Raw genomic sequence first — 56,178 nt, 5'->3', positions numbered from 1 at the left:
TGATCTTCCAGTTGATGCCCGGCCCAGGCACCTTCGCAATCCTTAATGCGACTGCCAGAAACGGTGTCGGCGCAGGCTTCGGTGCGGTGCTCGGTACCTTGCTGGGGGATGCAACGTACATGATTGCCGCGGTCGCCGGCCTGGCGGCGATCATGATCGCCAACCCGCTGCTGTTTCAGGCGCTGCAATGGTTCGGTGCCGCCTACCTGTGCTGGATGGGTCTGCAGATGCTGCTCAAGCCGGCAGCCAAAAACGTATCCGGCCAAGAGCAAAAACGCTCGGCACGAACCTACTTTCGTAACGCCTTGGTAATCAGCCTGACCAATCCGAAGGTCATCCTGTTTTTCGTGGCGTTTTTCCCGCTGTTCATCAGCCCGGGGTCGTCGAGTGTCACTCTGGTGGCAATGATGATTCACGTCTCGGTCATCAGCTTTCTCTACCAAGGTGCGCTGGTGCTGATCGGCAATGCGGCGGCAACCCGGTTGAAAACTTTGCCCCTGGCTCGGAAAGTCGCCACCCGCGTAACGAGCCTGGCGCTGATCGGCTTCGGCATCAGGCTGGCGGCGAGCAACCGGTAGAAGGTTTACCGGATTGGATCAGACGTAATGCCACTCCAGGGCACGGTGCTGGAGTGGCATTGCTTGCCGTTACTTGGGGATTTCAAGGCCGCGAATCACCGCAGGGCGTGACAGGAAGCGTTCCAGCACGCGCAATACGTTCGGGAAGTTGTTGATCCCGACCAGCTCCCCTGCCTCATAGAAGCCAATCAGGTTGCGCACCCAGGGGAACGTCGCGATATCGGCAATGGTGTAACGCTCGCCCATGATCCAGTCGCGGCCTTCCAGGCGGCCGTCGAGCACTTTCAGCAAACGCGTGCTCTCGTCGACATAGCGATCACGCGGGCGCTTGTCCTCGTAATCCTTGCCGGCAAATCTATTAAAGAAGCCCAGTTGACCAAACATCGGTCCGATGCCGCCCATCTGGAACATCAGCCATTGAATCGTTTCGTAACGTGCGGCCGATTCCTGCGCCAGCAGTTGTCCGCTTTTGTCGGCGAGGTAGATCAGAATCGCTCCGGACTCGAACAATGCCAGTGGCTGATCACCCGGCCCGTGGGGGTCCAGGATCGCCGGAATCTTGTTGTTGGGGTTCAGCGACAAAAATGCTGGAGACAGCTGATCATTGGTGTCGAAACCCACCCGGTGCGGCTCGTATGGCAAACCGATTTCTTCGAGCATGATCGAGACTTTGACGCCGTTGGGTGTCGGCAAGGAATAGAGCTGTATCCACTCGGGAAACTGCGCTGGCCATTTTTCAGTGATCGGGAATGCAGACAGATCGGTCATGGTGAACATCCAGTGACAATTGAATGGCGATGATGGGCCTTGGTCGCGGCAGATGCCTGGCCTTCAAGGCGGCTAGATTATAGGCACGGCGCTGATCGGGGCAGGTTAAACCAGAAACATTCTGTCGATAACTTTCCCGGCAGCCGGCCCGACCCCACAGATAAAGTGCCGCGCGCCATCTAGAATCGAACCAAAGGGTGCCAATGGACTCTCAAGGCTGCCCTTGCGTTAGACGAATCGGCCCCACGACATGAAAAGCACTTGAAGCCGTGAGCTCCCAGTGTGATGTTTTGTCAGCCTTAATCAAATGCGCTGAAGAATAATAACTCAATGAAAAAACACCTGAACTTCGTTAAAACCCCTAAGCCGCGCACCCTTGTACTCTGTGCGGCCTTGCTCATGACCTGTGCCCTGTTCCTGTCGCTGCAAGCCCGTGAGAGCCGCGCCCAATCGGCTGACGGCACCCAGACCCTGGTGTTTTTACGCCACGCAGAAAAGCCGGCCGGTGGTCTCGGCCAGTTGAACTGTCAGGGCCTGAACCGTGCGATCAAACTGGCACAGCTACTGCCTGAGAAGTTCGGCAAGGCCAATTACGTGTTTGCCGCCAATCCGACACGCAACGTCGAGGAAGGCGAGTTCGACAATTCCTACAGCTACCTCCGACCACTGCTGACCATCAGTCCCACAGCGATCAAACTCGGGTTGCCGGTGAACATCGAATTTTCGGCCAACGACATCAGTGAACTGGCCGACGAACTGCTTCATGACAAGTACCACAACTCGATCATCTACACGGCCTGGTCCCACGGCTATCTGCCTGAGTTGATCAACACGGTGGCTGAAGAGGCCACCGGTGAAACACGCCCCCTTCTCGACGACTGGCCATCCAACGATTTCGACTCGCTGTACGTACTGACTCTGACCTGGCACAACGGCAAGGTCACCTTGCTCAGCCACAGCTACAAGCAGGCGCTGAACAACGGCCCCCAGACGTGTCCGACATAACGGGGCGACTTGTGCCGTTTCCGGGCCTCTGGACTAGACTGCACTGAAGTATGATGCCCCACTGTCCCTATTGTCCGGAGCCTCTGCATGTCCAACTCCTTAGCAGCCCCCAACCGGGGCCTGGCGCTCTGGTGGAAACCCGCTCTGTTCCTGCTGGTCGCCTGTATCGGCCTCTACTACGTCAAGTGGTCGCCCTACTACCTCAAGGCTTTCGCGGCTGCCGACAGCCACAGTATCGGCGCCTCGATCCTCAACGATGAACAAACCGCGCCGCTCGCCGCTGCACTGACGTACGCCAAGGTGTACTTCCTGGCGATCTGGAAAGCGGCCGTACTGGCGGTGATTCTGGGCTCACTGTTGCAGGTATTGATTCCCCGAGACTGGCTGCTGCGATTGTTCGGCCGTGCCGGTTTTGCTTCAACCTTGCGCGGCGGATTGCTCGCCCTGCCAGGCATGATGTGCACCTGCTGCGCCGCACCCGTGGTGTCAGGCATGCGCCGTCAGAACGTCTCGGTGGGTGCGGCATTGGCGTTTTGGATTGCCAACCCGGTACTCAACCCGGCAACGCTGGTGTTCATGGGCTTCGTACTCGGCTGGGGCTTTACCGCACTGCGGCTGGTGGCGGGGATTGTGCTGGTGCTGGGTGTTTCGTTGGTCGCCCAACGCATCTCGCGCCCCGAGTACATGCCCGAAGCGGCGCTGGAAGCGGTGGCCGAAGCCACCCGCACAACCGACGCCCAACCCTTCCTCAGCCGTTGGGCGCGGACTTTGTGGCAACTGTTCTGGACCACTATTCCGATCTACGTGCTGGCAGTACTGGTACTGGGCGCCGCCCGGGTCTGGCTGTTCCCTCACGTTGACGGCGCGATGGCCAACAGCTTGCTATGGCTGATACCGCTGGCCATCGTCGGCACGTTGTTCATGATCCCCACCGCCGCGGAAATCCCCATCGTGCAAACCATGATGACCCTGGGTTTGGGTACCGCACCGGCCGTCGCGCTACTCATGACCTTGCCAAGCATCAGCCTGCCGTCGCTGTTGATGCTGCGCAAAGACTTCGATACCCGAGCGCTGGTGACCGTGGCCGTGCTGACCATGCTGGTTGGCGTGATCTGCGGTCTGATCGGCGCGTTGGTGCTTTAAAGGGGACCGCAGGCGCTGGTTAACCCGCGCCTGCGTCTCGATGTTAACGGTTACCACGCTCACGCAAGTACTCAAGCACTGCTGCCTGCTCACCGACGAACTCGATTCGGGCACCTTTCTTCTCACGCTGGAAGGCGTACATCGGGTCGTAATACTCTTTCAACAAGCCTTCGATCCAGCCACGGTGCAAGTCCACTGCACCGTTGCGCGCCTGCTCGGCCAACGCAGCCTCCATCAAAACGAACATGCGCTGATGACGCTCGCCACCCAAGCGTTTACTGATGTTGTTGAGGCTTGCCAGTAAACGCTCGGAGAACTGTGCTAACCCCTCGTCGCCATGTACAGCGATAAATTCAGCGCAGAGATTCACCACGTAATCGCGCAGAATCCGCTCGACCCGATCTTGCAGGCTGTCCTCGAGCCAGACCATCGGAAAACGTTGCATGCCCTGATACAGCGGCAGTGGCAAGGCACAGCTACCCACCATGCGGCTTTCATCTTCGAGCACGAACTGTTCAATGCCACAGGCACGCTTTTTCAGCACGTCCACCGCCAAGTGGTTCTCGAAGTCGATGTTGGTGGGCTGAGCGGTCGCACGCTTGCCAAAGCTGGAACCGCGATGATTGGCGTAACCTTCAAGGTCCAGACCATTGCTCAAACGGGTGAGGACATCGGTTTTACCGGTGCCGGTCATGCCGCCGAGCAAAACAAAGTCGCACTGTTCAATCGCCTGATCGACCGTTTCCAGCAGGAAAGTCCGCATCGCCTTGTAGCCGCCACCGACCCGAGGGCAGTCGATGCCTGCCTCATCCTTGAGCCATTGCTGGACGATCTGCGAACGTAAACCGCCGCGAAAGCAATACAGGTAACCGTCAGGATTGGCCCGGGCAAAGTCCGCCCAGGCCTGGATGCGTGCAGCCTTGATCTCGCCCGATACCAACTGATGCCCGAGCACAATGGCGGCCTGCTGACCATGCTGCTTGTAACACGTGCCGACTCGCTGACGCTCGTTATCCGTCATCAGCGGCAGGTTGATTACCCCAGGGAACGAACCCTTGGTGAACTCGACCGGCGCGCGGACATCCATCATCGGCCGGTCGTTGAGGAAGATGTCGCGGTAATCAGTGAAATCGATGGGCATCAAATCACCTCTACCGCGTTGCTCTGTCGCTCGATCAGTTCACCGATCGGCGCCAGGTTCAAGCCGAGTTCGGCGGCAACGGCGAGAAACTGCTCGTTGCCCTCGGGCGTCACGGCAATCAGCAAGCCGCCGCTGGTCTGTGGATCGCACAGCACGCGTTTGTGCAGCTCCTGTATGCGTCCGAGCTTGTTGGCGTAGCTGTCGAAATTACGCAGGGTACCGCCCGGCACACAACCCTGGTCGAGGTAGTACTCGACGCCCGGCAGACGTGGCACACGATTGTAGTCAATACGCGCAGTCACGCCGCTGCCATCGGCCATTTCCACCAGATGTCCCAGCAACCCGAAACCGGTGACGTCGGTCATTGCGGTCACGCCGTCAAGTTTGCCGAAGCGGCTACCGGGTTTGTTCAGTGTGCACATCCAGTCACGGGCGAGGCCCACGTCGCTGGCGCGCAGTTTGCCCTTCTTCTCGGCGGTGGTGAGGATGCCGATGCCCAGCGGTTTGGTGAGGTACAGCAAACAACCGGCGGTGGCGGTGTCGTTGCGCTTCATGTGGCGCTTTTGCACGAGTCCGGTAACCGCCAGGCCGAAGATCGGCTCCGGAGCATCGATCGAATGCCCGCCGGCCAACGGAATACCCGCTTCATCACAGATAGAGCGGCCGCCGCGAATCACCTCCCGGGCAATCTCCGGCGCCAGCACGTTGACCGGCCAACCGAGGATCGCAATCGCCATCAACGGATCGCCGCCCATTGCGTAGATGTCGCTGATGGCATTGGTGGCGGCGATGCGGCCGAAATCGAACGGATCATCGACAATCGGCATAAAGAAGTCGGTGGTCGACACCACGCCACGCTCGTCGTCGATGGCATACACCGCCGCGTCGTCGCGCGATGCATTGCCGACCCAGAGTTTTGGATCGAGATTTTGCGCGCCGCTCCCGGCCAGAATCACCTCCAGCACCTGAGGCGAAATCTTGCAGCCACAACCTGCGCCGTGGCTGTACTGGGTCAGACGAATCGGCTCGCTCATGGGGGGCACCTCTGGAATTCAAGTTTAAAGATTCTAACAGAGCACGGTGCAAGCGCTGACAGAGCCTGCCTCGCTTTCAAACAGACACGCTCGTTGAGGGGAAAATTGCTAACCAAAACGTCAGCTAATTCACAAAATCCTCCTTTATTTCAATCGTCTGTTCCAAGTTGGTCCGCAACATGCAAACGTTTGCGTCAGTAACGTGAACGCATCATCAATGCATGATGCGCTCACGTTCGGCCAACCACTGCACGAACAGGGATTTTCAATGCACGCTACTTTCAGACGCACCGCGTCCTGCCCCACTGTTGCTGTTTCCTTGCTACTAAGCGCCGTTACGGGACTACTCAGCTCCGCTGCCCTGGCTCAAGAAAAAACCGTTGATGAATCCGCCCAAGGCGAGACGCTCAGCGCCGAAGCCAGCCCTCCGAAAAAAGGCGCGTACCTGTCGGACTGGTTCAATCAGTACCTGACGCTGATCGGCAGCAAGGACATCAGCTTCGGCCCGCAACCGGCCGACGACGTTTACCTGGAATACGAGTACTTCGGGCGCAAGGGGCCGTTCGAACTGTATGGCTATATTGACGCCCCGAAGATCCTCGGCATCGGCAACAGCCATGACAAAGGCGCCTGGGATCACGGTTCGCCGTTGTTCATGGAGCACGAGCCACGTATTTCCATCGACTACCTGGCCGGTCGCAGCCTGGCGGTCGGGCCGTTCAAGGAGTGGTATGTCGCGTTCGACTGGATCTACGACCACGGCAGCCGCACCGCCAATCGCGCCAACACGCTTTACAGTGGCCTGGGCACCGACATCGACACCCATTCACGGGTCAACCTGTCGGCCAACTTCTACGGGCGCTATCAGTGGGAGAACTACGGCGCCAGCAACGAATACTCGTGGGATGGTTATCGTGCCCAGTTGAAGTACATCGTGCCCATCGACAGCTTCAGCAACGGAGCGTCACTGACTTACATCGGCTTCACCAACTTCGACTTTGGTTCGGACCTGCATAAAGACAATCCGGCGCGCACGGCCAACGCCACCGTGGCCACCAACGTATTGCTCTATTCATTCACGCACCTGCGCTTCACCCTGGTCGGGCGTTACTTCCATAACGGCGGTAACTGGGAGGATGGCAGCGAGTTGAACTTCGGCGAAGGCAACTTCCGCGCTCGCTCCGATGGCTGGGGTTACTACGCGGGTGTCGGGTATCAGTTCTGAGTGGCAAGCTTGTTCGTTATCGCAATTCGCCAAGGAGGTTCCATGCACGTAATGACTCGCCTTTCTCTGTCTGCCGGTCTGGCCTGCAGTGCCCTGCTCTCTTTCAGTGCTTGGGCGGCCGAGCCCCCGATCACGCCGAAAGTCATGCTGATCAGCATGTTCGCCCCGGAAGCGCAAACCTGGATTGATCGCCTGGACCTCAAGCAAGAGATCCGCATTCCGGGACTCTCCGCCGAGTACCCGAGCATTCGCTGCAATACACAGCAGGTGTGCCTGATGGTCACTGGCATGGGCCAGACCAACGCTGCGGCATCCACGCTGGCATTGGCCGTGTCACCGAAATTCGACCTGCGCAAAAGCTATTTCCTGATCGCCGGTATTGCCGGTATCAACCCGCACCATGGCACCATTGGCACCGCCGCGTGGGCGCATTATCTGGTGGAGTTCGGCACGCAATGGGAACTGGACTCGCGGGACGCCCCTACAGCGTGGCCGACCGGTTACATCGGCATCAACACCAAAGGTCCGAACGAAAAACCGCCGCTGGACTACAAGACCGAAGTCTTCGAACTCAACCCAAAGCTGCAAGCCAAAGCCTTCGCCCTGAGCGCGAACGTTGCACTCAGCGAAAGCAAAGAGTCTGCCGCGTGGCGGGTGAAATACCCCTACGCCCCGGCCAATCAACCACCAGTGGTCACTCAGTGCGACACCCTGGCGGGCAATACCTGGTTTTCTGGAACACGCCTGAGCAAACGCGCCGAAGTCTGGACCCGTTTGCTGACGGACAACAAAGGCGTGTACTGCACGACTCAGCAGGAAGACAACTCGACCTATGAGGCGCTGCTGCGCGCCAGCCGTGAAGGTTTGGTGGATATTCGGCGCCTGGCGGTGGTGCGCGCGGGCTCTGACTTCGACCGTCCGTATCCGGGTTACAGCGAAGTCGACAACTTGCTCAAATACGCCGATCAGGGTGGTTTTGTGCCGGCCCTGGAAAACCTCTTCCGCACCGGCAACCCGCTGGTGCAGGATATTCTGAAGAACTGGTCGGCGTGGGAGAACGGTGTGCCTGAGGCGTAATGCTACGCCCGTGGGAGCTGGCGCAGCCTGCGATCTTTTGATTTTCGACGTTGCCGTGAAACAGATCGCAGCCTTCGGCAGCTCCTACGGGGCAGCCTCAAGGCAACAAAATCACCTTGTCGCCGCTGCCCTGATTCACCTCGGCATAACGCTCAAGCCCGTCGGCCAGTGGTGACTCCACCAGCCCTTCCGGCAATGGCAACAATCCCTCATCGAAGAACCGGCCGAACTGCTCAAGCATTGCCGCGCAGGCTTCGACGCCGTACAGCAACGAGTTGATCCCGACCACCGAGCCGCCACGGCGATACAACGCCAGTGCCGGCAGCTGCACATGCCCATCGACCGGTGCCGCGATGATTGCGATGCGGCCGAAGGTGGCCAACGCCGCTACCGCCGCCGGCAGCCAGAAACCGGTGGTGTCGAAAATTACATCGGCACCGCCCGTGAAAATCGCATTGACCTGAGCGCCCAACGCTTCCGGGGTTTCCAGTTGAATCGTGTTAAAGCCCTGGGCCTGCAAGGCCTTGACCTGCTCGGGACGTCGCGCCGCCGCCAACACCTGGGCACCGCGAATTTTCGCCAGCGCCAGCGCCGCGCTACCCACTGCGCCACCACCAATCACCAGTAGACGGGTTTGCGCGGTCACCAGGCTGCGCTCCAGCGCATCCCACGCCGTGGTGTAAGGCACACCAAGGCTGGCAGCCTGGGCAAAGCTCAAATGCGTCGGTTTGAGGGCGACACCCTTGGCCGGCAGCTTCACGTATTGCGCATGGGAGCCATCGGCGAAAAAGCCCAACTCACGGCCCGTGCCCCAGACTTCCTGACCGATCAGCGCCTGCGGCCCTTCAATCACCACGCCGGCGAAGTCGCGGCCGGGAATCCGTGGCAGCGTGGTGTAGGGAAAACGTCCGAGCACGTTCTTCACATCGCTGGGATTCAGGCCCGCAGCCTTGATCTCTACCAACACCTCGTTGGCACCCGGAACCGGGGTCGGCACCTCAACGTAACGCAGAGCTGCCAGATCACCGGTTTTATCGAATTGCAGTGCTTTCATGGGAACTTCCATCTGACAAATGAAGGGATTTCAGGAGATCCAGCCAGCCACCAGCTGCCGCCCCATCGGCCACAGCTGTTCGCCGGCCAACATGCCCAGCAACCCCACCAACGCAATAGCCGGTGGCGCGGGCGAGCGAAAGTCCAGCGCGCCGTAGAGCAGGCCGACGCCAAGACCAATAGCCAATGAAATAAGGTAGTTCATGCTGAACTCCGTGCAATGGGGTATGCGCAGAGTCTAGAGAGTCGTCGCTAAAGCAATCGGCCAAGTACTTCAGGATTTCGGACAAATGCCCTGCTACGGTGCTGAGCTGAAATCGCCTTCGCGGGCGAACTGCGAGGGTGGAACACCCAGCTCGCGGCGAAACATGTCGCTGAAACTGCTGGGCGAATAGCCCAATTCGCGGGCGATTGTGCTGACCGGCACGCCCTGGATCAGCTCGGCGACCGCCATCGCCAATTGCACTTGACGCCGCCACTCGGCAAAGCCCATGCCCAATCCATCCTTGAACAACCGCGCCAGCGTGCGCACGCTGGCGCCGGCATTTTCGGCGTGCTGTTCAAAGGGGATGTCCAGCGACGGTGCGGCCATGACCGCTTGGCAGAGATTGACCAGCCGCCGCTCGCAGGTGTCTGGCATGGGAATCTTCAACAGCGAACGTTTCGCCCGTTTCAGCTCCAGCAAGGCCAGCCCCACCAGCGCCTCGTAGTACTCCGCCGGTCCGTTGTCACCCTGCTCCACCAACCCGAGAATCAACTCGCGCAGCAAACCGCCGACCTCGATCACCTGAACGCTGCTGTCCAGCGTCGCAGCCAACGCGGGACGCAGGTAGATATTGCGCATCTGCAAGTCCGAGACCACGCGAATCCCATGCACCACCCCCGGTGGCAACCAGACCGCCCGTTGCGGCGGTACAACCAATGCTTCGGCAGGTGTCTCGACCCACATGACCCCGCTCATCGCATACAGCAACTGGCCCCAGACATGCTCGTGCGGCTCGATGTACAGGCCGCGCGGATAGGTGCGCGCCAACGGCTGCACCGGCACATCGGTGTCGCTGAGATCAGGCGGAGCGGCAAGGGCCATGGGCAGGATCGTGAAGAAGGGAGAAGGCCTCATGGTAACGAGGCACCGCGATTGCCGCCAGTTGACACGTCCATTCAACGTGGAGCACAACCGGCTCCACGTTCAGGCAGAGGCTTTCAGCCGTGAGCCCCCTTGGCGCACTGGCAACCCGTCGAGGTGCAGGCTTCGCCGTGTTCATGATGCTTGGCGCAACCCTCACAGCAATAGTGTTTGCCGTGACGGACAATAGAATGCTCACCCAGTTTGCAGTTGCAGTTGGGGCAGGCGCAGGTCGTTGCTTTCATCAATCTGACTCCATGCGTGTGGTCGTCCAGAGGCGGCACCAATGCCGCACCTGAAGCAATGACCGCACGGAAAACCGGTTCCGACGTGACAGGCGGCCCTCGCTCACCTCTTAGGGTAGTCGATGCAACTCACAACCATGATCTGCGATTGCGATCTGCGTGCCCATGCTCGCGGGCCTGATGACCTCACGTCGCCTCTCGCGCCCTGACTCAAGATCGCGCTGGAGTGATCAAGGTTGGCCGTGGGATGATCGCCGCCACCGCGCGATTACCCCGGAGAGTTTGCATGTCGTTTAGTAAAAAAGCCGTTGTCCTGATCCTGACAGCGGTCACCAGCTTCGCTGCCGTGAGCGTTTACGCCGCCAAGCAACCGGCCGCGAAAACCGCACCCGCGCAAAAAATCTCGGCGCTGGGCGGTAAATTCACTTTCACCCTGCCCCAGGGTTTCATCGCCAACCCACTGGCCGGTGGCGACGCCGCCAAGGGCACTGCTGGCGCGACGGGCACCATGTACACCAATCAGGCGAGCAAAACCGTACTGATCATCGCTGAAAATACCTTGCCCAATGGCCTGAACGTCAAAGACAACGACGCTGCGTTTCTGGACGAATCAGTGTCCGGTTTCGCCACTCAGCAACGCGAAGCCTTGCCTGACTTCAACAAGCAAAGTGAAAAAAGCCTGACCGTCAAAGGCCTTGGCCTGCGCCAGATCGACAGCACCGCCACTCAGGGCGGTGGTCTGACGCTCGACACCAGCCTGCTGGCCGGCTCCGGTACGCGCATGATGCTGATCCAGATCATCTCCCGCGCCGACGACAAGGCCGGGCATGCGGCACTGGTCAATCAGATCCTTGGCGATAAATAAGCCCCTAGGCTATTGATTGACCCGCAGCAGCCAGGCGTTCAAGTCGTGCATTTCGGTCGCACTGATGGTGTGGCCGATGCCCGGATAAGCATGAAATTCAGGCGTGAGCGCAATGCTCTGCAACAGGCTGTTGGCCTCGCTGCCATCGCTGTAGGGCAGTTTCAGGTCGGCCGTCCCGTGACCGATGAAAATCGCCAGCGGCGCAAGCGCCTTGTCGGCCTTGAGCTGCGATCTCAACACCGGCAGAACCTTGCCACTCAACGCTGCAATCCCGCGCACCGCCTCGGGATGACGCAAGGCGACTTCATACGACATGATCGCGCCCTGGCTGAACCCCACCAGAAACACCTTATCGGCCTCGGTGTGATACTTCTTCGCCGCCTGTGCCACGAAGTCGCGGATCAACCCTGCGCTAACGTTCAGGTCTTCGGTTTCACCGTCGTAGGCCCCTTCGCCCTTTTTGCGGAACCACTGATAACTGCCTTCCTCCACCGCCTGCGGCGCCCGCACCGACAGGTAGGTGTAAGACGCTGGCAACTCATCCTTGATATCGAACAGGTCCTCTTCGTTACTGCCGGAACCGTGGAGAAAAATCACCAACGGCTGATTGCGCGAATCAGGATTGGATTGCTCAAGGTACGGCAACGGCAAATCATCGTTGAGCGCCGCCTGGGCAACCGAAGACACCATCAACATCAACACAGCAAAAAACCGGAACATGGACCTTCCTAGAAATACGGCGAATACGCGTCAAAGCCTAACATCACAAGCAGCGCTCCAAAAAACCGAACCCAACCACTCAGGCCGGCTGTCAGACCTCCAAGATCAAAAGATCGCAGCCTGCGGCAGCTCCTACAGATATCACCCACCCACAATGAAGTGGCGCGCCCCACCACTCAACAGGCCGAGCGTTAGCTCGCCTGCAGCTTTTGATCTTGCTCCACCCGCCCCTTCGGAAGGCCGGAGCGAGGTGCCGTACGCTTGGGACGAGACCTTTGGTTACTTTGGGGCGTTTGCCAAAGTGACACGCTGTAAGAGCGGAACCGTAAGCCGTTGTTACCGCAGAAACGGATATGTACTCCTACGAGAAATTGGTCGGCTGTCAGGCCGCCATCGCAGGCAAGCCAGCTCCCACAGGAGATGGGTCTGCCAGACCAGACTCAATCGTTGACCAACTTCCCAACCCGAATCGCCTCCCTTCCTGCTACCTTCGCCTGCCAGATTCCCGGCTGCGTATACCGCCCGCGGTCCAGCGCAAACAACACCCCACTGGTCCCGGCACACACCACCGTCACCCGATCACTCAGCGGGTCGACCACCTCAAACAACGCATCGCCCTTCTCGACCCACTCACCCGCCTCACGCAGAAAACTCACCACCCCGTGATGCGGTGCAAACAGATACTCCGTCCCCTCGAGCGGCATCCCCTCACAGCACTCACTTGGCGCTTGTGGCCACTCACCGGCAATAAAACCCTGCTCTGCCAGAAACCCAAGAATCGCCTCGCAATTGGCCTGAGCCTGATCGACCCGCGTGTCGCCCATGCTCCCCAACTCCAGCGTCGTCGCCAGGTTGGCCGGTGGAATCGCCGCCTCTGGAAACGCCTTGGCCAACCGTAACCACGGCGACGAACAAGACTCATCGAACGAACTGCCACCCGAGTCTTCGCACAACAACGCAACTCCCGCCTTCAACCGCGCCGCCAGAGACTGCCACTGCGGCCAGTGTTGCGGCAGCGCATAGATATGGATAGCGGCCTCGAAATCGCAATGCAGATCCAGAGTGATGTCGGCGTCACAGGCGTGACGCAGCAACAACCGATGCAGGGCTTCCAGCTGTGAAGCCGGTGCCGGCAACTGGTCGAGGACCTGGCCCATGGTCTGACGGATCAGCGCAATGTTGGCATCAGCGTCGCTGCCCAACTGCGAACCGATCAACTCACCCACCGGGCCGCTGAGTTCGTAGAACGCCCGGTTGAAATTCTTCCCGCTGCCCAGTTCGAAACGGCCCATGTGGGCGCTTTGCAGATGCTGGTCCAGGCCAATCGGGTTGGCCACCGGCACCAATTCGATAACGCCGTTGAGCTGGCCTTGGGCTTCGAGTTCGGTGAGACGCTTTTTCAGCTCCCAGGCCGTGCGCATGCCCGGCAGTTCATCAGCGTGCAGGCTGGCCTGAATGTAGACCTTGCGCGAGCCCGCGCCAAAACGAAACACACTGAGGCTGCGCTCGGTGCCGAGGTGGCTCCAGGGCAGTTGATGATCGATACGTTGCATGGCTGGCTCCTGTGTTGAACCTCGTAGGAGCTGCCGCAGGCTGCGATCTTAAATCTAAATAGATCGCAGCCTGCGGCAGCTCCTACAGAAAATGTGTCAGGCAGGGTGATTCATATGGACGCAAAAAAAGGTGGCCACCGCGTTAACGGTAGCCACCTTTTTGAACGGTGAAATTACTTGCCGTAAACGTCGAACTTGAAGTATTTGTCCTGCACTTGCTTGTACTTGCCGTTGGCGCGGATTTCGTTGATGGCGGTGTTGAACTTGTCTGTCAGCTCTTTATCGCCTTTGCGCACCGCAATCCCGGCGCCACCGCCAAAGTATTTGGCGTCTTCGTATTCCGGGCCAACGAATGCGAAGCCTTTGCCGGCGTCGGTTTTCAGGAAGCCGTCGTCGAGGTTGACCGAGTCAGCCAGCATCGCGTCGAGGCGGCCGGAAGTCATGTCCAGGTTGGCTTCTTGCTGGGAGCCGTAGCGCACCAGGTTGATCCCGGCCGGCACCAGCACTTCAGTGGCGAAGCGGTCGTGGGTACTGGCGCGCAGTACACCGACTTTCTTGCCCTTGAGCTCGGTCAGCGGATCCTTGATGTTGGAACCTTCCTTCATCACGAAGCGTGCCGGGGTGTGGTAGTACTTGATCGTGAAGTCGACGTTCTTCTTGCGGTCGTCGGTGATGGTCATGGACGACAGGATCGCGTCGATTTTCTTGACCTTCAGCGCCGGGATCAGGCCATCGAACTCTTGCTCGACCCAGGTACATTTGACTTTCATCTGCTCACACAGCGCGTCGCCTATGTCCACGTCAAAACCGCTGAGTTTGCCTTCAGGCGTCTTGAACGAGAACGGCGGGTAGCCGGCTTCGATCCCCAGACGGATCGGTTTGGCGTCTTCGGCCACGGCCGACAGGGACAACACGGACAGTGCCAGAGCACCGAACATCACTAGCTTCTTCATTTACAACTCCTGTGTGCGGAGACTCTTATTGGCAGCATTCGATGGGTAGCTTGTGGCTAGTTTTTATCGAAGTGGCCGGCAGTCTAGAGCTGCGCTCAGGATGCAAATTGTTTTTATGCGACAGATAGTTATAAAAAAGTAGCCAAGGCAGTTCTCGCGGTAATCGCCTGCACCGGCACGGTGCAACGGCCTTCAGAAACGCCTGGTTTTCAGTCACGATGCCGCACGTTCTGACGGAAATACCACCGTTCAACCCACCGTCCACCAGAGAGCAGCGTCATGCCCACGCATTCGACTTCGTTGAACCTGATCCAGCACCACCCTGCCGAAGGCCCGGGCGCGATTGACGATTGGGCGGAACCCCGGGGGCTGACGCTGAAGGTGTTTCGCGCTGACCTTGGTCAGCTTCCACCCGCAGGCGCTGCGCCGGTAATCATTCTGGGCGGACCTTACGAGGCCAATGCAGGTCCGCAGTGGCTGGCAGAAGAACGTCGATGGCTGACCGCCAGCCTGGCTCAAGGCGCGCCGGTGTTCGCGATTTGCCTGGGTGCGCAGTTGCTGGCCCTGAGCCTGGGTGGGAACGTGCGGCGGATGGCCCAGACCGAAACCGGCTGGACCACGGTTACGTTCGCCGATGGGCGCGCATTGAACGTGCTGGAATGGCATGAGGATGCGATTGATCTGCCGCCAGACGCACGGTTGCTGGCCAGCAGCGCCCAGTGTGAGCAGCAGATGTACGCAGTCGGCTCAACCCGCGTGGGAATGCAGTTTCATCCGGAATGGAACGCCGAGTCGGTCGCGCTACTCAACGCCCACTTCGGCGAAGAGTCGCCCCTGCCCCGGAATCAGGACGACAGCGCCGCTTACCGCCAGGTGTTCGACTGGTTGCAGGCGACGCTCGATGAGTGGCACGCCGCCGCGTCCAAGGTTTGACACACCCCGTAGCAGCTGGCGAAGCCTGCGTTCGAGGGCGTAGCACTCGTAAATAATGACTCCACGGTTTTCCTGAATGACCGTAGAGCCCGATTTTACGACTGCTCCGCAGCCGAACGCAGGCTTCGCCAGCTGCTACGGGAGCTCGTCACGCCTGCCATTCAGTTGGTCAGCATCGAAAGCTCAGCACTCGCAGCCAATCGCAACACTGGCAGGCCGTTCAACTGCGTGGCTCAATTCAAAGCCTTCATCCAGCCACCCCGTCACTCCGCCGATCATTTCCTTGACCGGGTAATCCAGCGCCGCGAGCTTCACCGCAGCCTTGTTCGCGCCGTTGCAGTGTGGCCCGGCGCAATACACCACGAACAGCGTGGTTTTCGGATAAGCCGCCAGTACCTCAGTGCTGATCAAGCGCTGAGGAATGTTGATCGCACCCGGCACATGACCGCGCTCATAAGCCAGCGGACCGCGCACATCCACCAGAACAAAGTCCACGTTACCGGCCTGCTGGCTGCCAAAAACGTCGAAACAGTCGGTTTCAAAGGTCAGCCGGTTGCGAAAGTGCATCAGGGCAACAGCGGATGGGGCGGCAGGAATTTCGCGAACCAGACTGGTCATGGGTGTTCTCCAAAGCATGTGTGGGCGTGAGGGGACTGTATCCAACTCGGTGATACCGCTACAGTGGCGCACAAGACACTCACTGGGAATTTTCCGCCAAATGCACGCCGAACCCGGATTAGTCGCGATACTGGCCTACGACGGTCTCTGTACCTTCGAGTTCGGGATTGCCGTGGAAATCTTCGGCCTGGCGCGGCCGGAGTTCGATTTCCCCTGGTACGAACACCGGATCGTCGGCGTCGATCAGGGACCGATGCGCGCCATGGGTGGCATTCAGGTATTGGCGGACGGCGGCATGGAACTGCTGGAAACCGCGCGGACCATCATCATCCCCGGTTGGCGCAGCCGCACTGAACGGGTGCCCGAAGCGCTGCTTATCGCTCTGCGCCAGGCGCATGCCCGAGGTGCGCGGCTGCTGTCGATCTGTTCCGGGGTGTTCGTGCTCGCAGCCACCGGATTGCTCGACGGGCTGAGCGCGACGACTCACTGGCGCTATACCGAGGAGCTGGCCGAGCGCTTCCCGAACATTCTGGTCGACCCCGACGTACTGTATGTCGATGCGGGCCAGTTGATCACGTCCGCCGGCAGCGCCGCTGGCATTGATGCGTGCCTGCATTTGGTGGCGCGCGATTTGGGTACCCACGTTGCCAACTCGGTGGCTCGCCGACTGGTGATGTCACCGCAACGTACCGGCGGCCAGGCGCAGTTCATTCCCGCCCCCGTCAGCCGCACACCACGCAACGATCTGTCGCGCGTCATGCAGTGGGCCCGCGAACGCCTGCATGAACCACTGGGCGTACGCGAACTGGCGAGCCAGGCGGCCATGAGCGAGCGAACTTTTTTACGCCGTTTCAGCGAAGCCACCGGTGCCTCGCCCAAATCCTGGCTGCAACAACAACGGCTGGCACGCGCCCGGGAATTGCTGGAAAGCAGCGCCCACAATACTGAGTCCATCGCACAGCAGTGTGGTTACCGTTCGGTGGAGAGTTTCCGGGTGGCGTTTCGCAGCGTGGTCGGGCTGCCGCCGTCGGTGTATCGGGAGCGGTTTGGCCGCGAGGTGAAAGCGCTACCGATGTGAGGAATGGTTGCAAATGCACTCACCCACAAACGCAGTACTGCGTTTGCGGGTGAAGTACAGCGCCGGGATTTAGTGCCCGCTGCGCAGCATTTCTTTCGGTACGTATTTGCCGATTTCAAACTTGCCGATCGCCGCACGATGCACTTCGTCCGGGCCATCGGCCAGACGCAGCGTCCGTTGCATGGCGTACATGTAAGCCAGCGGGAAATCGTTGGAAACGCCCGCGCCACCGTGGATCTGAATCGCCCGGTCGATCACCTTCAAAGCCACGTTCGGCGCCACCACCTTAATCTGGGCGATTTCGCTTTTCGCCACTTTGTTGCCCACGGTGTCCATCATGTAGGCCGCTTTGAGGGTCAGCAGCCGCGCCATGTCGATTTCCATCCGCGAGTCGGCGATCTTGTCGATATTGCCGCCTAACCGCGCCAGCGGTTTACCGAATGCGGTGCGGTTGATCGAACGTTTGCACATCAATTCCAGTGCGCGCTCCGCCATGCCGATCGAGCGCATGCAGTGGTGAATCCGGCCTGGGCCAAGGCGTCCCTGGGCAATCTCGAAGCCACGGCCCTCACCCAGCAGAACGTTTTCATAAGGTACGCGGACGTTTTCGAACAGCACTTCGGCGTGACCGTGAGGCGCGTCGTCGTAACCAAACACCGGCAGCGGACGAACAATCTTCACCCCGGGAGCATCCACCGGTACCAGAATCATCGAGTGCTGCTGGTGGCGCGGTGCGTCGGGATTGCTCAGGCCCATGAAAATCAGGATTTTGCAGCGTGGATCGCATGCGCCGGAGGTCCACCACTTCTTGCCGTTGATCACCCACTCGTCGCCATCACGCATCGCACGAGCGGCCATGTTGGTGGCGTCGGAGGACGCTACGTCCGGCTCGGTCATGGCGAACGCCGAACGGATCTCGCCACGCAGCAGTGGTTCCAGCCAACGTTGCTTTTGCTCTTCGTTGGCGTAGCGCACCAGCACTTCCATGTTGCCGGTGTCCGGCGCCGAGCAGTTGAACGGCTCAGGCCCGAGCAAGGAGCGGCCCATGATTTCAGCCAATGGCGCGTATTCCAGGTTGGTCAGGCCGGCGCCCAGTTCGGATTCCGGCAAAAACAGGTTCCACAAGCCTTCATCCTTGGCCTTGTTTTTCAGCGCCTCCATGATTGCGGTCGGCTGCCAGCGATCGCCTTCGGCGACCTGGCGTTCAAACACCGCTTCGGCTGGATAAACGTAGGCATCCATGAACGCAGTCACGCGTTCACGCAGTTCCTGGACCTTGGGGGAATAGGCGAAATCCATGGGCAGCTACCTTTTTTGACGAGGTGTTGAAGACGTTGTTGAGGTCATGAATCGATGCTAGATCAGCGTTGATAATTTACCTAGCCTATTCTCGGCGTGTATTAACATTCATCACCGATATATGATCGGCAGATCGCCAAGGCCCCACCGCCTCGATAACCGGCCCCACCAATAAGAGTGCGCGCAATGAATCTAAGCAAGGTCGACCTCAACCTTTTCATCGTCTTTGACGCGATCTACACCGAAGCCAACCTGACCCGTGCCGGGCAGATTGTCGGCATTACCCAGCCGGCGGTGTCGAACGCTCTGGCCCGCCTGCGCGAGACCTTCAACGATCCGTTGTTCGTGCGTACCGCCCAGGGCATGGTGCCCACGCCCATGGCGCAAAACATCATCGGCCCGGTACGTAACGCCTTGTCGTTACTGCGGGTATCGGTGCAGGAAAGCCGGATTTTCAACCCGCTGCAGGCGGTCAAGACGTATCGCATCAGCATGACCGACCTCACCGAAGCAGTGATCCTGCCGCCGCTGTTCCAGCGCTTGCGGCGTCTGGCGCCAACGGTGATCATCGAGAGCTTTCTGTCCAAACGCCGCGAGACCACCAAGGAACTCGCCGCTGGTCGCCTGGACTTTGCCGTCGATGCACCGCTCAACACCGACCCGCAAGTGCGCCACGTCAAGTTGATGGAAGACCGCTATGTGTGTGCCATGCGCAAGGGCCATCCGATGGCGAGCAAGGAAAAGTTCACCCTCGACGATTACCTGTCATTGACCCACATCCACATTTCCAGCCGTCGTAGCGGCCTCGGCCATGTCGACCTGGCGTTGGGCAAAATGGGCATCCAGCGCAAGATCGCCCTGCGTTCGCAACACTATCTGATGGCCTCTCAGGTGTTGCAACAGACCGACATGGTGATGACCGTGCCGGAACGTTTCGCCCGACGTCATGACCTGCACGCCTTTAACCTGCCGGTCAATGATGTGCCGCCGGTGGAAACCCACCTTTACTGGCACGAAAGCACCGACCAGGACCCGGCCAACCGCTGGATGCGCGAGCAAATGATCGAGTTGAGCCAGCAGGTGACGGCGCATGAGAAGAAACTCGACAAGCAGTTGGTTTGAGGAAGATCAAAAGATCGCAGGCTGCGCCAGCTCCTACACCGTAAAGCTGCAGCCTGCGATCTTTTCTCCCTTGACGTTTACGTCAACCTGGAATTAGCTTAGCGCCATGACCTTCTTTCGAGCGCGCCCATGAGCAGCCAGACCTACAGCATCTCCGACCTCGCCCGCGAACTCGACATCACCACCCGCGCCATTCGCTTTTACGAAGAGCAAGGCCTGCTCAGCCCTGAGCGTCGCGGCCAGGAACGTATCTACTCGCCACGTGACAAGGTCAGCCTGAAGCTGATCCTGCGCGGCAAGCGAATCGGCTTTTCCCTGGCCGAATGCCGCGAATTGATCGAGCTCTACGACCCCACCAGCGGCAATCAGAAACAGCTGCACAGCATGCTGGCAAAAATCACCGAACGCCGTGAACAGCTTGAGCAGCAACTGCTGGATATCGAACAGATGAAGCTGGAACTCGATACCGCTGAAGAGCGCTGCGTCCAGGCGCTGGAACAGACGATCAAGAGCCAGCAGGCTGTTTAGCAGGTATACGCAGCCCGCTCCCACAAGGTTCTCTGAACATTCAAACAATCACAACAGGTCCTTTGCTATGTCCCTCCCCGCCCACGTACGCCTGATCGAAGTCGGCCCACGCGATGGTCTGCAGAACGAAGCCCAACCCATCAGCGTCGCGGACAAGGTGCAGTTGGTCGACGCACTCAGCGCCGCCGGCCTTGGCTATATAGAAGTCGGCAGTTTCGTGTCGCCCAAATGGGTACCGCAAATGGCCGGCTCAGCCGAAGTTTTCGCGCAGATCCAGCGCAAGCCCGGGGTGACCTATGGCGCACTGGCGCCGAACCTGCGCGGGTTCGAAGACGCGATCGCTGCCGGGGTCAAAGAGGTCGCGGTGTTTGCGGCCGCGTCCGAAGCCTTCTCGCAACGCAACATCAATTGCTCGATCAGCGAAAGCCTGGAGCGTTTCGTGCCGATCATGGACGCCGCCAGACAACACGGCGTCAGCGTGCGCGGTTACGTGTCCTGCGTGCTCGGCTGTCCTTACGAGGGTGACGTGGCGCCTGAGCAAGTCGCGTGGGTCGCACGCGAGTTGTACGCCATGGGCTGCTACGAAGTCTCCCTCGGTGACACCATCGGCACCGGCACCGCGGGCGCAACACGCAAGATGTTCGACGTGGTTTCAGCCGACGTACCACGGGACAAGCTGGCCGGGCATTTCCACGACACCTACGGTCAGGCCATGGCCAACATCTACGCCAGCCTGCTGGAAGGGATCGCAGTGTTCGACAGTTCCATCGCCGGCCTCGGCGGCTGCCCGTACGCCAGGGGCGCCAGCGGTAACGTTGCCACCGAAGACGTGCTGTACCTGCTCAACGGCCTGGGCATCGAGACCGGTGTCGACATGGAGAAACTGATTCTGGCTGGCCAGCAGATCTGCACTGTGCTGGGTCGCCCCACCGGTTCACGCGTAGCGAAGGCTCGTAGCGCGAAGTGATGTGTCGGGGTGTTACCGCCCCTCAACAAAACGAGTAACACGGAAACAATCTGACCGAATTTTTATGAATGAAATATCCCACAAAATTCTAAGTGATTGATTTTAAAGTATTTTATAAAGTTGGCATGGCTCCTGCTATCTCTATGGCATAACAAGAATAAAAAGCAGCAAACCTAATAAAAATAAGACGTAACGACTCTGACATAACAAAAACAACACGGCAGAGACGCAGCTAACAGATTTTTTTGGAGAAGGTATGCTTTTCAGGGTGCTGCTTGCAGTAACCCGCAACCGGGCAGAGAACAATAAAACTACCTTCAGGTAGCTCCCGAACTGGTTGGATCGCTTGACGAAAAGGCAGATCAGCGCTCAAAAAAATACGTTTGCTCTTGACCCCGGATGGGGGTCGCCCAAAACAGCTGTAAAGGGTCACGGTTGCCAAAAACAACAACAGACCGCCCCTTAATAATAAAAAAAGAGCAGGCAACGACACATTAAAGGGGAGCTTCGGCTCCCCTTTGTGCTTTCTGCGATTCCGTAAAAGATCGCTGACCTTCGTAGGAGCTGGCGCAGCCTGCGATCTTTTGATCTTCATCCCCACGGCGATAAAGCGGCAAAGATCGTCCGAACGCGGCCCGAACCTTCGGCAGCTCCTACCGGGTTACTTTCAACTCCTCGATACTGATCTCGCGCATCCGGAACTTCTGGATCTTGCCGGTCACGGTCATCGGAAATTCCTCGACGAATTTGAAGTAGCGCGGCGTCTTGAAGTGCGCAATGCGTTCCTTGCTCCAGGCTTGCAGCTCCTGCTCACTCACGCTATGGCCCGGGTGAAACTTGATCCAGGCAACGATCTCCTCACCGTACTTCTCGCATGGAATGCCGATGATCTGCACATCCGCTACCGCCGGATGGGTGAAGAAAAACTCTTCCAGTTCTCGCGGGTAAATATTCTCTCCACCGCGAATGATCATGTCCTTGTTACGTCCGGCAATGCAGACGTAGCCGTCTTCGTTCATGGTCGCCAGATCGCCGGTGTGCATCCAGCCGGCCTGATCGATTGCCTCGGCCGTGCCTTGCGGGTTGTTCCAGTAACCGAGCATCACACTGTAACCGCGAGTGCACAATTCACCGAGGGTCCCACGGGGCACCAGATTGCCCGCCTCATCGATGATTTTGCTTTCCAGCTGCGGCTGGGTGCGGCCGACCGTGGTGACGCGCAACTCCAGGTTGTCTGACGGACCGGTCTGTAACGACACCGGACTGGTTTCCGTCATGCCGTAGGCAATCTGCACTTCGCTCATGTGCATCTCGCTGATGACCCGGCGCATGACTTCAATCGGGCACGTTGCCCCGGCCATGATCCCGGTACGCAGCGTCGACAAGTCGAACTCAGCGCGACGCGGTTGATCAAGCATCGAAATGAACATGGTCGGCACACCATACAACGCGGTGGCTTTCTCATGCGCAACAGTGGTCAACGTCAACAACGGGTCGAACGCATCGTTGGGGTAAATCATGGTGCTGCCATGGGTGACGCAACCCAAATTACCCATGACCATGCCGAAGCAGTGATACAGCGGCACCGGGATCACCAGACGATCACTGGCGGTCAGCCCGAGGCTTTCTCCGACCATGTAACCATTGTTGAGAATGTTGTAGTGACTGAGGGTCGCGCCCTTGGGAAAACCCGTGGTGCCCGAGGTGTATTGAATGTTCACTGCCTGGTCGAAATGCAGGCTGTTTTGGCGCACTTTAAGCTGTTCGACCGGCACTCCGGCGCCAAGATCCGCCAGTTGCGACCATGGCAAAAAGCCTGATGGCGGTTGCGCGTCGAGGCTGATCACACCGCGTAAATCCGGCAGGCGCTCAGATTGCAAACGGCCAATGGATTGCTCGGCCAGTTCCGGCGCCAGGCCTTGCAGCATGGCGTGGTAATCGGAAGTCTTGAACGAACCGGCACACACCAGCCATTGGCAGCCCGATTGCTTCAACACGTACTCAAGTTCGGAACTGCGATAGGCCGGATTGATGTTGACCAGAATCGCTCCGATCTTTGCGCTGGCAAACTGGCTGATGCACCACTGCGCACAGTTTGGCGCCCAGATGCCAAGACGGTCACCGGTCTGCAAACCCAACGCCAGCAGCGCTCTGGCGTGCAAATCGACCGCTTCGGCCAATTGCGCCCAGCTGTAGCGAAGTTGCTGATGACGCACCACCAATGCTTCGCCCTGGGGGTACTTCGCGACGGTGTTATCAAACGTCTGACCGATGGTCATCGCCAGCAAGGCTTGGTCCTGCGAGCCACGGCTATAGCTGTGCTGTGGGTGAGTACTGTGTTGATCCATGACGACCCCTATTGTCTTTTTTAGTGGGTGAGACGGTTGAACCTTTGCCGGTGCCAGGCTTACCTGTTCCTACGCAAACGGTTCGATTTTCAACGTCGAAACTGCCCCTACTCTCGCTCAAGTTGACGTTAACGTAAAGGGTGATTGACAGCCATTCGTCACAGGCTTACGTTAACGTAAAGGTGACAGTCGATTCGGCGTACTTGCAGGCCGACTTTCCATTTATAAAAACAAGTTTGAAGGTGCCCCCATGAGCTATCCGACCCTGAACTTTGCCCTCGGCGAAACCATCGACATGCTGCGTGACCAGGTGCGCGCCTTTGTCAGCAAAGAGATCGCCCCGCGCGCAGCACAGATCGATATCGATAACCTGTTCCCTGCTGACCTATGGCGTAAATTCGGCGACATGGGGTTGCTGGGGATTACCGTTCCGGAAGAATACGGCGGTGCCGGTCTGGGCTATCTGGCGCACGTGGTGGCGATGGAAGAAATCAGCCGTGGCTCGGCCTCGGTCGCCCTTTCCTATGGCGCCCACTCCAACCTCTGCGTCAACCAGATCAATCGCAACGGCACCCACGAACAGAAAGCCAAGTACCTGCCGAAGCTGATCAGCGGCGAATACATCGGCGCACTGGCCATGAGCGAACCGAATGCCGGATCCGACGTGGTTTCGATGAAACTGCGCGCCGACAAACGTGGCGACCACTATGTGCTCAATGGCAGCAAGACCTGGATCACCAACGGTCCGGACGCCAACACTTATGTGATCTATGCCAAAACCGACCTGGAAAAGGGCCCGCATGGCATCACCGCCTTTATCGTCGAACGCGACTCGAAAGGCTTCAGCCGCAGCAACAAATTCGACAAGCTCGGCATGCGCGGTTCGAACACCTGTGAGCTGTTTTTCGACGACGTTGAAGTTCCGGAAGAAAACATCCTCGGCGTACTGAACGGTGGCGTGAAAGTGCTGATGAGTGGCCTCGACTACGAGCGCGTGGTGCTCTCCGGCGGGCCAACCGGGATCATGCAAGCCTGCATGGACCTCATCGTTCCGTATATCCACGACCGCAAACAATTTGGCCAAAGCATCGGCGAATTCCAGCTGATTCAGGGCAAGGTCGCCGACATGTACACCCAACTCAATGCCAGCCGCGCTTACCTGTACGCGGTGGCCCTGGCCTGCGAGCGAGGCGAAACCACCCGCAAGGACGCTGCCGGCGTGATCCTTTACAGCGCCGAACGCGCCACACAAATGGCCCTCGACGCAATCCAGATTCTCGGTGGCAACGGCTACATCAATGAGTTCCCGGCAGGTCGTCTGCTGCGTGACGCCAAGCTGTACGAAATCGGCGCAGGCACCAGTGAGATCCGTCGCATGCTGATCGGTCGCGAACTGTTTAACGAAACCCGCTAACGGAGCTGTCCATGGCAATCCTGCATACCCAGCTCAACCCCCGTTCGGCGGAGTTCGCCAGCAACAGCGCGGCGATGCTTGCCCAGGTCGACGCCCTGCACACCCTGCTCGCCCAAGTCCAGCAAGGTGGCGGCGCCAAAGCTCAGGAACGGCATACCTCACGCGGCAAACTGCTGCCCCGTGAGCGGATCAATCGCCTGCTCGACCCAGGCTCACCCTTTTTGGAAATCAGCCAACTGGCGGCTTACGCAGTCTATGGCGAAGACGTGCCGGCAGCCGGGGTGATCGCGGGCATCGGCCGGGTCGAAGGCGTCGAATGCATGATCGTCGCCAACGACGCGACGGTGAAAGGCGGTTCGTACTACCCGCTGACGGTGAAAAAACACCTGCGCGCGCAGACGATCGCCCAACAGAATCGCCTGCCATGCATCTACCTGGTGGACTCCGGCGGCGCCAACCTGCCGCGTCAGGATGAAGTGTTTCCAGACCGTGAACACTTCGGTCGAATCTTCTACAACCAGGCCAACATGAGCGCCATGGGCATCCCGCAGATCGCCGTGGTCATGGGCTCCTGCACCGCCGGTGGCGCTTATGTGCCGGCCATGGCCGATGAAGCGATCATGGTCCGTCAGCAGGCGACAATTTTCCTTGCCGGCCCGCCGCTGGTGAAAGCTGCGACCGGTGAAGTGGTCAGCGCCGAAGACCTTGGCGGTGCCGATGTGCACTGCAAGATTTCCGGCGTGGCCGACCACTATGCCGACAGCGACGAACACGCGCTGGCGCTGGCCCGGCGCAGCGTTGCCAATCTCAACTGGCGCAAACTCGGCGAGTTGCAGCAACGCCCGCCGATCGCCCCGCTGTTCGCCAGCGATGAGCTGTACGGCGTCGTGCCGGCCGATGCCAAGCAGCCGTTCGATGTGCGTGAAGTCATCGCGCGCCTGGTCGACGGTTCGGTGTTCGATGAGTTCAAAGCCCTGTTTGGTACGACGCTGGTCTGTGGTTTCGCACACCTGCACGGCTACCCGATCGCGATTCTCGCCAACAACGGCATCCTCTTCGCTGAAGCCGCGCAGAAAGGCGCGCATTTCATTGAACTGGCCTGCCAGCGCGGGATTCCATTGCTATTCCTGCAAAATATCACCGGGTTCATGGTCGGTCAGAAATACGAGGCCGGCGGCATTGCCAAGCACGGCGCAAAACTGGTCACCGCCGTGGCCTGCGCCAAGGTGCCGAAATTCACCGTGATCATCGGCGGCAGCTTCGGCGCAGGCAACTATGGCATGTGCGGACGGGCTTACGATCCGCGGTTCCTGTGGATGTGGCCGAACGCGCGAATCGGCGTGATGGGTGCCGAGCAAGCCGCGGGCGTGCTGGTACAGGTCAAGCGCGAACAGGCTGAACGCAGCGGTCATCCTTTCTCTGACGCTCAAGAAGCCCAGATCAAGCAACCGATCCTCGATCAGTATGAAGAACAGGGCCACCCCTACTACTCCAGCGCCCGGTTGTGGGACGACGGCGTCATTGACCCGGCGCAAACCCGCGACGTGCTGGCCCTGGCCTTGTCTGCATCGCTGAATGCACCTATTGAACCGAGCCGCTTCGGCGTGTTCCGGATGTGATCTGGAGAAAACCATGAGCGACTTCAATACCCTGGAACTGCTGACCGACCCGCGTGGTTTCGCCACGCTGTGGTTGAGTCGCGAGGCGAAAAACAACGCCTTCAACGCTGAAATGATCCGCGAATTGATCCTCGCGCTGGACAAGGTCCAGAGCAACCCGAGCCTGCGTTTTCTGCTGGTGCGCGGACGTGGCAAGCATTTCAGCGCCGGCGCTGACCTGGCCTGGATGCAGCAATCGGCCGAACTCGATTACCACACCAACCTTGACGATGCCCGCGAGCTGGCTGAGTTGATGTACAACCTGGCCAAGCTGAAACTCCCGACGTTGGCGGTAGTCCAGGGTGCGGCCTATGGCGGCGCATTGGGCTTGATCAGTTGCTGCGACATGGCGATTGGTGCCGATGACGCGCAATTCTGTCTGTCGGAAGTGCGCATCGGCCTGGCACCCGCGGTGATCAGCCCGTTCGTGGTGCAAGCCATCGGCGAACGGGCCGCACGCCGTTATGCGCTGACCGCTGAACGTTTCAGCGGCCAACGCGCTCAAGACATCGGCCTGCTCAGCGAAAGCTATCCGGCCAGCGAACTGGAGTCGCAGGTCGAACAATGGACCAACAATCTGTTGCTCAACAGCCCGCACGCCATGCGTTCAAGCAAGGAACTGCTGCGCGAAGTCGGCAACGGTGCACTGAACCCGGCGTTGCGCCGCTACTGCGAAAACGCGATCGCTCGCATCCGCGTCAGCCCTGAAGGTCAGGAAGGTTTGCGGGCGTTCCTGCAAAAACGTCCGCCGAACTGGCAACCCGAAACCACCAAGGAGCCGCGTTGATGAGCGCCCCTGTTCTCACCACCGTGCTGGTGGCCAACCGTGGCGAAATCGCCTGCCGAGTGATGCGCACCGCCAAGGCCTTGGGCCTGACTACCGTGGCCGTGCACAGTGCCACTGATCGCGATGCACGGCACAGTCGCGAGGCGGACATTCGCGTCGATCTGGGGGGCAGCAAAGCCGCTGACAGCTACCTGCAAATCGACAAACTGCTCGCTGCCGCCAAGGCCAGCGGCGCGCAGGCGATTCACCCGGGTTATGGCTTCCTCTCGGAGAACGCCGGCTTCGCCCGCGCGATTGAAGCCGCCGGGTTGATTTTCCTCGGCCCACCCGCTTCGGCCATCGACGCCATGGGCAGCAAATCCGCCGCCAAAGCCTTGATGGAAACCGCCGGGGTACCGCTGGTACCGGGCTATCACGGCGAAGCTCAGGACCTGGAAACCTTCCGCGAGGCCGCCGAGCGCATCGGCTATCCGGTGCTGCTCAAGGCGACTGCCGGCGGCGGCGGCAAAGGCATGAAAGTGGTCGAGGACGTCAGCCAGTTGGCCGAAGCCCTGGCCTCGGCCCAGCGTGAAGCCCAGTCTTCGTTCGGCGACTCGCGGATGCTGGTGGAGAAGTACCTGCTCAAACCGCGCCATGTGGAAATCCAGGTCTTCGCTGATCAGCATGGCAATTGCCTGTACCTCAACGAACGTGATTGCTCGATTCAACGTCGTCACCAGAAAGTCGTCGAAGAAGCTCCAGCCCCCGGTCTGAGCGCGGAACTGCGCAAAGCCATGGGCGACGCGGCAGTCCGTGCGGCGCAGGCAATCGGCTACGTCGGCGCAGGCACTGTGGAATTTCTGCTGGATTCGCGCGGTGAGTTCTTCTTCATGGAGATGAACACCCGTCTGCAGGTCGAGCACCCGGTTACGGAAGCCATCACCGGCCTTGACCTGGTGGCCTGGCAGATTCGCGTCGCCCAAGGCGAGCCGCTGCCAATGACTCAGGCACAGGTGCCGTTGATCGGCCATGCGATTGAAGTACGTTTGTATGCCGAAGACCCGAGCAATGACTTCTTGCCGGCCACCGGTCACCTGGCGCTGTACCGCGAGTCGGCCGCAGGCCCGGGCCGGCGCGTCGACAGCGGTGTCGAGGAAGGCGACAGCATTTCGCCGTTCTACGATCCGATGCTTGGCAAGCTCATTGCCTGGGGCGAGGACCGTGAGCAGGCACGCCTGCGGCTGCTGAGCATGCTCGATGAGTTCGCCATTGGCGGGCTGAAGACCAACATCAGCTTTCTGCGCCGAATCGTCGGTCACCCGGCCTTCGCTGCGGCCGAGCTGGATACCGGATTCATCCCACGCTATCAGGAACAATTACTGCCAGCACCAAACGAACTCAGCGATGAATTCTGGCAAGCCGCCGCTCAAGCCTTTGCGCAAAGCCAGGCACACCACGTACGCACTGATGACCCGAATTCGCCATGGGCCGTTGGCAACGGTTTCCGTGCCGGGTTGCCGGCAGAAACCACACTGCACTTAAGCTGCGAAGACCAGGACCGAGCAATCACCCTGGCGCCGGCCGACACCCGCAACGCCGAGCTCAACGGTGAGCAATTGCTGGTCGAACATCACGGCTTGCGCCGTCAGCATCGCGCCATCCGTCATGGCGAAAACCTCTACCTGCAATGGGAAGGTGAGCTGCGCTGCATCAAACCTTACGACCCTATCGCCGCTGTCGAAGCCAGCCATAGTCATCAGGGCGGCCTGACCGCGCCAATGAATGGCAGCATCGTCCGTGTATTGGTGGAGCCGGGGCAAACGGTCGAAGCGGGTGCGCAACTGGTGGTCCTGGAAGCCATGAAAATGGAGCACAGCATTCGTGCGCCCCATGCAGGTGTGGTAAAGGCCTTGTATTGCCAGGAAGGCGAGATGGTCAACGAAGGCAGCGCGCTGGTGGAGCTGGAATAATCGCGGTCTGATGACAGGCCCTACGCCGTAGGACCTGTCTGACTTGGGTCTGTACGAAAACTCGCCGAGCGGCGATCAGGCAAGGCAAAAACAGGCGAGGAAGCGGAGTTTAGGCCCCTAAATGAGCATTCCGAGCCTGTTTTTAACGCAGCCTGGGCGACGCGCAGGCAGTTTTCGTACAGAGCCTAGAACTTGGCAGTTGCCTGCACTACGACACCAATAATTCGGCACTCGTCGGTAAACAGGGCTTTCGGGTAAGTCGGATTCAGCGGCACGAGATATCGCTGACCACCCTCTTCGATCAACTTGCGGAACGTCGCTTCGGCGCTGTCTGACCACTGCGCGATCACCAGTTTGCCGGGAACGGCTTCAACCGCCGGGTCGACCAGAATCAGCATGTCTTGCGCGATACTGATGCCGCTCGGTGCGGTCATCGCATCACCGACCACGACCAGCCAGAACGCCGGACCTTGCGCGTGATAATCCGATAATTCGTAGCGACCTTTGGCATAAACAGTCGCTGCAACCTCGCGCACCTCACTGATACCACGCCAGTCACTGACCGGGTAGCGGAAGTACGGGTTGTACTTTTGCGCCAGCGGCACGTCGTAATCGCCCTCTTGCGCCTCGTCTTTCGCACGCTCCGGCTCTCTGATCACCAAGGCGACTTCGAGAAACCCCAGCCCCAACTCCCGAAGCACCCGATTCATATCCTCGAGGCTGGGCTGGCGACGCTTGTTCAGCCAATGGCCGACACCGCCCTGAGACATTGCGAGACGCTCTGCGAGCTTTTCCTGAGTGATTTTGAGTTCACTCATCTTGGCCTTGACCAATTCAATCCATTTATCCATGGGCGGAACAATACTTCGCGTAGTCGGACCCTCAACACACACATTGTAGTATTTAATTTCCAGTCATGAATACATATTGTACTAGTATTCGGATTACTCAATCGCCCCACCCACGGAGCATTACCCACCATGGATATCACCCGCAAAGACACGGCCGAACAAGAAATCGACGCGGACTTCACCTCGCTCAAGGGCTGTGCAGCAGCCCAACGCGCCCTGGACTATTACTTGAAACCAACTGTTTCAGAATTCGAAGTCGCGGAACGATTCTTCGATGTAAACCGTAACATCAGCAGCGAAGAAGCTCTGGTCCATGCATCGGACTTGCTGCGCTGTGCAGCAGCGACTGCTTATGAGTCGGCAGACAACCTGCATGGCGCAAGCCGCGATCTGGCATTTTCAGTGGTACACATGATTGACATGGCCAAGGCCATGGTGGACAGATCCCTGGACGGTGACCAGAAAGACTGAACAGAGAAAACGATTAGAAAACGCTGCGATTTGAGTCAAGCCGCAGACGCTGGGGAAGCCACAGGAAAAAATTTTCCAATAAGGCAGGTGAAAACATTTGACTTGCGAATGATAATGATTATTATTGCAAGCAGCTGATCGCGAGATCAGTCGATAGACCAAGAGGCCTTAGGTCGGACTCCTGGAATATCTCCTCATCAGGCTAATCACGGTTTTTGACCCGGCTTTTCGCCGGGTCTTTTTTTGCCAGTTATTCTGGCTATGGCTTCAGGCTAATGAAGACTGGTGCTGCTGAATTCGATGCCGCGGATGATATCAAAAGAGCATCTTTTTGCAACAGACCGCTCAAGCACGGGCTTGAGGCAGCAAAAAATAGCACTTGAGAATCAATCGCATAAACACTAAGCTCCTGCTGCGTCAAGGACGACGCCCCCACCGTTTATCCCCCCGTAAATTGCCCTCGGTTTTCACCCCCTTGCGTGTAAAGTAGCAGCCATAAAAATCATACTCAGGAACAGATTATGACCGTGGCTCACCGCTCCTTTGATATCACTGCCAACTTCGACAGCGGCAACATCGAGGTGCTGGACCTCAGCAATCCGTTGCAGGCCTTGCTGGCCATCAAACCCGACACCCGCAGTCAGCATTTCCAGTGGTTTCACTTCAAGGCCAGTGGTCTGCACGTCGGCCAGGAACATTGGTTTCGACTGAACAACGCCAGTAAATCCTCCTATAACAAGGCATGGGACGGTTACCAGGCAGTGGCCTCGTATGACCACGTCAACTGGTTCCGTGTGCCGACGATCTTTGAAGGCGACTGCCTGCGCTTCAGCCTCGAAGCCACCGAGACTCACGCCTGGTTCGCCTACTTTGAACCCTACAGTCGCGGACGCCACGATTGGCTGATCGAGCAAGCGCTGAGCAAGGCTGGCACCGAACTGCTGGCCACCGGCAAAAGTGTCGAAGGTCGTGATATTCAATTGTTGCGCAAAGGCAGCGGCGCCGAAGGTCAGCGCAAGGTCTGGATCATCGCCCAGCAGCATCCCGGCGAACACATGGCCGAGTGGTTCATGGAAGGTGTCATCGAGCGCCTGCAACAACACAATGATCCAGAGTTGAACAAACTGCTGGCCAGTGCCGATTTGTACCTGGTGCCAAACATGAACCCGGACGGCGCCTTCCATGGTCACTTGCGTACCAACGCCATGGGCAAGGACCTCAACCGCGCCTGGCAGAGCGCGAGCCAGGACACCAGCCCGGAAGTACTCTTCGTTCAACAGCAAATGGAGAAATACGGTGTCGACCTGTTCCTTGATATCCACGGCGATGAAGAAATCCCCTACGTGTTCACTGCTGGCTGCGAAGGCAACCCGGGCTACACCCCGCGAATCGCAAAGCTCGAAGAGCACTTTCGCAGTCATCTGAAACACCTGACCCGTGACTTCCAGACCACCCACGGCTACACCCACGACCTGCCGGGCAAGGCCAACATGACCCTGGCCTGCAACAGCGTCGGCCAGAAATTCGATTGCCTGTCACTGACCCTTGAAATGCCGTTCAAGGACAACAACGACGCACCGAATGCGCTCACCGGCTGGTCGGGCAAGCGCTCGATGCAATTGGCCAAGGATGTGTTGTCGACGGTGGCAGAGATGGCCGGCACCCTGCGCTGATGCCTCTCAATGGCTGCATGCCCATACGGCGTGCAGCCATGTCGCTAACGGCCGATCAGTGATCCTTGCCGTACAGCATGCTTTGCAACACCCCATCACGACGCACCCAGCCATGGAACAGCGCCGCCCCCAGGTGCAACAGAACGGTCAAAAACAGCACGTACGCCAGATAACCGTGGGCCGTGCGCAGGAACGCAAACAGCAGCGCATTCGCCGGCACAACCGAGGGTAACTGCCACGAACTGCCGAGCATCACCGGGTCCCCTGCTGCCGAAATCATCGCCCAGCCCAACAACGGCAAGATCAGCATCAACGCGTAAAGCAGCACATGCGACGCCTTGGCCGCCAGAGCTTGCCAGCCCGGCAAGTCTGTCGGCAGCGGCGGTTGGTGAGTCGAGAAGCGCACGAACAGCCGCACGATCACCAACAACAAAATCGCAATTCCCAATGGCTTGTGCAGATGGATCAGCCATTCATGGCGCTCAGATACTGATGCGACCATACCGGCACCGATAAACAACATGGCGATGATCATCACTGCCATCAGCCAATGCAGCAGCCGCGCCAGTGGAGCGAAATGATGAGGGTGCGCGCTCATTGTGGCGACTCCTGTTTGGCGGTGGGCAACTGGCCGATTTCACTGGTTCGACGCAGGTAAGAACTGGCATAAGCCGCCGAACGTGCGGCCAGCAACGGGTCATCGGAACCCTCGATACCGCTCGGCAATACCAGCGGGTCGTAATTGATATCGCGGCATTCGCCATCGTTTTGCGCCTGAGTGCTTTCCAACACCAGAGTCCCGGCATTCAAGACCTTGCGCTCACCAAGCCAGGCCTTGCTGGCGTCGTTGGTTGGGTCAGCAGCAGTGGCCAACGTGATACTCAGTTGCCAACGCAACGGTCCGGACTTCAAGCGCTGGACCAGATCCTTTTCGAGGAAGTCCGCACCTTCAGGGGCACTGGCACCGGCCTCATCTTGCGCCACCGGGACCACGTTCCAGCGCACCGCCTGACGCTGGCCCGTGGCGTTGACCAGATAAAAAGCATTGATGCTGTTGTAAGTCTCGGTCACGTAACTGGCCGACGGCCTGGCGGTCTTGACCCATTGCAGGAAAGGCGTGGTCTCCGGATGGGCGGCAAAAAATGCCGGCACGCTCGCAGGATTGGGTTTGCCGGTAGCCGGATCGGGTGTCTGAGCGTGTTGCAACTGATAGAACGCTTCAGGAGTGCCCACCGGGAACACCGGCATGCTGTTCATCCCCGTGCGCCATTGCTGACCGTTGGCCTGTTTGAAGCGCAACGCCAGGCTGCGAATCGGTACGCTGCTGTCCGGCGCATAGGGGTTGCCACTGGGCAACGCAAAACGCCCGACGACCGGCGTTCGTGCCGCGCTGAAGACCTCGGCGGTTGAATACGGGCGCGCCTCGCTGGTGCTTTCGAAATACCCGACCACGCACACGCCTTTGGCGTGATTGCGCCGAAACTCCGGGTGTACGCCGTTGTTTTTCTCCAACACGTCGACCAGCGCTTTGGGTGTCAGACGCTGCGGGTCAAACGTGCCATTGACGTAGGCAAAGGCCCCGGCCAGTGCAGCGACTACCGCGCCAATACCGGCCAGACGCAAGGCCAGGCTTGCGCTGCTCAGGGGAACTTTGTCGGGCCGTGGCGGTGGTGAATGATCAACCATGAAAATCTCCAGGCCCGTGGGCCACCGAAGGGAAGGATCAATCAGACGAAGCCCATGGAGGTTTATTCCATCGCCCGGTATTTATTTTCCGAACGCTGGAATAACCTCCAATGCCGGGCGTCTTCCTAGTCCCAAGCGTAGTGACTAGCCAGCATTCCATGAACGATCTCGACGAACCGTTACGTGACCTCATCCCCAGACTGCGGCGTTTTGCCGTGTCGCTGACGCGCAACCCCAGCAGCGCTGACGATCTGGTGCAGTCGTGTCTTGAGCGGGCGCTGTCGGGTTGGGGCGATAAACGCCCTGAAGGCGATTTGCGCGCCTGGCTGTTTTCGATTCTGTATCGGCAGTTTCTCGACGCCCATCGACGCTCAAGGCGCTATGCGCGAATGCTCGGGTTCTTCACCGGTCGCGACGACGCACAGCCCTCGGTCGAGCGCACGGTATTGGCTCAATCGACGCTGCAAGCCTTCGATAAGCTGACCACCGAGCAACGCGCGCTGTTGCTCTGGGTCTCGGTGGAAGGCTTGAGTTACAAAAAGGTCGCCGAGATTCTTGGCGTCCCCACCGGCACCGTGATGTCTCGCCTGTCCCGCGCCCGCCAGGCCTTGCGCCAGCTCAGCGACGGCGAAATCACCAGCCCCTCTTTGCGGAGACTCAAATGATCAGCATGCCCCCAAGCGTCAATGACCTGCACGCCTACGTCGACCATCAACTCAACGACGTGGACCGGCGCCTGGTGGAAACGTACCTGGCGGCCAATCCGCACATTGCCGAGCAGGTTCAGGCCTGGCAACAGGACGCCCAGCAACTGCGTGCCGCCTTGAGCGGCGCCTTGCAGCAACCGCCCAACCCGGACCTCGACCCCAGCGTGATTCGCCAGCACCTGAAACGTCAGTCCCGCCGTCATTTGGCCAGTGCCGCCGTGTTGCTGATCGCGGTCAGTGTTGGCGGCCTGAGCGGCTGGCAAGCGCGGGAAATGACCATGGTTGGCGCAACACCACCGATGACCGACGCAATGCAGGCGTACCGTATGTTTGCCCAGCAAGGCATCCTGCCGGCCGATTACAAGGTCACCGATGACGGCGATATGCAAGGCTGGCTCGACCGTTATTTCTCCCGGGCCAATCGCTTGCCGAACCTCGCCAACTCGGGGTTCAAACCCGTCAGCGGGCGGTTACTGAGCACCGAACAGGGCCCAGCAGCGATGGTGATGTACGAGGACCAGAGCGGCCGCAAGATCAGTTTTTACATTCGTCCGCCGGGCCCCAAGAACAACCTGCTGCCACGCGGCAGTCGCAGCGACGGCGAGTTGCAGGCTGAATACTGGTCCGGGGCCGGGTACAACTATGCGATGGTCAGCGAAGCCCGGGATCCGGCAACGCAGATGCTCAAGCAGGAGCTGAGATTTTAAGGCTTACGGCGGATTCGCCGTCTGGTTAATATTGCGTCGCCGTCGCTCGGGGTGAGCAGGCAAAAAGACCACGAGGGGACAACACTTGGCCGCTATCCCGCCAAACCGCTCACGACTCAAACCACAGCTGCTGGTCACGTCCAACTACCCGCCTCAGGGTTTGTTGCCCAACCCGCTCTACCACGCACGTTTCAAACCGGTCATCGACCTGATCCATGTGCGTATGCAGGTCATGGAAGTCGGCGGCCCTCACGATTACCGCAGCCAGATGCGAACCCATTCGCATCAGGTATTCACACAAGGCCGTGATGGACTACCTGGAACTGTGCCGACGCTTCTACATCTGGATCATCGACGCACTGCCAGATTTGGCGAACTGCTCGATTGCGACCCAACAGCGTTTCATCAACCTGATCGACGTGCTCTACGACCAGGACAAGCGACTGATCCTGCTCGGCGAACGACCGTTACGTGAACACTTGGGCGGTGACGCCATCGACCTGGCGCGTACCCGCAGTCGCCTGGGGCAACTGGTGGACGTCGGACCAGCGCTATAAAGCGTCCAGTGCAGCGGTTTTGTCGTTATCATGGCGGCGTTTTTTGTGGGCGACTTGCCGTACTCTTCTCATTGGTTGGATGTGTTCATGCATACCCTTGCACAACTGCGGGCCGGCGCGCTTGCGGGGCTCAAACGTCTGGATCTGTCGTGCGGCCTGACCGAGTTTCCCCGGGAAATTTTCGACCTGGCGGACTCGCTGGAGGTGCTCAACCTCAGCGGCAATGCCTTGAGCAGTTTGCCGGATGACCTGCATCGCCTGACTCATCTGCGCGTGCTGTTTTGCTCGGACAATCAGTTCCGCGAACTGCCGGCCTGCCTCGGTCAATGTGCGCAACTGACGATGATCGGCTTCAAGGCCAATCGCCTTGAGCGCGTCCCGGCTGCAGCGCTACCGCCGCTGCTGCGCTGGCTGATCCTGACTGACAACTGCATCAGCGAGTTGCCGAGCGAGTTGGGCGAACGGCCCCACCTGCAAAAACTGATGCTGGCCGGCAACCACCTGCAAAGCCTGCCCGCAAGCTTGAGCCAGTGCCATCAGCTGGAGCTGATCCGCATCGCCGCCAACCGCTTGACCGAACTACCGCAGTGGTTGCTGACATTGCCGGGGCTGGCATGGCTGGCGTACGCCGGCAACCCGTTGGAAACCGAGGCCGATGCCGCCGCGCTCGAAGCCACGCCGAATATTCCCTGGTCGCAGCTGCACCTGCAGCAACAACTGGGCGAAGGCGCTTCCGGGGTGATTCACCAAGCGTTGTGGGTGCAGCCGTCGCAACCTGAACGCAAGGTCGCGGTGAAACTCTACAAGGGGCACATGACCAGCGACGGCTCACCGCTGCATGAAATGAATGCCTGCATCACCGCCGGCCTTCATCCCAACCTGATCAAGGTCGAGGGGCGGATCGTCGGGCATCCACAGGCGCAGGCTGGCCTGGTCATGCAGTTGATCGAGCCGAGCTATCGCAACCTGGCGGCGTTGCCGAGCCTGGCCTCTTGCAGCCGTGATGTGTACGCAGACGACACGCGTTTCAGTGCAGCGGTGGCGCTGCGGATCGCCAGCGGCATTGCCTCGGCCGCCGCGCACCTGCATCAGCAGGGCATCACCCACGGCGACCTGTATGGCCACAACACACTGTGGAATGAACACGGCGATTGCCTGTTGGGCGACTTTGGCGCGGCGTCCTTCCATGCCACCTCAGACACGCTTGAGACGCGCGCGCTGCAACGCATCGAAGTGCGGGCCTTCGGGATTCTGTTAGGTGAGTTGCTGGAGCGCATCGACTCAGGCTTGAGTGCTGAGCGCCGTGAGCGCTTGATGGACTTGCAGAGCCGCTGCTGTCAGCCGGATGTGCTGTCGCGCCCAGGTTTTGAGGAAGTCGAAACCGCGTTGCGCGCGGCCTGAAACGAACGCGGGCATCGCAATGATGCCCGCGAAGACAGCCGGTCAGGCGAAAGTAACCGTCTACTTAACCTGCCAACCCGACAAACATGTCCTGCACGTCGTCGTGGTTATCGAGGCCTTCAAGGAAGGCCTCGACTTCTTCCATTTGCGCGTCGGTCAAGCCGCTGACCGGGTTCTTCGGCTGGTAGCCCAGTTTGGCCGACAACACTGTGAAACCTTGCTCTGGCAGGGCTTTCTGCACCGAGTCCAGGTCTGCAGGTTCGGTCAGGAACAGGGTCGTGCCCTCTTCTTCACCCGGTTCGAAATCCTGCGCGCCGGCTTCGATGGCGGCCATTTCCGGGTCGGCATCAGGGCTGTCCGGGGACGCCTCGATCATACCGACATGGTTGAAGTCCCAGGCGACCGAACCGGAAGCGCCCAATTGGCCCTTGCGGAACGCCACGCGGATTTCCGCCACGGTACGGTTGATGTTGTCGGTCACGCATTCAACGATCAGCGGCACCTGATGCGGGGCGAAGCCTTCGTAGGTCACGCGATGGTATTGCACGGTTTCGCCGAGCTGGCCGGAGCCTTTCTTGATCGCGCGTTCCAGGGTTTCGCGGGGCATCGACGCCTTTTTCGCTTGTTCAACTACCAGACGCAGGTGTGCGTTAGTGGCGATATCGGCGCCGTTACGCGCAGCAATGGTGATTTCCTTCACCAGTTTGCCGAAGATCTTGCCTTTGGCGTTGGATGCCGCTTCTTTGTGTTTAACCTTCCACTGTGCGCCCATTACTCACTCTCTTGATCTGTGGCGCCGAGACATCTATTGGCCGACGCTTTGCGCAAGTTTATACGGCAAAAAGTTGGCAATCGACCAAAAAGTGTTGTGAGTGACCGACATCTTCACAACCTGTTGTAGGGCTTTTCTGAAAAGCAGGTTTACGGTGACTATTGAGCGCCAGTGTTTCGTAACCTCTGTGCCCCGTACTTCATGGCAGTAGAGTGTTTGATGCGCAACGACATGGAAAGTCCCTTCACCCTGACGCTCACCGAGCTCGCCTTGAGTTTTCAGGTCCGACAGTTCAGCGGTCGCGAAGCCCTCAATCAGGTCTATTGTTTCGACATCGAAATGCTCGGACCGCAGCCCGCGATGAGTCTGGATCGGCTGTTGCATCAACCTGCATTCCTCACCCTGAGCCACACCACCGGCATCCACGGCATCATCCACAGCGCCGGTGTGCAGTACCGCGGCGCGCAGCAGATCAGCTACAGCCTGAACCTGGCACCCCGCCTGCTTACGCTGGAACAGCAGCGCTGTCGAAGGGTATTTCAGCAACTGAGCGTGCCCGAACTCTTGCGCCAGTTGCTGGCTGAGCATCGACTGCCGCCCGACAGCTACCGCTTCGAGTTATCGAACGGTGAATATCCGCCGCGCCCCTTTTGTATCCAGTACGACGAAACCGATCTGAACCTCCTGCAACGACTGTGCGAAGAGGAAGGCATCCACTATCACTTTGAACATCAACACGACCGGCATGTGCTGGTGTTCGCCGATGACAGCGACAGCTTTGCGCAGCGCCCGGTCGAAAGCGCTTTTCACCCCGTCGCGCTGGATGCCGAACAACCACGGATCAACCAGCTCTTTCAATGCCACAGCCGGCCGGCCACAGGACCGCAAACCACCTTTACGCAGCACGCCAGCGCTGACCGCGCCACCATCGCACCTGACGCCTGCGCCAACCAGACCTACCTCGACAGCCTGCACCCAACGGGCCGAACCGACCCGGTGCAAGCCCGTCGTAACCAGCTCGGTCGCCGCGAACTCGAGCGTCTGCGCAGCCTGCATCGTCTGGTTCAGGGCCACAGTACGCTGCCCGAACTGCTCAGCGGCCGCCTGCTGCAAGTCACCGGGCATCCCGTCCCGGCGTTCAACGATCAATGGTTATTAAGCGAAGTGCTGCACCAGGGTAAACAGCCTGGCACCGACACGGTGTTGCCCGAGGCACCGGGTTATCGCAATCAGTTCAAGGCAATCCCTTGGTCAACCGCGTTCAGACCGGCCCACAAACATTCCAGACCGTGTATCAGTGGTTACCAGATGGCTCAGGTCCTCGGCCCGGCAGGAAAGCCACCGCACCTCGACGAACACGGGCGAATCAACATCTGCCTGTGGCCTGAAGCGCAATCCGACGGGCACGATTGCTCAGGCATCTGGTTGCCAATTGCCCATGCCGGGACGGGGCGCCCGACCTTGCCACTGGCCGGCAGCGAGGTACACGTGAGTTTCCTTGATGGTGATCCTGATCGGCCGGTGCTTTGCACGGGTTTCGCTGGCGTACAACCGGGCGAATCGCAGCCGATGGTGACCGCTGAACAGGCGCCATCGCCGACGGGCTGGAGCGGCGAGATCTATTTGTTCGAACGGCCTCCCGCCACCACCGAACGCCTGGCCGGCACCACGTGGTACATCGTGCGCATGCCGCGCCCCGGGCTCAAGGAACTGCGGAGCCTTAACCGTGACGATGTACTGATGACCGGTAAAAGCCAGGCACTGGGCAACCTGTCACTGACGATAGAACAGAAACAGCGCCTGGCCAGCGAGTTCGCCCGTACCCCCGAACAACTCTGCCTGCTGTATCCAGGGCAATGCGTGGCGCTGGCCGATTATTTCCAGCAACACTGGAACAGCGAGCAACGCCTGAGCTTCATCGACAGCGCCAACCCCGCCAACACTCACCGCCAGCCCCGTGAAACCTCTCTGCTATTCGACTGGCTGGTGAACGGTCCAGGCGCTACTCCCTGAGGTCTGTTCCTGAGTTGATCACGCATCCCCGCAGGCTGCGATCTTTTGATCTTCGCTTTTAAAAGCAAAATCAAAAGATCGCAGGCTTCGCCAGTTCCTACACGGAACCCGGTGCGAGATCAAAAAATGTCTGTATCAAGCGCAAATCCCGCCGCCGTTCCATGCAACCGATCATGTGCCGGTTGACCAGTCCTTCGCCAATAATCGGCACCGCCCGCACGCGCGGGTCGTGGCTGACTTCCACCGAAGACACCACGCCCACCCCCAACTCGGCCGCTACTGCTTCGGTCACCGCCTCCCGACTGTCCAGCTCCAGCAGCACCCGAGGATTGACCCTGGCTTGAGCGCAGGCTTCATCGAACGTGCGACGGGTGATCGAGCTCGGCTCACGCAACACCATGATCACCTGGTCCAGCTGCTTGAGCGCGACCCCTTCGCGCAGCGCCGACCACGGGTGCCCCTCCGGCACCAGCGCGCAAATCCGCGACTCGCTCAAGGCCTGCAGGTGCAAGCCTTTACGCGGTTCGACCGCGGTCAGCACTGCCACGTCGGCGTGCTCGGACAACAACGCCGCGAGGGTTTCCTGGGCATTGCCGAGGCGCAGGTTCACGGTGATCCCCGGATAACGAGCACGCAGGCTGGCGAGCATCGGCATGACCATATGCGGGCCGTCCGCCGCCACTTCCAGCCGACCGGTCAACAACTGCCGATTGGCCTCAAGCATCACTTGCGCCTCTTCGGCCAAGCCGAACATCGCCCGGGTGATAGCCGCCAGCCTGGTGCCCTGCTCCGTCAACTCTACCCGCCGCACGGTGCGCCGCAGCAGGGTGATCTGATAGTGCTCCTCCAGCGCCTTGATATGCCCGGTGACCGCCGGCTGGCTGATGAATAAACGGGCAGCGGCCCGGGTAAAGCTGCCTTCGCGGGCCACGGCATCAAATGCGCGGAGTTGGAACAGGTTCATAGCGATCAGCCTTACTGATGGTTGGCATAACAACAAACAATTTGATTGATGGCACGACAAATTGCAATTTATCTCCCGCAGCTTCATCCCACTGATTGCGAGGACACCCGAATGAGCACTGCCGAACCCACCCTGCTCACCCCCGGCCCATTAACCACATCGCAGCGCACCCGTCAGGCGATGATGGTGGACTGGGGTTCATGGGATGACCGCTTCAACCAACTGACCGCCAGCCTCTGCGAACAGCTGCTGGCAATCATCAACGGTGCCGACAGCCACCACTGCGTGCCGTTGCAGGGTAGCGGCACGTTCGCCGTCGAAGCGGCCATCGGCACCCTGGTGCCTCGCGACGGCAAAGTGCTGGTGCTGATCAATGGCGCTTACGGCAAACGCCTGGCGAAAATCTGCGAAGTGCTCGGCCGTTCGTTCAGCACCTTCGAAACCGCTGAAGACGAACCGACCACCGCCGCCGACGTCGACCGCCTGTTGCACGCCGACAGCAGCATCACCCACGTGGCATTGATCCACTGTGAAACCAGCACCGGGATCCTCAATCCGCTGCCGGAAATCGCCCACGTCATCGCCTGGCACGGCAAACGCCTGATCATCGACGCCATGAGTTCTTTCGGCGCACTGCCAATCGACGCTCAACACGTGCCGTTCGACGCACTGATCGCCGCCTCCGGCAAATGCCTGGAAGGTGTACCGGGCATGGGATTCGTCTTCGCCAACAAAGCTGCTCTGGCCGATGCTGCCGGCAACTCCCACTCGCTGGCGATGGACCTGTTCGATCAGTACACCTACATGGCCAAGACCGGCCAATGGCGCTTCACCCCGCCGACCCACGTCGTCGCGGCGCTGCACGAAGCGCTGCTGCAATACAACGAAGAAGGTGGCCTGCCGGCGCGGCATCAGCGTTACGCGAGCAATTGCCAGGTGCTGCTCGATGAGATGGCCAAACTCGGCTTGCGCAGCTTCCTGCCTGCCGCGATCCAGGCGCCGATCATCGTCACCTTCCATGCGCCGCAAGATCCGCGCTACCAGTTCAAAGCGTTCTACGAGCGCGTGAAGACCAAGGGTTTCATCCTCTACCCAGGCAAGTTGACCCAGGTCGAAACCTTCCGCGTCGGCTGCATCGGCCACGTCAATCTGGCCGAGATGCGTGCGGCGGTGGCTGCCATCGCCGACGTACTGCACGAAATGGAAGTCCTCGACATCTGACTTTTTACCGATCCGTAGCCGCTGTCGAACGCAGCCTCGCAGGCTCGACAGCGGCTACGGACCGAGTCATGGCTTTGCTCATCATTCCCCCAATTACAGGATTTGAGACATGAACTACAACAACCCAACTCAGCTGCAAGCCGCCATCCTCGACTGGGCTGGCACCGTGGTCGACTTCGGTTCTTTCGCGCCGACCCGGATCTTTGTCGAAGCCTTTGCCGAATTCGACGTCCAGGTGTCCATCGAAGAAGCCCGCGGACCAATGGGCATGGGCAAGTGGGACCACATTCGGACCCTCTGCGATCAGCCCGAAGTGGCCGAGCGTTATCGCAAGGTCTTCGGTCGTACGCCGACCGACGATGACGTGACGGCCCTCTACAAACGCTTCATGCCGCTGCAAATCGAAAAAATCGCCGAGCACTCGGCACTGATCCCGGGTGCCCTGGACACTATCGCCAACCTGCGCCAGCAAGGGATCAAAATCGGCTCGTGCTCTGGTTATCCGAAGCAAGTCATGGACAAAGTTGTCGAACTGGCCGCCACTAACGGCTATGTGGCTGACCACGTGGTCGCCACCGACGAAGTGCCGAATGGCCGCCCATGGCCGGCGCAGGCCCTGGCCAACGTGATCGCCCTGGGCATCGACGACGTCGCCGCGTGTGTGAAAGTTGACGACACCGTGCCGGGCATTCTCGAAGGTCGCCGCGCCGGTATGTGGACCGTCGCGCTAATCTGTTCCGGCAACGCGCTCGGCCTGACCTACGACGGTTATCGCGCGCTAGGCAGCGAAAAACTCGCCAGCGAACGCAAACGCATTCACGCCCTGTTCGAAGGTTCGCGCCCGCACTACATGATCGATACCATCACCGACCTGCCGGAAGTGATCGCTGACATCAACAAGCGCCTGACCAACGGTGAGATGCCGCAAAGCAGCTGATTACCGCGTCAATTGCAAAACAGCGCCGGCCCCTGAACCGGGGCTGACGCTGTTTTTTGTCCAATAGTCTGTCCCAGAGCGCTCGATGAGGCACGAAAGCCTGACCTGACTCAGGCAAATCCACGCAAACAGGATTACAGTTAAGGCACTCCGTCGCATAAGAACGGAGACTTCAGACCTGAAAAGCGAGGAAAAACGTATGCCCTGGAAGAATTCCGAATCTCGCTACAGCACCGTATCAATCGCGCTGCACTGGTTGATGCTGGTACTGCTGGTGGTGGTTTACGCCTGTATCGAACTGCGGGGGATGTTTCCCAGAGGCAGTGGCGGCCGAACCCTGATCATGGAAGCTCACTACATGCTCGGCCTGACCGTGTTCGTGCTGGTCTGGTTGCGGCTGTTCGCCCGCAGCCTGGGAAGGGCTCCGAAAATCTTCCCGGCATCGCCCCAATGGCAAACGGTACTCGCCCGGCTGATGCACTGGGCGCTGTATATTTTCATGATTGCCACGCCGATTCTCGGTTGGCTGGTCACCAGCGCCAACGGCCATCAGGTGATGTTCTACGGCATTGACCTGCCATTGCTGATCGGGGAAGACAAACCACTGGCCAAACAGATCAAGGGCTGGCATGAACTGGCTGGCACCGTCGGCTATTGGCTGATCGGCCTGCATGCCGTGGCTGGGCTGTACCATCATTACGTGGTGCGCGATAACACCCTGCTGCGGATGACGCCCAAGCGCATCAGCCCTGACTGAGAGGCGCAAAACCCCGACGGCCCTGCAAGCCGCCGGTGTGCACGAAGATCAAGCGTGTGCCGGGGGCAAAACGTCCGGCATCGACCTGTAGCTTGAGTGCCCATAGTGCTTTACCGGTGTACAGCGGCTCCAGCGGGATACCGCTGGCCTGCTCGCAGCTTTCGATAAATGCCAGCAACGGCGGGTCGACTTTGGCAAAACCGCCGCGACTGCCGTCGAACAGCTCATATCCTCCGTCCGGCAAACCGCATTCGCCGAGAATCGCCGCGACCTGCTGCGCCACGCCATGATCATCGGGCACCGCCAGCACGCCATACACCGGATGCCTTCGGGCCTCGGCCAGCACCAGCCCGGCCAGCGTGGTACCGGTTCCGCAGGCCAGCCACCAGCCGTCATGGTCACTCCAACCCAATGCATTCAACTGTTGGCCGGCCTGCGTCAGCATTTGCTCGCAACCGCGCGCGCCGAGCAAACCGCCACCGCCTTCGGGGACTGGATGCAGATGCGGGTATTGCACTTGCCATGGCTGCCAGAAACCCGTTTCGTGGCGCGCGCGATAACCGCCGTAACCCAACCAGTGCAGTTGCATGCCAAAGGCCTGTAAATCCTGCACGGTCGGGGTGTCTTGCGGATGCCCGCGCAGCAAGCCGACGGTAGGAAAACCAAAGTGCTTACCTGCTGCCGCCAGCGCATGCAGATGATTGGACCACGCGCCACCCAGACTGATCACACCTTCGGCACCGGCCTCGCGGGCCACCCTTAGATGATCAATGAGCTTGTACCACTTGTTGCCGGAGATCAGCGGGTCGATCCGGTCCAGACGCAGGATCGCAACCTCGATGCCGGCGGCGGTGAGCCAGTCCAGGTGAAAGGGTTCGAGGGGGGCATGAGCGAGCCAGTCGAAAGAAAGAGAATGCATTGATGCCGGCTCTTTGGGAAAGAACCGGCATCTTAGCAGCAGCCCGCGGTCTCTATCAGAGCTCGGCAGCCAGGCGCGACCCCTGATTGATTGCGCGCTTGGCATCCAGCTCAGCCGCTACATCCGCACCACCGATCAAATGCACGTTCTGCCCGGCAGCTACCAGGCCGTCGTGCAATTCGCGCAACGGATCCTGTCCGGCGCAGATCACGATATTGTCCACCGGCAATACCTGCGGCTCACCGGTTTCACCGATGCGAATATGCAGGCCTTCGTCATCGATTTTCAGGTACTCGACGCTGTTGAGCATCTGTACGTGCTTGTTCTTCAGCCCCGTGCGGTGAATCCATCCCGTGGTTTTACCCAGACCATCGCCGACCTTGGATTTTTTGCGCTGCAACAGGAACACCTGGCGTGCCGGCGCGTGAGGTTCGGCCTTGATCCCGGCGACACCGCCACGGGCCTGCAGGTGAGTATCGATGCCCCACTCTTTCCAGAACGCTTCGCGGTCCAGGCTGGTGGCAACGCCTTGATGCACGAGGAATTCCGAGACGTCAAAACCGATACCGCCGGCGCCAATCACCGCAACGTTCTTGCCGACCGGTTTGCGCTCGAGAATCACGTCCAGATAGCTCAAGACCTTGGCATGCTCGACGCCAGGAATCGCGGGGACACGCGGCGCGATACCGGTGGCCAGAATCACTTCGTCATAACCGCCGTCCACCAGCTGCGCGACATCGACCCGCGTGTTCAGGCATACCTCGACATGGGTGGTCTGCAACTTGCGCTTGAAGTAGCGCAGGGTTTCGAAAAACTCTTCCTTGCCCGGCACGCGCTTGGCGATGTTGAACTGGCCGCCGACTTCGCTGGCGGAGTCGAACAATGTCACTTGATGGCCGCGCTCGGCAGCCACGGTGGCTGCGGACAATCCAGCGGGACCGGCGCCAACCACGGCAATTTTCTTGATCTGCTTCACTGGCAGATAGTTGAGCTCGGTTTCATGGCACGCCCGCGGGTTCACCAGGCACGAGGTCAATTTGCCGCCGAAGGTATGGTCCAGGCAGGCCTGGTTGCAACCGATGCAGGTGTTGATTTCATCAGCGCGACCGGTGGCAGCCTTGTTGACGAACTCCGGGTCGGCGAGGAACGGCCGTGCCATCGACACCATGTCAGCATCGCCTTCGGCAAGGATCTGCTCGGCGACTTCCGGAGTGTTGATGCGGTTGGTGGTGATCAACGGAATGTTCACCGAACCCCGCAACTTGGCCGTGACCTTACTGAACGCGGCACGTGGAACCTTGGTGGCGATGGTCGGAATCCGCGCTTCGTGCCAGCCGATCCCGGTATTGATAATGGTCGCACCTGCTTGTTCAATGGCCTTGGCCAGCTGAACGATTTCTTCCCAGGTGCTGCCGCCTTCCACCAGATCGAGCATCGACAAGCGGAAGATGATGATGAAATTCGGGCCTACCGCTTCGCGTACGCGACGAACGATTTCTACTGGCAAGCGCATACGGTTTTCGTAACTGCCTCCCCAACGGTCCGTGCGGTGGTTGGTGTGGGCAGCGAGGAACTGGTTAATGAAATAACCTTCCGACCCCATGATCTCGACACCGTCGTACTCGGCTTTTTGCGCCAGGGTCGAACAGGTGACGAAGTCACTGATCTGCTTCTCGATGCCTTCCTCGTCCAGCTCTTTGGGCTTGAACGGATTGATCGGTGCCTGGATCGCACTGGGCGCAACCTGTTTCGGGCTGTAGGCATAACGCCCGGCGTGAAGGATCTGCATGCAAATCTTGCCACCCGCCTCGTGCACGGCACGGGTGACGATCTGGTGCTTGAGCGCCTCATCGAGCGTGGTCAGCTTGGCAGCGCCGGAGTAAACCCCGCCCTCATCGTTCGGACCAATACCGCCGGTGACCATCAGGCCAACACCACCGCGAGCACGTTCGGCGAAGTAGGCCGCCATGCGCTCAAAACCGCCAGGTTTCTCCTCAAGGCCGGTGTGCATCGAGCCCATCAGGGTGCGGTTGCGCAGCGTAGTGAAACCCAAATCCAGCGGGGCCAACAGGTGCGGGTAATGAGCGGCGGCCATCGGTAACTCCACAACAAACGATCACGGAAGAAGTGTGGGCGCTCTTTGGCGCCCCTCTGTCATGTGTAACAGCCTATGAGCACTCCTCCGGCCGCTCAATGACCGTAACTGACAACTTATTGATCCAAACGCGCAGCACCTCTTGGCATTCGTCGGCATGGGGCCTACCCTAGTCGGCGAATCCTGCACGCGGCCGCTGACTGTTTTCCCATGCGCAAACTTCTTTATCTGACCGTCTCCATGGCGTTGGTCGCCGTCATCGCCGCGTACGCGATGTGGACCGCTGATCGCCCGGTTGGCCATTACCTCTCGGACCTGCGCATCAAACTCGCTGTAGACCAAGGCATTCCTGCCGGCCGCGGCAACCTGCTGGGCATCCAGCCCGAGTTGTTCCCCACCGATTATCAAAGCCCCGAGCACCTGCACCGCAAGCTCGCGGCCTATCTGCAGCAGGCTCGCGAACAGGGCCTGCTGAACGAAAAGACCATTGTCGTGTTGCCCGAACACATCGGTACCTGGTTAATGGTCAGCGGCGAGAAAGACGAGCTGTATCAAGCCAGCACACTGGACGAAGCCATGAATTGGCTGGCGGTGAGCAATCCCCTGACCTTTTTGCGCGCGTTGATCAGCGCCAAGGGCAACAGCCGCCTGGATGACGCGCACCTGCGCATGAAAGCCAAAAGCATGGCCAGGCAGTACCAGGCGTTGTTCGGTGGGCTGGCCAACGAGTTCGGCATCACCCTGGTAGCGGGCAGCATCGTGCTGCCCGAACCCAGCGTCAGCGACGGCACGCTGAACATCGGTCGTGGCGCACTGTACAACAGCAGTCTGGTGTTCGGTCGCGATGGCTTGCCGATCGGCCAACCGCAGCGCCAACTGAGCCCGGCCTTCGATCAACGGGGCTATATCCAGCCCAGCACCGATCAAGTGATCAATGTCATCGACACCCCGGCCGGACGTCTGGGCGTATTGATCGGCAACGACAGCTGGTACCCGGACAACTATCGCAAACTCAACGATCAGGGCGCTCAGTTGATCGCCGTGCCTGCCTTTGTCATCGGCCGAAATACCTGGGACAAACCCTGGCGCGGCGACAAAGGGTCATCGACCCCGAGCGAAATCGGCCTCAAACCCGGCTCGCTCAGCGAGGGCCAGGTCTGGCATCGCCTGACGCTGACCAGTCAGCGCCCGGTCAGTCAGGCCAACGCCGGGGTCAGCGTGTTCCTCCGTGGACAATTCTGGGATCAGGGCAGCGCCGGCCAGAGCTTTCTCAGCAGTAATGGCCAACACTTCGCCGACCGCGAAGCTCGTGGTGCACGCTTGCTGAACATCTGGTTGTGAATGATGAAACCACTGCCGATGCGCCTCGGGGATCTGTCGGTCGGCTTCGTCCATAGCCTGGCTGACGCCGTGTGCAGCCACGGTCTGGACCCGCAGCCGCTGCTGGAACAATACGGACTCGACTCGGCGCGGTTAGCCGAAGCCGGCGCACGGCTGTCGATCCCGCGCTACATGCGCCTGGGCCACGCGGCGATTCAGCTGACCGGCGACCCGGCGCTGGGTCTGCGTATGGGCCAGCTCAGCCGCCTCAGCCAGGTCGGGCTGGCCGGGGTCACTGCCGCTCAGGCGCCAACCGTGCGCGAAGCAGCGCGTTGCCTGATTCGCTTCGAGGCCTTGTACGGCTCCAACTACCGGGGCCAGTCGAGTTTCCATGAAGACGCCCAGGGCGCATGGCTGCGGTTCTATTCCATCAGCCCGTACAACGCCTATAACCGCTTTGTGGTGGATTCAATCATCGCTGGCTGGTTGCAGCAGTTGTCCAGCCTGAGTCCTGAGCCGTTGCGCGCTGAACGCATCGACATCGAGTTCGCCGAGCCGGATTACCGCGAGCGTTACGCGCTACTGGGCGACACCCCACTCCAGTTTGGCGCCGAGCACAATCAACTCAGGCTGAGTCTGAACAGTCTGGCGCTGCGCAACCCCGAGCACTGCCCGAGTACCTGGCGTCTGCTGCTCAAGCTGTGTGAACGGGAACTGGAGCAATTGACCCGCACCCGCAGCCTGCGTGAGCGCATCACTCAGTTGCTGGGGCCTTTGCTCAATGGTGGTCGCGAACCCGACCTGGAAGAAGTGGCGGCACGCCTGAAGCTGCCGACCTGGACCTTGCGTCGCAAGCTCGCTGAAGAAGGCACGCAATTTCGCGCCATACTCAACGACACCCGCCGCGACCTGGCCATGACCTACATCCGTGACACGGAACTGGCCTTTGGCGAGATCGCCTACCTACTGGGTTTTGCCTCGGCCGAAGCCTTTCAGCGCGCCTTCAAACGCTGGAACAACCAGACACCTGGTGAGTTCCGTCGCAGTCACAGGCAATCCGCCTGACGGGCATGCCAGTGGCTGCTTTGTTACAACTCGGTGGCGTCTTCGGCGGGTTCCAGTGGGTCCAGTTCAAACGCCTGGTATTCGAGCAGCTCTTCTTGATAATCGTCCATCGAGATGTCCTTTTGAGTCGAGTTAAAACCGTTATACCAATGACCTTCGCCATCAGCATAAAGTGCCCGCATGAAAGAAAAATGACGCGGGCACAGCGGAACGTTCCTGCTAATAAAACGTAGCAGGCACTCAAGAATTTATCACGGGAGACTTTGAATAAAAGCCGAATAAAAGCTGAAGAAAATCAGCCTCTGGTGGTGCAGACGACTCTGAACAAACGCTGCGGGGCTTGCCCCGACAGCGCTCGACTTCAGCTTACTTGCCGGACGATGGCAGTGCCGGAATTGGCTCGGTCGGCGCCGGCAACGAACTCGGATTCGCCGGTGGCGTAATGACTTCAGGTGCTGGTGTCGGTGTCGGTGTCGGTTCAACATTGCCCGCAGGTGCAATCGACGCCGACTCAGGCGCTGAAACGACAGGCATCGATGCAGCGGTTACAGGCTCGATCGGCGCACTCACCGCTGGCACAGCCGTCACAGGCTCGGCCGCCGCTGGCACAACAGGCGCCGGAGTTGGCACTGGCGTTGGAGTCGGTGCAGGCGTCGCTGCAGGCGCAGGTGCTGCGGGGGCTGCCGCGGGCTCAGGCACACCCAGATCGGTCTTTGGCTTCTCGGTGATATGCGCCGCTTTCTTCGCATCCGGCGGCAGGAACAGCTCGACCAGAGTGAAAAAACGCTCATAGAACTTCCCGGACGACACGGTTTCACTGGCAACCTTGACCATCGAGTCATCGGAAGAACCAATCGGCATCGACACCGAGCCCAACACACCGACGCCCAGGCTGGCGGAGTTATTGGTTTTCTTCAGCGCATAGCGGTCCTGCAGGGCATTCGCGAACATGGTCGCATGATGGCTGCTGTCTTCGGCGCAGACTACATTGAAGCTGATCTCCATATGTGTGTCGCCGGTCTGCTGAAAGCTCTTGTGCCCGCTGACCAGTTTCGGGTCAGTGCTGGTGATGATGTAGCCCTGGCTCAGCAATGCCCGACGGGCCGCCTCGCAGGAAGCGATATCGGTAACCGGGTATTTGCGCGAAAACGTCCCGGAATCATCGAAATTTTCATGCTCATAGATGGCCTGGTCCTTGGTGCAACCGGCTGCGGCAGCCAGTACCAACGCCAGCCCGGCGGCACGCACATGGAATGATTTGAACATTGAACATCCTGAAGAAAACGATCCGGGGCGTATTGTGCAACAGATCACCCCGTAACGGCGCATGGATTAATGTCTTGTAAGCGTTACAAGTCTACTGACCATCGTTTACCGGAAAAAGTCGCACGCATAAATGACCGATGAACGTCCGCAATTAAGCCGCTGCGTACCGACTGGATGGCCAAAGAGTCCAGCCAGCCCTTGAACCGCACAAAACAAAAGACCCCGGCCTTTCGGCCAGGGTCTTTGTTTACAACCAACGGAGTCAGTCAGGCATCAGTAACGCTTGATGTCTGCCTGGCTCTCCAGCTGCTTGCGATAGGCAGCAAAGTCTTGCTGGCCAACGCGCGACGCGAGGAAACGACGATACTGAGCCTTCTCTTGTTCAGAAGGCGCTGCGGCTTCGTCCACACCGTTCAGACGTACGATCACCAGACTACCGTCAGTCAGGGTCACGCTGCTGAAAACCGGCTTGTCCTTGGAGGCAGGCTTAGGCATGCGGAACAATGCTTGCAGTACCGTTGGGTCAACCCCTTCCTGAGCACGAGTTGCCGCGTGGGTAGCTTTCCAGCTCAGGCTATCGAGCGGCGTCTTGCCATCACGCAGACTGGCAATCAACTCGTCGGCCTTGGTCTTGGCAGCAGCACTGGCATGCTCCTTGGTCAGTTGCACGCGAATGCTCGCAGCGACGCTTTCCAGCGGCAGCTGTTCAGGCTTGCGATGCTCTTTGGCACGCAGCACCACGACAGTTTCCGGATCCAGCTCGATGCCGGTGCTGTTGGCACCCTCATCCAGTACTTCCGGACTGAACGCGGCAGTGACCACGGCACGGTTGGCCGCGATACCTTCACCACCTTCACGGCCAAACGGTGCGGACGTGTGAACGGTCAGTTTCAGGTCCGCAGCTGGCTGAGCCAGATCGGAGGCTTCGAACGCGGAGTCTTCCAACTGCTTGGTCGCATCCACAAAACGCTGCTCGACCTGTTGGGTTTTCAGTTCCTTGGTCAGCTTGTCTTTCAGGCTGGCGAAGCTCGGCACTTGCGGTGCTTCAACGCCCAACAGCTTGATCAAGTGGAAACCGAAGTCAGTGCGTACCGGCGCCGACACTTGGTCCTTGCTCAACGCATACAGCGCTTTCTCAAAGGCAGGATCGTAAACGCCTGGGCCAGCGTAACCGAGGTCACCACCGTTGGCAGCCGAACCTGGATCCTGCGAGAACTCCTTGGCCAGGGCCTCGAAGCTTTCACCTTTGGCCTGACGCGCCTGAATCTCTTCGATCTTCGCCTTGGCTTGCGCCTCGTTCACCTTGTCATTCACTTCAATCAGAATATGCGCAGCCCGGCGTTGCTCGGCCAGGTTCGCGGTTTCTTTCTGATACAGCGCTTGCAGGTCTTCGTCCTTGACGGCGACCTGATCAAAGAAGGAAGCCTTCTTCAACTCGAGGTAATCGATGACCACCTGATCAGGCGTCATGAACTCTTTGGCGTGTTCGTCGTAGTAGGCCTTGACCTCTTCGTCGGTCAGTTTCACCGCCGCAGGATCTGCCTTGACGTTCAGGGTCGCGAAATCGCGGGTCTGTTTTTCCAGACGAGCGAAAGCCTGCACCTGTGCATCGGTAACAAAACCGCTACCTGCCAAACCGGCACGCAACTGGCCGATCAGCATTTCCTGAGCCAGCATCTGGCGGAACTGCATACGGCTGTAGCCCAACTGACGGATCACCTGATCGAAACGCTCAGGACTGAACTTGCCGTCAACCTGGAACTCAGGCGTTTGCAGGATCACTTGGTCCAGTGCAGCTTCGGAGAAAGCGAATTTCGATTTTTCTGCGCCTTGCAGCAACAGTTTGCGGTCGATCAGCCCTTTCAGAGCAGCTTCGCGCAGCATTTTTTCATCAAGCAAGGAAGCATCGAAATCCTTGCCCAGCTGTTGCATGAGTTGACGGCGTTGCATATCAACCGCCTGACTCAGCTCGTTCTGGCTGATTTCTTCACCATTCACCTTGGCCGCATCATTACGGTGAGTGGTGGCCTTGAAGATGGCGTCGAAACCGGTCAAAGCCATCAGTGCAACGATGACCCCGATAATGGTTTTGGCAATCCAGCCTTGTGAATTGTCCCTGATATTCTGCAGCATGCGTCCCCCAGAAACGGTTGAACTTCAAATTAGGCAACCGTGGAGCGTGGGTAGAATCCGGATAGAAGAAAGGCGCATCCGAGGATGCGCCTTCTCGTAACTGGCGGAGCGGACGGGACTCGAACCCGCGACCCCCGGCGTGACAGGCCGGTATTCTAACCGACTGAACTACCGCTCCGCTGCCAAGTCAGGAATGACCCCGACCCGGATAGGCAAAAAACCGAGGAGGCTTAGTTAACAGCTTCTTTCAGTGCTTTACCGGCTTTGAAACCTGGTTTTTTGGCTGCTGCGATTTCCAGCGTCTTACCGGTCTGTGGGTTACGACCAATGCGAGCTGGACGATCAGTAACGGAGAAAGTACCGAAACCAACCAGAACAACAGAGTCGCCAGCCTTGAGAGCGCCAGTGACGGATTCGATTACAGCGTCCAGCGCACGGCCAGCAGCAGCTTTCGGGATATCAGCGGATGCAGCGATAGCATCAATCAGTTCCGACTTGTTCACTCTAAGTCCCCTTATATCTATTTGAGATGATTCTAAGTTTTTTGGTGAAAGCAAAAACGAGTGCTGAATGGCCTACAGACACTTAAGAGCCGCTTTATAACAAGGGCTCTAAAAAGCTGTCAAGAAAGCCCCCCAAGCTAATACGTATTAGTGCGTGCTAATTCTTTCCTTAGAGTCAGACTCGCGTTTCTCATCCTTTGCAACTATCTCGGGAGCCACATCCGGCAAGGGCTCCGGCGCGTATTGCAGCGCAATTTGCAGGACCTCGTCAATCCATTTAACCGGTTTAATCTGAAGGTCCCGCTTGATATTGTCGGGAATTTCCTTCAAATCGCGAACATTCTCTTCAGGAATGATCACCGTCTTGATCCCGCCGCGGTGTGCCGCCAGCAGTTTTTCCTTAAGTCCACCGATCGCCAGAACCTGGCCGCGCAAGGTGATTTCGCCGGTCATGGCAACATCAGCACGCACCGGGATCCCGGTCAATGCCGAGACCAGTGCCGTGCACATGCCTACACCCGCACTAGGACCGTCTTTAGGCGTCGCCCCTTCCGGCATGTGGATGTGGGTGTCGCGCTTCTCGTGGAAGTCCAGCGGGATTCCCAGGCTTTTCGCGCGACTGCGAACAACCGTCAATGCAGCAGTGATCGATTCGACCATCACATCGCCCAGCGAACCGGTCTTGATCAGTTGACCTTTACCCGGCACCACCGCCGCTTCGATGGTCAACAACTCCCCGCCCACCTGAGTCCAGGCCAAGCCAGTCACCTGCCCCACCTGATCCTGCTGCTCGGCCAGGCCGTATCGGAATTTGCGTACGCCGAGGAAGTGCTCCAGCATCTCGGCAGTGACTTTCACCGAGAAGTGTTTTTCCATTGCATGTTCTTTGACCGTCTTGCGGCAAACCTTGGCAATCTGGCGCTCAAGCCCACGTACACCAGCTTCACGGGTGTAGTAACGAATGATGTCGCGGATCGCCTCGGCGTCGAATTCCAGCTCGCCTTTTTTCAAGCCGTTGGCCTGAATCTGCTTGGGCGAAAGGTATTTGACGGCGATGTTGATCTTCTCGTCTTCGGTGTAACCCGGCAGACGAATCACTTCCATCCGGTCGAGCAGCGCCGGTGGAATGTTCATCGAGTTCGAGGTGCAAAGGAACATCACATCGGACAGGTCGTAGTCGACTTCCAGATAGTGATCGTTGAAATTGTGGTTTTGCTCAGGATCAAGCACTTCCAGCAAAGCCGATGCCGGATCGCCACGCATGTCGCTGCCCATCTTGTCGATTTCATCGAGCAGGAACAGCGGGTTGCGTACGCCAACCTTTGTCATCTTTTGAATCAATCTTCCTGGCATCGAACCGATATAAGTCCGGCGATGACCACGAATTTCTGCCTCATCGCGTACGCCGCCGAGGGCCATGCGCACGAATTTACGGTTTGTAGCATGGGCAATCGACTCCGCCAGAGAGGTCTTACCCACACCAGGAGGACCGACCAGGCACAACACCGGACCGCGGATTTTCTTCACGCGTTTTTGCACGGCGAGGTATTCGAGAATCCGCTCTTTGACTTCTTCCAGACCATAGTGGTCAGCGTCAAGAATGTCTTCTGCGCGCGCAAGATCCAGACGAACCTTGCTTTGAGCCTTCCACGGCACCTGGACCAGCCAGTCGAGGTAGGAGCGCACAACGGTCGCTTCCGCAGACATCGGTGACATTTGTTTGAGCTTGTTCAGCTCGGCCTGAGCCTTGATCAGCGCGTCTTTTGGCAAGCCTGCGGCATCGATGCGCTTTTTCAGCTCTTCGACTTCGTTATGACCTTCTTCGCTATCGCCCAGCTCTTTCTGAATGGCCTTCATCTGCTCATTCAGGTAGTACTCGCGCTGGCTGCGTTCCATTTGCTTCTTGACGCGGCCACGAATGCGTTTTTCGACTTGCAGCAGATCGATCTCGGCGTCCAGCAATGCCAGAACGTGCTCGACCCGGGCCGACAAATCGATGATCTCGAGGATTTCCTGCTTCTGCTCGATCTTCAGCGCCATGTGCGCGGCCATGGTATCGACCAGGCGGCTTGGCTCATCGATGCTGTTGAGCGACGACAGGACTTCAGCCGGAACCTTCTTGCCCAGCTGAACGTATTGTTCAAATTGCGACAGCAAGCTGCGGACAAACACTTCCGACTCGCGCTCGGGAGCGTCGACTTCGTCAATCAACGAAACCTCGGCACGGCAATGGCCGTCGACTTCGCTGAAACGCTCAACCGCGCCACGCTGCTCGCCTTCAACCAGCACTTTGACCGTGCCGTCAGGCAGCTTGAGCAGCTGCAGAACCGTCGCGACAGTACCGACGCGATAAAGTGCGTCTTCACCGGGATCGTCGTCAGCAGGATTTCTCTGGGCCAGCAGAAGGATCTGCTTGTCGCCCGTCATCGCGGCCTCGAGGGCTTCGATAGATTTCTCGCGCCCCACGAACAGCGGGATAACCATGTGCGGATAAACCACAACATCACGCAATGGCAGGAGAGGCAATTCGATGGTTGTCTTCATGATTTCGCCTCTACGGCGGCCATAAGGCCGGAAACAGATGGAAGTAAGCTTGAAACCAAGATGGGGGCTGCCTTGAAAAAAAACAAGCTTAAAGAAGGTACTTAAACCCGCTAAAAGAAAAGGGGCCCGAAGGCCCCTTCTTGAATCCAGCAGTGCGACGCTTACGCGTCTGGCGCTGCCTTGGCAGCCGGCTCACTGTTTTCGTAGATATACAGTGGCTTGGACTTGCCTTCTATAACGCTTTCATCGATCACTACTTTACTCACCTCGGACTGCGAGGGGATCTCATACATAGTGTCGAGCAGCACACCTTCGAGGATCGAGCGCAATCCACGGGCACCGGTTTTGCGTTCCAGCGCACGCTTGGCAACCGATTTCAGTGCATCGGCCCGGAACTCCAGGTCTACGCCTTCCATCTCGAACAGCTTG

52 protein-coding genes, 1 tRNA gene and 1 pseudogene (2 of these 54 running past the window's edge) are annotated in these 56,178 nt (G+C 59.1%); 27 read left to right on the top strand and 27 right to left on the bottom strand.

All coding sequences use genetic code 11. The features are described from left to right. Positions 1–578 carry the 3' portion of a LysE family translocator gene (locus tag BLL42_RS23790; protein WP_071554732.1) on the top strand. It extends 43 nt beyond the left edge of the window, so 578 of the gene's 621 nt are visible here — the last part of the coding sequence; the start codon falls outside the window, past its left edge; its stop codon occupies positions 576–578. Positions 579–647: 69 nt separating this feature from the next. Here BLL42_RS23790 and BLL42_RS23785 read toward each other — a convergent pair whose 3' ends face one another. Beyond that, a complete protein-coding gene (locus BLL42_RS23785; protein ID WP_071554730.1) occupies positions 648–1,346 on the bottom strand; it encodes a glutathione binding-like protein in 699 nt (232 codons plus the stop codon). 330 nt (positions 1,347–1,676) lie between these two features. Here BLL42_RS23785 and BLL42_RS23780 point away from each other — a divergent pair, with 330 nt between their 5' ends. Both BLL42_RS23780 and BLL42_RS23775 read left to right on the top strand, forming a co-directional pair. After that, positions 1,677–2,351: a histidine phosphatase family protein gene (locus tag BLL42_RS23780; RefSeq protein WP_071554728.1), complete on the top strand. Its 675-nt coding sequence runs from the start codon at positions 1,677–1,679 to the stop codon at positions 2,349–2,351. Between the two features lie 87 nt (positions 2,352–2,438). Then, positions 2,439–3,494: a permease gene (locus BLL42_RS23775; RefSeq protein ID WP_071554727.1), complete on the top strand. Its 1,056-nt coding sequence runs from the start codon at positions 2,439–2,441 to the stop codon at positions 3,492–3,494. Positions 3,495–3,537: 43 nt separating this feature from the next. Here the strand turns inward: BLL42_RS23775 and mnmH are convergent, their stop codons facing one another. Next, the gene (gene mnmH / locus BLL42_RS23770) at positions 3,538–4,635 is read right to left on the bottom strand and encodes a tRNA 2-selenouridine(34) synthase MnmH (RefSeq protein ID WP_071554725.1); all 1,098 of its coding nucleotides are present in this window, start codon (positions 4,633–4,635) and stop codon (positions 3,538–3,540) included. Then, on the bottom strand, positions 4,635–5,669 hold the full coding sequence (gene selD, locus BLL42_RS23765) for a selenide, water dikinase SelD (protein WP_071554723.1): 1,035 nt from the start codon (positions 5,667–5,669) through the stop codon (positions 4,635–4,637). Before selD ends, mnmH begins: the two co-directional genes overlap by 1 nt. A 268-nt stretch (positions 5,670–5,937) precedes the next feature. Here selD and BLL42_RS23760 point away from each other — a divergent pair, with 268 nt between their 5' ends. Beyond that, on the top strand, positions 5,938–6,894 hold the full coding sequence (locus tag BLL42_RS23760; protein WP_071555842.1) for a nucleoside-specific channel-forming protein Tsx: 957 nt from the start codon (positions 5,938–5,940) through the stop codon (positions 6,892–6,894). 42 nt (positions 6,895–6,936) lie between these two features. Continuing rightward, a complete protein-coding gene (locus BLL42_RS23755; protein ID WP_071554721.1) occupies positions 6,937–7,971 on the top strand; it encodes a purine-nucleoside phosphorylase in 1,035 nt (344 codons plus the stop codon). Positions 7,972–8,068: 97 nt separating this feature from the next. Here the strand turns inward: BLL42_RS23755 and BLL42_RS23750 are convergent, their stop codons facing one another. From BLL42_RS23750 to BLL42_RS23735, 4 genes are all read right to left on the bottom strand, one after another. Continuing rightward, positions 8,069–9,025 carry a quinone oxidoreductase family protein gene (locus tag BLL42_RS23750; RefSeq protein ID WP_071554719.1) on the bottom strand — a complete coding sequence of 319 codons (957 nt, stop codon included), beginning with the start codon at positions 9,023–9,025 and terminating at the stop codon, positions 8,069–8,071. Between the two features lie 30 nt (positions 9,026–9,055). Then, a complete protein-coding gene (locus BLL42_RS23745) occupies positions 9,056–9,229 on the bottom strand; it encodes a DUF1427 family protein (RefSeq protein WP_071554717.1) in 174 nt (57 codons plus the stop codon). Between the two features lie 93 nt (positions 9,230–9,322). After that, positions 9,323–10,111 carry an AraC family transcriptional regulator gene (locus BLL42_RS23740; protein WP_071554715.1) on the bottom strand — a complete coding sequence of 263 codons (789 nt, stop codon included), beginning with the start codon at positions 10,109–10,111 and terminating at the stop codon, positions 9,323–9,325. A gap of 116 nt (positions 10,112–10,227) precedes the next feature. After that, the gene (locus BLL42_RS23735; protein WP_071554713.1) at positions 10,228–10,395 is read right to left on the bottom strand and encodes a metallothionein; all 168 of its coding nucleotides are present in this window, start codon (positions 10,393–10,395) and stop codon (positions 10,228–10,230) included. 286 nt (positions 10,396–10,681) lie between these two features. On the opposite strand from BLL42_RS23735, the gene BLL42_RS23730 reads away from it, so the two are divergent. Further along, entirely contained in the window at positions 10,682–11,260 is a 579-nt protein-coding gene (locus tag BLL42_RS23730) for a DcrB/PsbP domain-containing protein (RefSeq protein ID WP_071554712.1), read from the top strand. A 9-nt stretch (positions 11,261–11,269) separates the two neighbouring features. Here BLL42_RS23730 and BLL42_RS23725 read toward each other — a convergent pair whose 3' ends face one another. The 3 genes from BLL42_RS23725 to aotJ form a co-directional block, all read right to left on the bottom strand. Continuing rightward, entirely contained in the window at positions 11,270–11,980 is a 711-nt protein-coding gene (locus BLL42_RS23725) for an alpha/beta hydrolase (RefSeq protein ID WP_071554710.1), read from the bottom strand. A 440-nt stretch (positions 11,981–12,420) separates the two neighbouring features. After that, the gene (locus BLL42_RS23720; RefSeq protein WP_071554708.1) at positions 12,421–13,533 is read right to left on the bottom strand and encodes a succinylglutamate desuccinylase/aspartoacylase family protein; all 1,113 of its coding nucleotides are present in this window, start codon (positions 13,531–13,533) and stop codon (positions 12,421–12,423) included. A 173-nt stretch (positions 13,534–13,706) separates the two neighbouring features. Further along, positions 13,707–14,486, bottom strand: a complete 780-nt coding sequence (gene aotJ / locus BLL42_RS23715; protein ID WP_071554706.1) for an L-arginine-binding protein AotJ — start codon at positions 14,484–14,486, stop codon at positions 13,707–13,709. Between the two features lie 279 nt (positions 14,487–14,765). On the opposite strand from aotJ, the gene BLL42_RS23710 reads away from it, so the two are divergent. After that, positions 14,766–15,419: a type 1 glutamine amidotransferase gene (locus BLL42_RS23710; protein WP_071554704.1), complete on the top strand. Its 654-nt coding sequence runs from the start codon at positions 14,766–14,768 to the stop codon at positions 15,417–15,419. Positions 15,420–15,602: 183 nt separating this feature from the next. On the opposite strand, the gene BLL42_RS23705 is transcribed toward BLL42_RS23710, so the two are convergent. Further along, positions 15,603–16,037: a rhodanese-like domain-containing protein gene (locus tag BLL42_RS23705; RefSeq protein WP_071554702.1), complete on the bottom strand. Its 435-nt coding sequence runs from the start codon at positions 16,035–16,037 to the stop codon at positions 15,603–15,605. 100 nt (positions 16,038–16,137) lie between these two features. On the opposite strand from BLL42_RS23705, the gene ftrA reads away from it, so the two are divergent. Further along, positions 16,138–17,115, top strand: a complete 978-nt coding sequence (gene ftrA / locus BLL42_RS23700; RefSeq protein WP_071554700.1) for a transcriptional regulator FtrA — start codon at positions 16,138–16,140, stop codon at positions 17,113–17,115. A 69-nt stretch (positions 17,116–17,184) separates the two neighbouring features. Here ftrA and BLL42_RS23695 read toward each other — a convergent pair whose 3' ends face one another. Further along, a complete protein-coding gene (locus BLL42_RS23695) occupies positions 17,185–18,414 on the bottom strand; it encodes an acyl-CoA dehydrogenase (protein ID WP_071554699.1) in 1,230 nt (409 codons plus the stop codon). Between the two features lie 186 nt (positions 18,415–18,600). Between BLL42_RS23695 and BLL42_RS23690 the strand changes: the two genes are divergently transcribed. The 3 genes from BLL42_RS23690 (at position 18,601) to BLL42_RS23680 (ending at position 21,031) form a co-directional block, all read left to right on the top strand. Next, entirely contained in the window at positions 18,601–19,536 is a 936-nt protein-coding gene (locus tag BLL42_RS23690) for a LysR family transcriptional regulator (protein ID WP_071554697.1), read from the top strand. Between the two features lie 129 nt (positions 19,537–19,665). Next, positions 19,666–20,064 (top strand): MerR family transcriptional regulator, encoded by a 399-nt coding sequence (locus BLL42_RS23685; protein ID WP_071554695.1) that lies wholly within the window; start codon positions 19,666–19,668, stop codon positions 20,062–20,064. A gap of 67 nt (positions 20,065–20,131) precedes the next feature. Next, positions 20,132–21,031, top strand: a complete 900-nt coding sequence (locus tag BLL42_RS23680; RefSeq protein WP_071554693.1) for a hydroxymethylglutaryl-CoA lyase — start codon at positions 20,132–20,134, stop codon at positions 21,029–21,031. Between the two features lie 653 nt (positions 21,032–21,684). Here BLL42_RS23680 and BLL42_RS23675 read toward each other — a convergent pair. Further along, entirely contained in the window at positions 21,685–23,379 is a 1,695-nt protein-coding gene (locus tag BLL42_RS23675) for an AMP-binding protein (RefSeq protein ID WP_071554691.1), read from the bottom strand. 250 nt (positions 23,380–23,629) lie between these two features. On the opposite strand from BLL42_RS23675, the gene BLL42_RS23670 reads away from it, so the two are divergent. From BLL42_RS23670 to BLL42_RS23655, 4 genes are read left to right on the top strand one after another with little or no spacing between them, the layout of a single operon-like run. Next, positions 23,630–24,793 (top strand): isovaleryl-CoA dehydrogenase, encoded by a 1,164-nt coding sequence (locus BLL42_RS23670; protein ID WP_071554689.1) that lies wholly within the window; start codon positions 23,630–23,632, stop codon positions 24,791–24,793. Between the two features lie 11 nt (positions 24,794–24,804). Further along, positions 24,805–26,412: a carboxyl transferase domain-containing protein gene (locus BLL42_RS23665; protein ID WP_071554687.1), complete on the top strand. Its 1,608-nt coding sequence runs from the start codon at positions 24,805–24,807 to the stop codon at positions 26,410–26,412. Positions 26,413–26,425: 13 nt separating this feature from the next. Further along, positions 26,426–27,238: a gamma-carboxygeranoyl-CoA hydratase gene (locus BLL42_RS23660; protein WP_071554685.1), complete on the top strand. Its 813-nt coding sequence runs from the start codon at positions 26,426–26,428 to the stop codon at positions 27,236–27,238. Then, positions 27,238–29,187, top strand: coding sequence for an acetyl/propionyl/methylcrotonyl-CoA carboxylase subunit alpha (locus BLL42_RS23655; protein ID WP_071554684.1), 1,950 nt, complete (start codon positions 27,238–27,240; stop codon positions 29,185–29,187). The genes BLL42_RS23660 and BLL42_RS23655 overlap by 1 nt, the downstream gene beginning before the upstream one ends. A gap of 185 nt (positions 29,188–29,372) precedes the next feature. Here the strand turns inward: BLL42_RS23655 and BLL42_RS23650 are convergent, their stop codons facing one another. Beyond that, entirely contained in the window at positions 29,373–30,038 is a 666-nt protein-coding gene (locus tag BLL42_RS23650) for a LexA family protein (RefSeq protein WP_071554682.1), read from the bottom strand. Positions 30,039–30,167: 129 nt separating this feature from the next. Here BLL42_RS23650 and BLL42_RS23645 point away from each other — a divergent pair, with 129 nt between their 5' ends. After that, entirely contained in the window at positions 30,168–30,509 is a 342-nt protein-coding gene (locus tag BLL42_RS23645) for a DUF6124 family protein (protein WP_071554680.1), read from the top strand. Between the two features lie 521 nt (positions 30,510–31,030). Further along, positions 31,031–32,182: a M14 family metallopeptidase gene (locus BLL42_RS23640; protein ID WP_071554678.1), complete on the top strand. Its 1,152-nt coding sequence runs from the start codon at positions 31,031–31,033 to the stop codon at positions 32,180–32,182. A 55-nt stretch (positions 32,183–32,237) separates the two neighbouring features. Here BLL42_RS23640 and BLL42_RS23635 read toward each other — a convergent pair whose 3' ends face one another. Together BLL42_RS23635 and BLL42_RS23630 are read right to left on the bottom strand one after the other, a co-directional pair. Then, on the bottom strand, positions 32,238–32,780 hold the full coding sequence (locus tag BLL42_RS23635) for a cytochrome b (RefSeq protein WP_071554676.1): 543 nt from the start codon (positions 32,778–32,780) through the stop codon (positions 32,238–32,240). Next, positions 32,777–33,868 (bottom strand): catalase family peroxidase, encoded by a 1,092-nt coding sequence (locus BLL42_RS23630; RefSeq protein ID WP_071554674.1) that lies wholly within the window; start codon positions 33,866–33,868, stop codon positions 32,777–32,779. Before BLL42_RS23630 ends, BLL42_RS23635 begins: the two co-directional genes overlap by 4 nt. A 158-nt stretch (positions 33,869–34,026) precedes the next feature. Between BLL42_RS23630 and BLL42_RS23625 the strand changes: the two genes are divergently transcribed. The 4 genes and pseudogenes from BLL42_RS23625 (at position 34,027) to BLL42_RS23605 (ending at position 37,240) form a co-directional block, all read left to right on the top strand. Further along, the gene (locus BLL42_RS23625) at positions 34,027–34,533 is read left to right on the top strand and encodes a sigma-70 family RNA polymerase sigma factor (RefSeq protein WP_071554673.1); all 507 of its coding nucleotides are present in this window, start codon (positions 34,027–34,029) and stop codon (positions 34,531–34,533) included. Then, positions 34,530–35,282, top strand: coding sequence for an anti-sigma factor family protein (locus BLL42_RS23620; RefSeq protein WP_071554671.1), 753 nt, complete (start codon positions 34,530–34,532; stop codon positions 35,280–35,282). Before BLL42_RS23625 ends, BLL42_RS23620 begins: the two co-directional genes overlap by 4 nt. 127 nt (positions 35,283–35,409) lie before the next feature. Next, a pseudogene (zapE, locus tag BLL42_RS29315) lies at positions 35,410–35,839 on the top strand (AFG1/ZapE family ATPase); the annotation flags it as partial. A gap of 87 nt (positions 35,840–35,926) precedes the next feature. Beyond that, the gene (locus BLL42_RS23605; protein WP_071555841.1) at positions 35,927–37,240 is read left to right on the top strand and encodes a leucine-rich repeat-containing protein kinase family protein; all 1,314 of its coding nucleotides are present in this window, start codon (positions 35,927–35,929) and stop codon (positions 37,238–37,240) included. A 64-nt stretch (positions 37,241–37,304) separates the two neighbouring features. Here the strand turns inward: BLL42_RS23605 and BLL42_RS23600 are convergent, their stop codons facing one another. Continuing rightward, positions 37,305–38,012 carry a YebC/PmpR family DNA-binding transcriptional regulator gene (locus BLL42_RS23600; protein ID WP_071554665.1) on the bottom strand — a complete coding sequence of 236 codons (708 nt, stop codon included), beginning with the start codon at positions 38,010–38,012 and terminating at the stop codon, positions 37,305–37,307. Positions 38,013–38,231: 219 nt separating this feature from the next. Between BLL42_RS23600 and BLL42_RS23595 the strand changes: the two genes are divergently transcribed. After that, complete coding sequence (locus BLL42_RS23595) at positions 38,232–40,025, top strand: type VI secretion system Vgr family protein (RefSeq protein ID WP_071554663.1); 1,794 nt, start codon at positions 38,232–38,234, stop codon at positions 40,023–40,025. Between the two features lie 97 nt (positions 40,026–40,122). Here BLL42_RS23595 and BLL42_RS23590 read toward each other — a convergent pair whose 3' ends face one another. Beyond that, on the bottom strand, positions 40,123–40,989 hold the full coding sequence (locus tag BLL42_RS23590) for a LysR substrate-binding domain-containing protein (protein ID WP_071554662.1): 867 nt from the start codon (positions 40,987–40,989) through the stop codon (positions 40,123–40,125). A 111-nt stretch (positions 40,990–41,100) separates the two neighbouring features. Between BLL42_RS23590 and BLL42_RS23585 the strand changes: the two genes are divergently transcribed. The 3 genes from BLL42_RS23585 to BLL42_RS23575 all read left to right on the top strand — a co-directional run bounded on the left by BLL42_RS23585 (position 41,101) and on the right by BLL42_RS23575 (position 43,904). Further along, a complete protein-coding gene (locus BLL42_RS23585; protein WP_071554660.1) occupies positions 41,101–42,210 on the top strand; it encodes a 2-aminoethylphosphonate--pyruvate transaminase in 1,110 nt (369 codons plus the stop codon). A gap of 109 nt (positions 42,211–42,319) precedes the next feature. Next, positions 42,320–43,147 (top strand): phosphonoacetaldehyde hydrolase, encoded by an 828-nt coding sequence (phnX, locus tag BLL42_RS23580; protein WP_071554658.1) that lies wholly within the window; start codon positions 42,320–42,322, stop codon positions 43,145–43,147. A gap of 199 nt (positions 43,148–43,346) precedes the next feature. Then, complete coding sequence (locus tag BLL42_RS23575) at positions 43,347–43,904, top strand: cytochrome b (protein ID WP_071554656.1); 558 nt, start codon at positions 43,347–43,349, stop codon at positions 43,902–43,904. Here the strand turns inward: BLL42_RS23575 and BLL42_RS23570 are convergent. Beyond that, positions 43,891–44,823: a 1-aminocyclopropane-1-carboxylate deaminase/D-cysteine desulfhydrase gene (locus BLL42_RS23570; RefSeq protein WP_071554654.1), complete on the bottom strand. Its 933-nt coding sequence runs from the start codon at positions 44,821–44,823 to the stop codon at positions 43,891–43,893. The two genes, BLL42_RS23575 and BLL42_RS23570, sit on opposite strands and share 14 nt — an antisense overlap. 55 nt (positions 44,824–44,878) lie before the next feature. Then, positions 44,879–46,918 (bottom strand): oxidoreductase, encoded by a 2,040-nt coding sequence (locus BLL42_RS23565; protein WP_071554652.1) that lies wholly within the window; start codon positions 46,916–46,918, stop codon positions 44,879–44,881. 210 nt (positions 46,919–47,128) lie between these two features. Between BLL42_RS23565 and BLL42_RS23560 the strand changes: the two genes are divergently transcribed. Next, the gene (locus tag BLL42_RS23560; RefSeq protein WP_071554650.1) at positions 47,129–48,259 is read left to right on the top strand and encodes a nitrilase-related carbon-nitrogen hydrolase; all 1,131 of its coding nucleotides are present in this window, start codon (positions 47,129–47,131) and stop codon (positions 48,257–48,259) included. Between the two features lie 3 nt (positions 48,260–48,262). Beyond that, positions 48,263–49,303, top strand: a complete 1,041-nt coding sequence (locus tag BLL42_RS23555; protein WP_071555840.1) for an AraC family transcriptional regulator — start codon at positions 48,263–48,265, stop codon at positions 49,301–49,303. Between the two features lie 23 nt (positions 49,304–49,326). Here BLL42_RS23555 and BLL42_RS30075 read toward each other — a convergent pair whose 3' ends face one another. The 7 genes from BLL42_RS30075 to clpX all read right to left on the bottom strand — a co-directional run. Continuing rightward, positions 49,327–49,485, bottom strand: a complete 159-nt coding sequence (locus BLL42_RS30075; protein WP_161492354.1) for a hypothetical protein — start codon at positions 49,483–49,485, stop codon at positions 49,327–49,329. A 184-nt stretch (positions 49,486–49,669) separates the two neighbouring features. After that, positions 49,670–50,569, bottom strand: coding sequence for a DUF2242 domain-containing protein (locus BLL42_RS23550; RefSeq protein WP_071554648.1), 900 nt, complete (start codon positions 50,567–50,569; stop codon positions 49,670–49,672). Between the two features lie 273 nt (positions 50,570–50,842). Next, positions 50,843–52,702, bottom strand: coding sequence for a SurA N-terminal domain-containing protein (locus BLL42_RS23545; RefSeq protein WP_071554646.1), 1,860 nt, complete (start codon positions 52,700–52,702; stop codon positions 50,843–50,845). A gap of 101 nt (positions 52,703–52,803) precedes the next feature. Then, positions 52,804–52,880: transfer RNA gene (locus BLL42_RS23540), tRNA-Asp, on the bottom strand. A gap of 52 nt (positions 52,881–52,932) precedes the next feature. Further along, entirely contained in the window at positions 52,933–53,205 is a 273-nt protein-coding gene (locus tag BLL42_RS23535) for an HU family DNA-binding protein (protein ID WP_002552737.1), read from the bottom strand. Between the two features lie 147 nt (positions 53,206–53,352). Beyond that, entirely contained in the window at positions 53,353–55,749 is a 2,397-nt protein-coding gene (lon, locus tag BLL42_RS23530) for an endopeptidase La (protein ID WP_071554644.1), read from the bottom strand. Between the two features lie 161 nt (positions 55,750–55,910). After that, positions 55,911–56,178, bottom strand: partial view of an ATP-dependent Clp protease ATP-binding subunit ClpX gene (gene clpX / locus BLL42_RS23525; protein WP_054596541.1) — the 3' portion only. The gene runs 1,016 nt beyond the window's last position; 268 of the gene's 1,284 nt are visible here — the last part of the coding sequence; its start codon lies off the right edge, out of view; it ends in the stop codon at positions 55,911–55,913.

The organism is Pseudomonas frederiksbergensis, assembly GCF_001874645.1.
Taxonomy (GTDB): domain Bacteria; phylum Pseudomonadota; class Gammaproteobacteria; order Pseudomonadales; family Pseudomonadaceae; genus Aquipseudomonas; species Aquipseudomonas frederiksbergensis_B.
This window is presented reverse-complemented; position numbering and strand designations above follow the sequence as displayed.

What these genes read in the sequence shown, in the direction of transcription:
- BLL42_RS23570 (WP_071554654.1), bottom strand. Translation starts at nt 44,823, where the DNA reads ATGCATTCTCTTTCTTTCGACTGGCTCGCTCATGCCCCCCTCGAACCC.
- BLL42_RS23775 (WP_071554727.1), top strand. Translation starts at nt 2,439, where the DNA reads ATGTCCAACTCCTTAGCAGCCCCCAACCGGGGCCTGGCGCTCTGGTGG.
- BLL42_RS23630 (WP_071554674.1), bottom strand. Translation starts at nt 33,868, where the DNA reads ATGGTTGATCATTCACCACCGCCACGGCCCGACAAAGTTCCCCTGAGC.
- BLL42_RS23600 (WP_071554665.1), bottom strand. Translation starts at nt 38,012, where the DNA reads ATGGGCGCACAGTGGAAGGTTAAACACAAAGAAGCGGCATCCAACGCC.
- BLL42_RS23740 (WP_071554715.1), bottom strand. Translation starts at nt 10,111, where the DNA reads ATGGCCCTTGCCGCTCCGCCTGATCTCAGCGACACCGATGTGCCGGTG.
- aotJ (WP_071554706.1), bottom strand. Translation starts at nt 14,486, where the DNA reads ATGAAGAAGCTAGTGATGTTCGGTGCTCTGGCACTGTCCGTGTTGTCC.
- BLL42_RS23565 (WP_071554652.1), bottom strand. Translation starts at nt 46,918, where the DNA reads ATGGCCGCCGCTCATTACCCGCACCTGTTGGCCCCGCTGGATTTGGGT.
- BLL42_RS23685 (WP_071554695.1), top strand. Translation starts at nt 19,666, where the DNA reads ATGAGCAGCCAGACCTACAGCATCTCCGACCTCGCCCGCGAACTCGAC.
- BLL42_RS23590 (WP_071554662.1), bottom strand. Translation starts at nt 40,989, where the DNA reads ATGAACCTGTTCCAACTCCGCGCATTTGATGCCGTGGCCCGCGAAGGC.
- BLL42_RS23720 (WP_071554708.1), bottom strand. Translation starts at nt 13,533, where the DNA reads ATGCAACGTATCGATCATCAACTGCCCTGGAGCCACCTCGGCACCGAG.
- BLL42_RS23645 (WP_071554680.1), top strand. Translation starts at nt 30,168, where the DNA reads ATGGATATCACCCGCAAAGACACGGCCGAACAAGAAATCGACGCGGAC.
- BLL42_RS23665 (WP_071554687.1), top strand. Translation starts at nt 24,805, where the DNA reads ATGGCAATCCTGCATACCCAGCTCAACCCCCGTTCGGCGGAGTTCGCC.
- BLL42_RS23640 (WP_071554678.1), top strand. Translation starts at nt 31,031, where the DNA reads ATGACCGTGGCTCACCGCTCCTTTGATATCACTGCCAACTTCGACAGC.
- BLL42_RS23545 (WP_071554646.1), bottom strand. Translation starts at nt 52,702, where the DNA reads ATGCTGCAGAATATCAGGGACAATTCACAAGGCTGGATTGCCAAAACC.
- BLL42_RS23680 (WP_071554693.1), top strand. Translation starts at nt 20,132, where the DNA reads ATGTCCCTCCCCGCCCACGTACGCCTGATCGAAGTCGGCCCACGCGAT.
- BLL42_RS23705 (WP_071554702.1), bottom strand. Translation starts at nt 16,037, where the DNA reads ATGACCAGTCTGGTTCGCGAAATTCCTGCCGCCCCATCCGCTGTTGCC.
- BLL42_RS23605 (WP_071555841.1), top strand. Translation starts at nt 35,927, where the DNA reads ATGCATACCCTTGCACAACTGCGGGCCGGCGCGCTTGCGGGGCTCAAA.
- BLL42_RS23690 (WP_071554697.1), top strand. Translation starts at nt 18,601, where the DNA reads ATGAATCTAAGCAAGGTCGACCTCAACCTTTTCATCGTCTTTGACGCG.
- BLL42_RS23730 (WP_071554712.1), top strand. Translation starts at nt 10,682, where the DNA reads ATGTCGTTTAGTAAAAAAGCCGTTGTCCTGATCCTGACAGCGGTCACC.
- BLL42_RS23780 (WP_071554728.1), top strand. Translation starts at nt 1,677, where the DNA reads ATGAAAAAACACCTGAACTTCGTTAAAACCCCTAAGCCGCGCACCCTT.
- BLL42_RS23695 (WP_071554699.1), bottom strand. Translation starts at nt 18,414, where the DNA reads ATGGATTTCGCCTATTCCCCCAAGGTCCAGGAACTGCGTGAACGCGTG.
- phnX (WP_071554658.1), top strand. Translation starts at nt 42,320, where the DNA reads ATGAACTACAACAACCCAACTCAGCTGCAAGCCGCCATCCTCGACTGG.
- mnmH (WP_071554725.1), bottom strand. Translation starts at nt 4,635, where the DNA reads ATGCCCATCGATTTCACTGATTACCGCGACATCTTCCTCAACGACCGG.
- BLL42_RS23575 (WP_071554656.1), top strand. Translation starts at nt 43,347, where the DNA reads ATGCCCTGGAAGAATTCCGAATCTCGCTACAGCACCGTATCAATCGCG.
- BLL42_RS23710 (WP_071554704.1), top strand. Translation starts at nt 14,766, where the DNA reads ATGCCCACGCATTCGACTTCGTTGAACCTGATCCAGCACCACCCTGCC.
- BLL42_RS30075 (WP_161492354.1), bottom strand. Translation starts at nt 49,485, where the DNA reads ATGCGGGCACTTTATGCTGATGGCGAAGGTCATTGGTATAACGGTTTT.
- BLL42_RS23670 (WP_071554689.1), top strand. Translation starts at nt 23,630, where the DNA reads ATGAGCTATCCGACCCTGAACTTTGCCCTCGGCGAAACCATCGACATG.
- BLL42_RS23620 (WP_071554671.1), top strand. Translation starts at nt 34,530, where the DNA reads ATGATCAGCATGCCCCCAAGCGTCAATGACCTGCACGCCTACGTCGAC.
- BLL42_RS23745 (WP_071554717.1), bottom strand. Translation starts at nt 9,229, where the DNA reads ATGAACTACCTTATTTCATTGGCTATTGGTCTTGGCGTCGGCCTGCTC.
- BLL42_RS23560 (WP_071554650.1), top strand. Translation starts at nt 47,129, where the DNA reads ATGCGCAAACTTCTTTATCTGACCGTCTCCATGGCGTTGGTCGCCGTC.
- BLL42_RS23675 (WP_071554691.1), bottom strand. Translation starts at nt 23,379, where the DNA reads ATGGATCAACACAGTACTCACCCACAGCACAGCTATAGCCGTGGCTCG.
- BLL42_RS23750 (WP_071554719.1), bottom strand. Translation starts at nt 9,025, where the DNA reads ATGAAAGCACTGCAATTCGATAAAACCGGTGATCTGGCAGCTCTGCGT.
- BLL42_RS23755 (WP_071554721.1), top strand. Translation starts at nt 6,937, where the DNA reads ATGCACGTAATGACTCGCCTTTCTCTGTCTGCCGGTCTGGCCTGCAGT.
- BLL42_RS23660 (WP_071554685.1), top strand. Translation starts at nt 26,426, where the DNA reads ATGAGCGACTTCAATACCCTGGAACTGCTGACCGACCCGCGTGGTTTC.
- lon (WP_071554644.1), bottom strand. Translation starts at nt 55,749, where the DNA reads ATGAAGACAACCATCGAATTGCCTCTCCTGCCATTGCGTGATGTTGTG.
- BLL42_RS23595 (WP_071554663.1), top strand. Translation starts at nt 38,232, where the DNA reads ATGCGCAACGACATGGAAAGTCCCTTCACCCTGACGCTCACCGAGCTC.
- BLL42_RS23585 (WP_071554660.1), top strand. Translation starts at nt 41,101, where the DNA reads ATGAGCACTGCCGAACCCACCCTGCTCACCCCCGGCCCATTAACCACA.
- BLL42_RS23655 (WP_071554684.1), top strand. Translation starts at nt 27,238, where the DNA reads ATGAGCGCCCCTGTTCTCACCACCGTGCTGGTGGCCAACCGTGGCGAA.
- BLL42_RS23785 (WP_071554730.1), bottom strand. Translation starts at nt 1,346, where the DNA reads ATGACCGATCTGTCTGCATTCCCGATCACTGAAAAATGGCCAGCGCAG.
- selD (WP_071554723.1), bottom strand. Translation starts at nt 5,669, where the DNA reads ATGAGCGAGCCGATTCGTCTGACCCAGTACAGCCACGGCGCAGGTTGT.
- BLL42_RS23725 (WP_071554710.1), bottom strand. Translation starts at nt 11,980, where the DNA reads ATGTTCCGGTTTTTTGCTGTGTTGATGTTGATGGTGTCTTCGGTTGCC.
- BLL42_RS23550 (WP_071554648.1), bottom strand. Translation starts at nt 50,569, where the DNA reads ATGTTCAAATCATTCCATGTGCGTGCCGCCGGGCTGGCGTTGGTACTG.
- BLL42_RS23625 (WP_071554673.1), top strand. Translation starts at nt 34,027, where the DNA reads ATGAACGATCTCGACGAACCGTTACGTGACCTCATCCCCAGACTGCGG.
- BLL42_RS23555 (WP_071555840.1), top strand. Translation starts at nt 48,263, where the DNA reads ATGAAACCACTGCCGATGCGCCTCGGGGATCTGTCGGTCGGCTTCGTC.
- BLL42_RS23650 (WP_071554682.1), bottom strand. Translation starts at nt 30,038, where the DNA reads ATGGATAAATGGATTGAATTGGTCAAGGCCAAGATGAGTGAACTCAAA.
- BLL42_RS23635 (WP_071554676.1), bottom strand. Translation starts at nt 32,780, where the DNA reads ATGAGCGCGCACCCTCATCATTTCGCTCCACTGGCGCGGCTGCTGCAT.
- BLL42_RS23735 (WP_071554713.1), bottom strand. Translation starts at nt 10,395, where the DNA reads ATGAAAGCAACGACCTGCGCCTGCCCCAACTGCAACTGCAAACTGGGT.
- BLL42_RS23760 (WP_071555842.1), top strand. Translation starts at nt 5,938, where the DNA reads ATGCACGCTACTTTCAGACGCACCGCGTCCTGCCCCACTGTTGCTGTT.
- ftrA (WP_071554700.1), top strand. Translation starts at nt 16,138, where the DNA reads ATGCACGCCGAACCCGGATTAGTCGCGATACTGGCCTACGACGGTCTC.